This window comes from Candidatus Pelagibacter sp., assembly GCF_052049575.1.
Lineage (GTDB): Bacteria > Pseudomonadota > Alphaproteobacteria > Pelagibacterales > Pelagibacteraceae > Pelagibacter.
The window spans coordinates 55603-113273 of sequence record NZ_JBNGZQ010000001.1; the positions used below are offsets into that span (position 1 = coordinate 55603).

Annotated in this window: 63 protein-coding genes and 1 riboswitch (2 of these 64 only partly in view); of the genes, 32 read left to right on the forward strand and 31 right to left on the reverse strand. The window is 29.5% G+C overall.

The window, feature by feature from the left end; translation table 11 throughout:
• From ACTT9C_RS00330 to rsmA, 4 genes are all read left to right on the forward strand, one after another.
• On the forward strand, positions 1-564 hold the end of the coding sequence (locus ACTT9C_RS00330; protein ID WP_440922519.1) for a hypothetical protein. Its footprint begins 1797 nt before the window's first position; only the last 564 of its 2361 coding nucleotides appear in the window; its start codon lies beyond the left edge, outside the window; the stop codon is at positions 562-564.
• Between the two features lie 83 nt (positions 565-647).
• On the forward strand, positions 648-1493 hold the full coding sequence (locus ACTT9C_RS00335) for a peptidylprolyl isomerase (RefSeq protein WP_440922520.1): 846 nt from the start codon (positions 648-650) through the stop codon (positions 1491-1493).
• On the forward strand, positions 1483-2415 hold the full coding sequence (locus ACTT9C_RS00340; RefSeq protein ID WP_440922521.1) for a 4-hydroxythreonine-4-phosphate dehydrogenase PdxA: 933 nt from the start codon (positions 1483-1485) through the stop codon (positions 2413-2415). The genes ACTT9C_RS00335 and ACTT9C_RS00340 overlap by 11 nt, the downstream gene beginning before the upstream one ends.
• Positions 2412-3200, forward strand: coding sequence for a 16S rRNA (adenine(1518)-N(6)/adenine(1519)-N(6))-dimethyltransferase RsmA (gene rsmA / locus ACTT9C_RS00345; protein WP_440922522.1), 789 nt, complete (start codon positions 2412-2414; stop codon positions 3198-3200). Before ACTT9C_RS00340 ends, rsmA begins: the two co-directional genes overlap by 4 nt.
• On the opposite strand, the gene gmk is transcribed toward rsmA, so the two are convergent.
• The 4 genes from gmk to fabD are packed head-to-tail and all read right to left on the reverse strand — an operon-like array spanning position 3189 to position 5780.
• Positions 3189-3821 carry a guanylate kinase gene (gmk, locus tag ACTT9C_RS00350; protein WP_440922523.1) on the reverse strand — a complete coding sequence of 211 codons (633 nt, stop codon included), beginning with the start codon at positions 3819-3821 and terminating at the stop codon, positions 3189-3191. The two genes, rsmA and gmk, sit on opposite strands and share 12 nt — an antisense overlap.
• A gap of 8 nt (positions 3822-3829) precedes the next feature.
• The gene (locus tag ACTT9C_RS00355; protein WP_085148712.1) at positions 3830-4069 is read right to left on the reverse strand and encodes an acyl carrier protein; all 240 of its coding nucleotides are present in this window, start codon (positions 4067-4069) and stop codon (positions 3830-3832) included.
• 50 nt (positions 4070-4119) lie between these two features.
• The gene (gene fabG / locus ACTT9C_RS00360) at positions 4120-4857 is read right to left on the reverse strand and encodes a 3-oxoacyl-ACP reductase FabG (protein ID WP_440922524.1); all 738 of its coding nucleotides are present in this window, start codon (positions 4855-4857) and stop codon (positions 4120-4122) included.
• The gene (gene fabD, locus ACTT9C_RS00365) at positions 4854-5780 is read right to left on the reverse strand and encodes an ACP S-malonyltransferase (protein WP_440922525.1); all 927 of its coding nucleotides are present in this window, start codon (positions 5778-5780) and stop codon (positions 4854-4856) included. Before fabD ends, fabG begins: the two co-directional genes overlap by 4 nt.
• A gap of 85 nt (positions 5781-5865) precedes the next feature.
• Here fabD and rpsF point away from each other — a divergent pair, with 85 nt between their 5' ends.
• The 12 genes from rpsF to ACTT9C_RS00425 all read left to right on the forward strand — a co-directional run bounded on the left by rpsF (position 5866) and on the right by ACTT9C_RS00425 (position 17903).
• Positions 5866-6228 (forward strand): 30S ribosomal protein S6, encoded by a 363-nt coding sequence (rpsF, locus tag ACTT9C_RS00370; RefSeq protein ID WP_440922526.1) that lies wholly within the window; start codon positions 5866-5868, stop codon positions 6226-6228.
• A 2-nt stretch (positions 6229-6230) separates the two neighbouring features.
• On the forward strand, positions 6231-6503 hold the full coding sequence (gene rpsR, locus ACTT9C_RS00375) for a 30S ribosomal protein S18 (protein WP_440922527.1): 273 nt from the start codon (positions 6231-6233) through the stop codon (positions 6501-6503).
• Positions 6503-6961 (forward strand): 50S ribosomal protein L9, encoded by a 459-nt coding sequence (gene rplI, locus ACTT9C_RS00380; RefSeq protein ID WP_440922528.1) that lies wholly within the window; start codon positions 6503-6505, stop codon positions 6959-6961. The genes rpsR and rplI overlap by 1 nt, the downstream gene beginning before the upstream one ends.
• Positions 6962-7027: 66 nt before the next feature.
• On the forward strand, positions 7028-8446 hold the full coding sequence (locus tag ACTT9C_RS00385; protein WP_440922529.1) for a replicative DNA helicase: 1419 nt from the start codon (positions 7028-7030) through the stop codon (positions 8444-8446).
• Between the two features lie 19 nt (positions 8447-8465).
• Positions 8466-10850 carry an efflux RND transporter permease subunit gene (locus ACTT9C_RS00390; protein WP_440922530.1) on the forward strand — a complete coding sequence of 795 codons (2385 nt, stop codon included), beginning with the start codon at positions 8466-8468 and terminating at the stop codon, positions 10848-10850.
• A gap of 6 nt (positions 10851-10856) precedes the next feature.
• On the forward strand, positions 10857-11414 hold the full coding sequence (locus tag ACTT9C_RS00395; RefSeq protein ID WP_440922531.1) for a CvpA family protein: 558 nt from the start codon (positions 10857-10859) through the stop codon (positions 11412-11414).
• Positions 11368-12849, forward strand: coding sequence for an amidophosphoribosyltransferase (gene purF / locus ACTT9C_RS00400; protein WP_440922532.1), 1482 nt, complete (start codon positions 11368-11370; stop codon positions 12847-12849). Before ACTT9C_RS00395 ends, purF begins: the two co-directional genes overlap by 47 nt.
• A gap of 3 nt (positions 12850-12852) precedes the next feature.
• Positions 12853-13410, forward strand: coding sequence for an HD domain-containing protein (locus ACTT9C_RS00405; protein WP_440922533.1), 558 nt, complete (start codon positions 12853-12855; stop codon positions 13408-13410).
• 25 nt (positions 13411-13435) lie between these two features.
• Positions 13436-14731, forward strand: coding sequence for a glutamate--cysteine ligase (locus tag ACTT9C_RS00410; RefSeq protein ID WP_440922534.1), 1296 nt, complete (start codon positions 13436-13438; stop codon positions 14729-14731).
• Entirely contained in the window at positions 14721-15647 is a 927-nt protein-coding gene (gene gshB, locus ACTT9C_RS00415) for a glutathione synthase (protein WP_440922535.1), read from the forward strand. Before ACTT9C_RS00410 ends, gshB begins: the two co-directional genes overlap by 11 nt.
• Positions 15644-16504 (forward strand): DMT family transporter, encoded by an 861-nt coding sequence (locus ACTT9C_RS00420; protein WP_440922536.1) that lies wholly within the window; start codon positions 15644-15646, stop codon positions 16502-16504. The genes gshB and ACTT9C_RS00420 overlap by 4 nt, the downstream gene beginning before the upstream one ends.
• 58 nt (positions 16505-16562) lie before the next feature.
• A complete protein-coding gene (locus tag ACTT9C_RS00425; RefSeq protein WP_440922537.1) occupies positions 16563-17903 on the forward strand; it encodes an MFS transporter in 1341 nt (446 codons plus the stop codon).
• Here ACTT9C_RS00425 and ACTT9C_RS00430 read toward each other — a convergent pair.
• Complete coding sequence (locus ACTT9C_RS00430) at positions 17900-18535, reverse strand: (d)CMP kinase (protein ID WP_440922538.1); 636 nt, start codon at positions 18533-18535, stop codon at positions 17900-17902. The genes ACTT9C_RS00425 and ACTT9C_RS00430 overlap by 4 nt on opposite strands.
• A 173-nt stretch (positions 18536-18708) precedes the next feature.
• Here ACTT9C_RS00430 and ACTT9C_RS00435 point away from each other — a divergent pair, with 173 nt between their 5' ends.
• Entirely contained in the window at positions 18709-19446 is a 738-nt protein-coding gene (locus ACTT9C_RS00435; RefSeq protein ID WP_440922539.1) for a hypothetical protein, read from the forward strand.
• Here the strand turns inward: ACTT9C_RS00435 and ACTT9C_RS00440 are convergent.
• Together ACTT9C_RS00440 and ACTT9C_RS00445 are read right to left on the reverse strand one after the other, a co-directional pair.
• Complete coding sequence (locus tag ACTT9C_RS00440) at positions 19443-20564, reverse strand: serine/threonine protein kinase (protein WP_440922540.1); 1122 nt, start codon at positions 20562-20564, stop codon at positions 19443-19445. The two genes, ACTT9C_RS00435 and ACTT9C_RS00440, sit on opposite strands and share 4 nt — an antisense overlap.
• 9 nt (positions 20565-20573) lie before the next feature.
• A complete protein-coding gene (locus tag ACTT9C_RS00445; RefSeq protein ID WP_440922541.1) occupies positions 20574-21479 on the reverse strand; it encodes a DMT family transporter in 906 nt (301 codons plus the stop codon).
• 142 nt (positions 21480-21621) lie between these two features.
• Here ACTT9C_RS00445 and ACTT9C_RS00450 point away from each other — a divergent pair, with 142 nt between their 5' ends.
• Positions 21622-22020: an iron-sulfur cluster assembly scaffold protein gene (locus ACTT9C_RS00450; protein ID WP_440922542.1), complete on the forward strand. Its 399-nt coding sequence runs from the start codon at positions 21622-21624 to the stop codon at positions 22018-22020.
• Between the two features lie 3 nt (positions 22021-22023).
• Positions 22024-22488: an HPP family protein gene (locus tag ACTT9C_RS00455; protein ID WP_440922543.1), complete on the forward strand. Its 465-nt coding sequence runs from the start codon at positions 22024-22026 to the stop codon at positions 22486-22488.
• A gap of 84 nt (positions 22489-22572) precedes the next feature.
• Here the strand turns inward: ACTT9C_RS00455 and ACTT9C_RS00460 are convergent, their stop codons facing one another.
• From ACTT9C_RS00460 to ACTT9C_RS00480, 5 genes are all read right to left on the reverse strand, one after another.
• The gene (locus ACTT9C_RS00460; RefSeq protein ID WP_440922544.1) at positions 22573-23640 is read right to left on the reverse strand and encodes a branched-chain amino acid ABC transporter permease; all 1068 of its coding nucleotides are present in this window, start codon (positions 23638-23640) and stop codon (positions 22573-22575) included.
• Positions 23641-23643: 3 nt separating this feature from the next.
• Positions 23644-24552, reverse strand: coding sequence for a branched-chain amino acid ABC transporter permease (locus ACTT9C_RS00465; RefSeq protein ID WP_440922545.1), 909 nt, complete (start codon positions 24550-24552; stop codon positions 23644-23646).
• A 9-nt stretch (positions 24553-24561) separates the two neighbouring features.
• Positions 24562-25356 carry an ABC transporter ATP-binding protein gene (locus ACTT9C_RS00470; protein WP_440922546.1) on the reverse strand — a complete coding sequence of 265 codons (795 nt, stop codon included), beginning with the start codon at positions 25354-25356 and terminating at the stop codon, positions 24562-24564.
• A gap of 2 nt (positions 25357-25358) precedes the next feature.
• Complete coding sequence (locus ACTT9C_RS00475) at positions 25359-26174, reverse strand: ABC transporter ATP-binding protein (RefSeq protein WP_440922547.1); 816 nt, start codon at positions 26172-26174, stop codon at positions 25359-25361.
• 93 nt (positions 26175-26267) lie between these two features.
• A complete protein-coding gene (locus tag ACTT9C_RS00480) occupies positions 26268-27596 on the reverse strand; it encodes an ABC transporter substrate-binding protein (protein WP_440922548.1) in 1329 nt (442 codons plus the stop codon).
• 478 nt (positions 27597-28074) lie between these two features.
• Here ACTT9C_RS00480 and ACTT9C_RS00485 point away from each other — a divergent pair, with 478 nt between their 5' ends.
• The 4 genes from ACTT9C_RS00485 to ACTT9C_RS00500 all read left to right on the forward strand — a co-directional run bounded on the left by ACTT9C_RS00485 (position 28075) and on the right by ACTT9C_RS00500 (position 32132).
• Complete coding sequence (locus tag ACTT9C_RS00485) at positions 28075-29274, forward strand: NAD-dependent formate dehydrogenase (protein WP_440922549.1); 1200 nt, start codon at positions 28075-28077, stop codon at positions 29272-29274.
• 88 nt (positions 29275-29362) lie between these two features.
• Complete coding sequence (gene msrA, locus ACTT9C_RS00490) at positions 29363-29938, forward strand: peptide-methionine (S)-S-oxide reductase MsrA (RefSeq protein WP_440922550.1); 576 nt, start codon at positions 29363-29365, stop codon at positions 29936-29938.
• A gap of 18 nt (positions 29939-29956) precedes the next feature.
• On the forward strand, positions 29957-31399 hold the full coding sequence (locus tag ACTT9C_RS00495) for a protein adenylyltransferase SelO (RefSeq protein WP_440922551.1): 1443 nt from the start codon (positions 29957-29959) through the stop codon (positions 31397-31399).
• A 16-nt stretch (positions 31400-31415) separates the two neighbouring features.
• Entirely contained in the window at positions 31416-32132 is a 717-nt protein-coding gene (locus ACTT9C_RS00500) for a class I SAM-dependent methyltransferase (RefSeq protein ID WP_440922552.1), read from the forward strand.
• A 42-nt stretch (positions 32133-32174) separates the two neighbouring features.
• Here the strand turns inward: ACTT9C_RS00500 and ACTT9C_RS00505 are convergent, their stop codons facing one another.
• Both ACTT9C_RS00505 and ACTT9C_RS00510 read right to left on the reverse strand, forming a co-directional pair.
• Positions 32175-33278: an NAD(P)/FAD-dependent oxidoreductase gene (locus ACTT9C_RS00505; protein WP_440922553.1), complete on the reverse strand. Its 1104-nt coding sequence runs from the start codon at positions 33276-33278 to the stop codon at positions 32175-32177.
• Positions 33279-33746 (reverse strand): TspO/MBR family protein, encoded by a 468-nt coding sequence (locus ACTT9C_RS00510; RefSeq protein WP_440922554.1) that lies wholly within the window; start codon positions 33744-33746, stop codon positions 33279-33281.
• A gap of 24 nt (positions 33747-33770) precedes the next feature.
• Here ACTT9C_RS00510 and ACTT9C_RS00515 point away from each other — a divergent pair, with 24 nt between their 5' ends.
• Entirely contained in the window at positions 33771-34532 is a 762-nt protein-coding gene (locus ACTT9C_RS00515; RefSeq protein WP_440922555.1) for an SDR family NAD(P)-dependent oxidoreductase, read from the forward strand.
• On the opposite strand, the gene ACTT9C_RS00520 is transcribed toward ACTT9C_RS00515, so the two are convergent.
• From ACTT9C_RS00520 to ACTT9C_RS00565, 10 genes are all read right to left on the reverse strand, one after another.
• Positions 34529-35077: a DUF3833 domain-containing protein gene (locus ACTT9C_RS00520; protein ID WP_440922556.1), complete on the reverse strand. Its 549-nt coding sequence runs from the start codon at positions 35075-35077 to the stop codon at positions 34529-34531. The genes ACTT9C_RS00515 and ACTT9C_RS00520 overlap by 4 nt on opposite strands.
• Before the next feature lie 16 nt (positions 35078-35093).
• The gene (locus ACTT9C_RS00525; protein WP_440922557.1) at positions 35094-36272 is read right to left on the reverse strand and encodes a class I SAM-dependent methyltransferase; all 1179 of its coding nucleotides are present in this window, start codon (positions 36270-36272) and stop codon (positions 35094-35096) included.
• A complete protein-coding gene (locus ACTT9C_RS00530) occupies positions 36272-37030 on the reverse strand; it encodes a DUF1365 domain-containing protein (protein ID WP_440922558.1) in 759 nt (252 codons plus the stop codon). Before ACTT9C_RS00530 ends, ACTT9C_RS00525 begins: the two co-directional genes overlap by 1 nt.
• A complete protein-coding gene (locus ACTT9C_RS00535; RefSeq protein ID WP_440922559.1) occupies positions 37023-38261 on the reverse strand; it encodes an NAD(P)/FAD-dependent oxidoreductase in 1239 nt (412 codons plus the stop codon). Before ACTT9C_RS00535 ends, ACTT9C_RS00530 begins: the two co-directional genes overlap by 8 nt.
• Before the next feature lie 6 nt (positions 38262-38267).
• Positions 38268-41138, reverse strand: coding sequence for an aminomethyl-transferring glycine dehydrogenase (gcvP, locus tag ACTT9C_RS00540; protein WP_440922560.1), 2871 nt, complete (start codon positions 41136-41138; stop codon positions 38268-38270).
• Positions 41138-41518, reverse strand: coding sequence for a glycine cleavage system protein GcvH (gcvH, locus tag ACTT9C_RS00545; RefSeq protein ID WP_440922561.1), 381 nt, complete (start codon positions 41516-41518; stop codon positions 41138-41140). The genes gcvP and gcvH overlap by 1 nt, the downstream gene beginning before the upstream one ends.
• The gene (gcvT, locus tag ACTT9C_RS00550) at positions 41518-42621 is read right to left on the reverse strand and encodes a glycine cleavage system aminomethyltransferase GcvT (RefSeq protein ID WP_440922562.1); all 1104 of its coding nucleotides are present in this window, start codon (positions 42619-42621) and stop codon (positions 41518-41520) included. The genes gcvH and gcvT overlap by 1 nt, the downstream gene beginning before the upstream one ends.
• Before the next feature lie 77 nt (positions 42622-42698).
• Positions 42699-42789: riboswitch (glycine riboswitch) on the reverse strand.
• Positions 42790-42811: 22 nt separating this feature from the next.
• Positions 42812-43690, reverse strand: coding sequence for a DMT family transporter (locus ACTT9C_RS00555; RefSeq protein WP_440922563.1), 879 nt, complete (start codon positions 43688-43690; stop codon positions 42812-42814).
• Positions 43690-44634, reverse strand: a complete 945-nt coding sequence (locus tag ACTT9C_RS00560) for a biotin-dependent carboxyltransferase family protein (protein ID WP_440922564.1) — start codon at positions 44632-44634, stop codon at positions 43690-43692. The genes ACTT9C_RS00555 and ACTT9C_RS00560 overlap by 1 nt, the downstream gene beginning before the upstream one ends.
• Positions 44627-45301, reverse strand: coding sequence for a carboxyltransferase domain-containing protein (locus ACTT9C_RS00565; protein ID WP_440922565.1), 675 nt, complete (start codon positions 45299-45301; stop codon positions 44627-44629). The genes ACTT9C_RS00560 and ACTT9C_RS00565 overlap by 8 nt, the downstream gene beginning before the upstream one ends.
• Before the next feature lie 27 nt (positions 45302-45328).
• Between ACTT9C_RS00565 and ACTT9C_RS00570 the strand changes: the two genes are divergently transcribed.
• The 6 genes from ACTT9C_RS00570 (at position 45329) to ACTT9C_RS00595 (ending at position 49697) form a co-directional block, all read left to right on the forward strand.
• Positions 45329-46102 (forward strand): 5-oxoprolinase subunit PxpA, encoded by a 774-nt coding sequence (locus tag ACTT9C_RS00570; protein ID WP_440923112.1) that lies wholly within the window; start codon positions 45329-45331, stop codon positions 46100-46102.
• A complete protein-coding gene (locus ACTT9C_RS00575; protein ID WP_440922566.1) occupies positions 46099-46587 on the forward strand; it encodes a tetratricopeptide repeat protein in 489 nt (162 codons plus the stop codon). Before ACTT9C_RS00570 ends, ACTT9C_RS00575 begins: the two co-directional genes overlap by 4 nt.
• Before the next feature lie 62 nt (positions 46588-46649).
• Positions 46650-47261 (forward strand): YjbE family putative metal transport protein, encoded by a 612-nt coding sequence (locus ACTT9C_RS00580; protein WP_440922567.1) that lies wholly within the window; start codon positions 46650-46652, stop codon positions 47259-47261.
• A 9-nt stretch (positions 47262-47270) separates the two neighbouring features.
• Positions 47271-48128 (forward strand): DMT family transporter, encoded by an 858-nt coding sequence (locus ACTT9C_RS00585; protein ID WP_440922568.1) that lies wholly within the window; start codon positions 47271-47273, stop codon positions 48126-48128.
• A gap of 75 nt (positions 48129-48203) precedes the next feature.
• Entirely contained in the window at positions 48204-49385 is a 1182-nt protein-coding gene (locus ACTT9C_RS00590) for an ABC transporter substrate-binding protein (protein WP_440922569.1), read from the forward strand.
• A 144-nt stretch (positions 49386-49529) separates the two neighbouring features.
• Positions 49530-49697: a hypothetical protein gene (locus ACTT9C_RS00595; RefSeq protein WP_440922570.1), complete on the forward strand. Its 168-nt coding sequence runs from the start codon at positions 49530-49532 to the stop codon at positions 49695-49697.
• Between the two features lie 64 nt (positions 49698-49761).
• On the opposite strand, the gene ACTT9C_RS00600 is transcribed toward ACTT9C_RS00595, so the two are convergent.
• The 6 genes from ACTT9C_RS00600 to ACTT9C_RS00625 form a co-directional block, all read right to left on the reverse strand.
• On the reverse strand, positions 49762-51093 hold the full coding sequence (locus tag ACTT9C_RS00600) for a branched-chain amino acid ABC transporter permease (RefSeq protein ID WP_440923113.1): 1332 nt from the start codon (positions 51091-51093) through the stop codon (positions 49762-49764).
• A 35-nt stretch (positions 51094-51128) separates the two neighbouring features.
• A complete protein-coding gene (locus ACTT9C_RS00605; protein ID WP_440922571.1) occupies positions 51129-52139 on the reverse strand; it encodes a branched-chain amino acid ABC transporter permease in 1011 nt (336 codons plus the stop codon).
• Positions 52140-52847 carry an ABC transporter ATP-binding protein gene (locus ACTT9C_RS00610; RefSeq protein ID WP_440922572.1) on the reverse strand — a complete coding sequence of 236 codons (708 nt, stop codon included), beginning with the start codon at positions 52845-52847 and terminating at the stop codon, positions 52140-52142.
• Between the two features lie 2 nt (positions 52848-52849).
• Positions 52850-53635 (reverse strand): ABC transporter ATP-binding protein, encoded by a 786-nt coding sequence (locus tag ACTT9C_RS00615; protein ID WP_440922573.1) that lies wholly within the window; start codon positions 53633-53635, stop codon positions 52850-52852.
• A 12-nt stretch (positions 53636-53647) separates the two neighbouring features.
• Positions 53648-54406 carry a pyrroline-5-carboxylate reductase gene (locus ACTT9C_RS00620; protein WP_440922574.1) on the reverse strand — a complete coding sequence of 253 codons (759 nt, stop codon included), beginning with the start codon at positions 54404-54406 and terminating at the stop codon, positions 53648-53650.
• A gap of 93 nt (positions 54407-54499) precedes the next feature.
• Positions 54500-55165 (reverse strand): outer membrane protein, encoded by a 666-nt coding sequence (locus ACTT9C_RS00625; protein WP_440922575.1) that lies wholly within the window; start codon positions 55163-55165, stop codon positions 54500-54502.
• Positions 55166-55773: 608 nt separating this feature from the next.
• Here ACTT9C_RS00625 and ACTT9C_RS00630 point away from each other — a divergent pair.
• Both ACTT9C_RS00630 and grxC read left to right on the forward strand, forming a co-directional pair.
• Positions 55774-56070, forward strand: a complete 297-nt coding sequence (locus tag ACTT9C_RS00630) for a TIGR03643 family protein (RefSeq protein WP_440922576.1) — start codon at positions 55774-55776, stop codon at positions 56068-56070.
• A gap of 3 nt (positions 56071-56073) precedes the next feature.
• Complete coding sequence (gene grxC, locus ACTT9C_RS00635; RefSeq protein ID WP_440922577.1) at positions 56074-56328, forward strand: glutaredoxin 3; 255 nt, start codon at positions 56074-56076, stop codon at positions 56326-56328.
• Positions 56329-56365: 37 nt separating this feature from the next.
• On the opposite strand, the gene ACTT9C_RS00640 is transcribed toward grxC, so the two are convergent.
• A protein-coding gene (locus ACTT9C_RS00640; protein ID WP_440922578.1) for an autotransporter domain-containing protein crosses the window boundary here: on the reverse strand, positions 56366-57671 show its 3' portion. Its footprint extends 1094 nt past the window's final position; the window shows 1306 of its 2400 coding nt (coding positions 1095-2400); the start codon falls outside the window, past its right edge; the stop codon is at positions 56366-56368.

The window sequence follows — 57671 nt, forward strand, 5'->3', positions numbered from 1 at the left end:
TATGGCTATGAGTACTCAATAGTTGAAAAATCAAGCTCAGAGGAGAATTTAAAATTTGGGTTCGCCAATAATCTAAGGCTCGAAGAAAATAAAGATTTGCCTTTAAATTCGAATTTAGGTGATAAAGTCTCAGATTTTGTGGGTATGTTTGAGTATAAACCAAATAAAAATTTGAAATTTGATTATGATTTCTCATATAAAAATAATTTAAATGATCTTAATTATGAACTTTATGGATTTGAATTTTATCTAAAAAATTTGACTACAAAGTTTGAATATCAAAATGAAAACAATAGCAGTCTTAAAACTTCATATCTTAAAAATGAAACTCGTTTTAATTTTAATAAAAAAAATAGTTTGATTTTTGAAACTAGAGAAAATAAGGAAAAAAGTTTTACAGAGTTTTATAATTTAATATATCAATATGAAATTGATTGTTTAACGGCAGCTATAGAATACAATAAAGAGTATTATAATGATCAAGATCTAAAGCCATCTGAAAATCTTTTCTTTAAATTATCAATCATACCATTTGGTGGATTTAATACTCCTAGTTTAAAATGATTTTGAAAAAAATTTTTTTTTTAATTATAATTTACTTTCTAACCACATGTATAAGTTTTTCAAAAATCAATTTGAAAATTGTAATGAAAATTAACAATGAGATAATTACAACTTATGACATTGAAAAAGAAAAAAACTATCTCTTAGCTTTAAATCCAAATTTAAAAGAAATTGATAAAAACCAATTAGGAATGATAGCAAAAAAATCTCTCACAAAAGAAGTCATTAGAAAGAATGAAATATTAAAATATATTGAACTAAAACAAGAAAACCCTCAAATTGATAGTGTTTTAAATAGTCTTATTAAGAATTTAAATTTTACTGATAAAAATGAGTTCGAAAATTATCTTAAAGAATTTGATATTTCAATTGATGATCTTAAAAAAAAAATTGAAATTGAAAATGAATGGAAAAATATGATCTATATAAAATATAAAGATAGTGTCAAAATCGATAATGAGAATTTAATGATTAAAATTGATAATATGATTCAAAATAGTTATGTTTTTGAATTTAATTTATCTGAAATTCTTTTCACAATAAATAATAATACATCTTATGAAGATGAATTAAAAAAAATTAAAAATAGTATTAAGGATATTGGGTTTGAAAATACTGCTAATTTGTATAGCATTTCTGACAGTTCAAAAATTGGTGGAAAAATAGGATGGGTTGCAAAAAAAAATCTATCGACGCCAATAGTTAATAAAATAATTGACTTAAAAAAAGATCAATATAGTGAACCTATCAAAATAGGTAATGATTTTTTAATTTTAAGAATTAATGAAACAAGAAAAAAACCATTTAAAATGAATAAACAAGCTGAGTTAGATAAAATGATAATGATTGAAACAACTAGCCAATTAGATAAATTTTCTAAAATTTTTTATAATAAAATAAAATTAAATGCAAAAATAAGTGAATTCTAATCCTATCTTAATAGTTCCTGGTGAGCCAAAAAGTATTTTTTTTGAAATTTTCTTTAAGTCAATAAAGATAACAAAAATCGATAGTCCATTAATTTTGATTTGTAATAAAAAAGATCTTTATCAAGAAATTAAAAGATTTAATTTTAAACAAAGGATAGATGAACTTGATAAAAATTTTATAAATAAAAAAAAAATTAATAAAAAAAAAATTTATTTTATAAATATTTCAGATAAAACATCCAAAGTTTACATACAAAAATGCTTTGAATTTGCTTTTTCTCTGTTGAAGAAAGGTTTTTCCAATAAGATTATTAATGGACCAATTAATAAAAAAAAAACTTTAAATAAGAAATATCTTGGTGTTACTGAGTATATATCTCACTCTTTTAACCAAAAGAAATTCGCAATGTTAATTTACAACAAGAAACTCTCTGTTTGTCCTGTGACTACACATTTACCAGTAAGTCAAATCACAAAAAAGATAAATAGAAAATTAATAAAAGAAAAAATAATTATTGTTAATAATTTTTATAAAAAGTTTTTAGGCTTTAAACCAAGGATAGCTGTTACAGGTCTTAATCCACATTGTGAAAGTGTACTTAAATTTAATGAGGACGAAAAAATTATTCTTCCATTAGTAAAATTATTGAAAGAAAAAATTAATGTTAAAGGTCCATTCCCCGCAGATACTATTTTTTTAAAAGATAACAGAAAAAAATTCGATGTGATAATAGGAATGTATCATGATCAAGTTTTAGGACCTATTAAAACTCTTTTTGAATATGATGCAATTAATATAACTTTAGGTTTACCTTTTTTACGAGTCACTCCTGATCATGGACCAAATGAAAAAATGGTTGGAAGAAATTTATCAAATCCAATTAGCTTAATAAAAGCATTAAAGTTTTTAGATAATAAATGATTAAGGCTAAAAAAAGTCTTGGCCAAAATTTTTTGATTGACCAAAATATTATTAATAAAATTGTAAATTTAATTAACATCAAAGGTAAGAATATTTTAGAAATTGGCCCGGGCACAGGAAATTTAACAAAAAAAATTTTAGAAAAAAAACCAGGCAATTTTATAGTTATTGAAAAAGACTTTAATTTGGTCAAATTGCTTAAAGAAAAATTTAATAAAAAAATAGAAATTATAAATGACGATATATTAAATGTTGAGGAAGATTCTCTTCACGATAATATATTAACTGTCTATGGTAATTTACCATATAATATCTCTACAGAAATTTTAATTAAATGGATACTTAATATAAATAAAAAAAAAATTTGGTTCGATTGTCTTATACTTATGTTTCAAAAAGAAGTGGCAGATCGAATTATATCTGAATTTGATACAAAAAATTATGGTCGATTGGCAATTTTAGCAAATTGGAGATTAAAAATTAAAAAAATTTGTGACATATCCTCTTCCTGTTTTACGCCAAAGCCAAAAGTTGAAAGTTCGCTTCTATTATTTGAACCCAAAATTAATTTTGTAAAATTTCAAAGTCCTAAGCATTTAGAAAAAATAACCAGAGTTTTTTTTATGCATAGAAGAAAAATGATAAAAAAACCTTTTCTATCACTATTCAATAATAACAAAAAATTAGCATCAAAATTAGGAATTAACTTAGAATTGAGACCACAAAATTTGGACTTTGATACCTACTTTAAACTAACAAAAGAATATGAGTCTTTAAGAAGTTAATTTTTCTACATGGTTTCTAATATACTCTAGATCATAATCCTTAGAACCATGATTAATTTCTGCGCTAATTAAATTTTTGATTTTTAAATAACATTTATTTAGATCATCATTAATGACAACATAATCATAATTTATCCAATGGAGAACGTCTCGTTCAAATTGTTCAATCCTTTCTTCCACAATTAGATTTTCTTTTTTATGTCTGTTAGATAGTCTTTCAAGTAGAACTTTTTTACTCGGTGGCAAAATAAAAAAAGTAATTAGTTTGTAGTCTAGTTTTTTATTTTTTATCTGATCAGCTCCTTGCCAATCAATATCAAATAAAACATTTTTTCCTCTATTTAAGTTATTTATTACTGGAGTTCTTGTTGTTCCATAATAATTTTTAAAAACTTTTGCATATTCTAAAAATTCTTGGTTATTTATTAATCTTCTGAATTCTTTATCATTTACAAAATAATAATCTTTATGAGGAACTTCACCTGGTCTAGGTTGTCTTGTTGTGTGAGAAATCGAAACTTCAAAATTATCTTTTTTTGATAATAAATTTACTAAAGTTGTCTTACCTGCTCCGGATGGAGAAGACAGTATAACCATTATACCATCATTATCTGAGGGCATTAATATCTTTAGTTGGCTTTGCCTTCTATAAATTTGACCGCATCACCCACGGTTAAAATCTTTTCTGCTTCACTATCAGAAATTTCTGAGCCAAATTCTTCTTCAAAAGCCATCACCAATTCAACTGTATCTAAACTATCAGCACCTAAATCATCAATAAAGCTAGATTCCTCTGTGACTTTTGACTCATCAATTCCCAAATGATCTGCAACTATTTTTTTAACCTTACTTGAAACATCTTCTGACATATTGATCCTTTTTTAGTTATAAATCGTTAATAGTTTAATTACTTAGATTGTCAAGCCATATACATGCCTCCATTTACATGCAATGTTTCTCCATTTATATAGTCTGATTGACTAGATGCTAAAAAAAGAACTGCATTAGCTATATCATCTGGTTCTCCTAATTTAGCAGAGGGTATTTTAGAAATAATGCTTTCTTTGAACTTTTCATCAATCTTATCTGTCATAGCAGTTTTAATAAATCCAGGAGAAATACAATTTACATTGATATTTTTTTTTGCATACTCAATTGCTAAACTTTTAGACATTGCAATTATTCCAGCCTTGGAAGCAGTATAATTTGATTGACCCAAATTTCCTGTGTGACCTACTACTGAAGTAATATTAATTATTTTTCCTCTCTTGTTTTTTAACATCTTTTTAATAGCAAACTTACACATGAGAAACGTTGATGTTAAATTAATTTCTATCACTCTTTTCCATTCATCTAAATTCATTCTAATAGCTAAATTATCTTGGGTTATTCCTGCATTATTTATTATACAATCAAGGTTACCATCGAGTTCTTTTAAAGCATTTTCAATAAAAGTTTCTATATTATCAATTTGAGATATATCAAACTTTAGAATTTTCACATTGCTAAAATTTTTTTTTAATTCCTCTAATTTTTCTTCCTTTGTTCCTGATGCCAATACATTTACTCCTAGTTCATTTAATTTTTTTACAATAGAATTTCCAATACCACCTGTAGCACCCGTAACAATTATATTTTTATTTTTTAAATCATTCATATTCTTAAGCTTTTTATATCTGATTCACTATTAATTGAAGTGATTTTTACATTTTTATCTATTCTTTTAACTAATCCAGATAAAACTTTGCCTGGGCCAATTTCGATGAATTGACCAACACCATATTTTATCATATTAATAATACTTTCCCTCCACCTAACTTTTTTTTCTATTTGGCTAACGAGTAATTTTTTTAGGTCATCAATATTTGAAACTTTATCTGCAGTTACATTTGAAATTAACGTAATATTAGACTCCCTAAAATTGATATTATCAAATTCCTTTTTCATTATTTCTGTTGCTTTGATCATTAAATCGCAATGAAAAGGGGCACTTACTGGAAGTTTGATATTTTTTATATTTTCATTTTTTAAAAAAGCACTTATTAATTCTAAATCTTTAGTTCTTCCACTCAACACAATTTGTCCTTCAGTATTATCATTTGCGATTTGTGCTTTAAAATTATTTTCATTTTCTTTTAAAATTTTTTCAATATTTTCAATTTTTATTCCTAAGACAGCCAACATCCCCCCTTCACCCTTTGGTACAGAATTTTGCATAGCGTTACCTCTCGTCTTTAGAATTTTAATTGTTTTATGAAAATCTAAATAACCAGCACATGATAGTGCTGAGTATTCACCTAAAGAATGGCCTGCAAAATATTTTCCTTCGTCTAAATTTATATTGAATTCATTTTTGATAACCTGGTATATTGAGTAACTAACTAAAAAAATCGCAGGCTGTGTATTTATTGTAAGATCTAAATCCTTTTTTGGACCTTCGAGCACAATCTTTGAGATGTTTGCTTCTAAAACTTCATCTGCTTCATTAAATAATTTTTTTACAATATCGTATTTTTCATAAAACTCTTTTCCCATTCCGACTATTTGAGAACCTTGACCAGGAAAAATTACTGAAAACATTTAAAAATAAATTAAATTTTGTTTTTTTGCTATTGTAATTGATAAATTATAATAGTATATCCTCATTTTTTATTAAAGAAATAATATGAATTTATATGAACATACAATCATAGCTAGACAAGACGCTTCTCCATCAGAGATTAAACAATTAACTGAAAAGTATTCAAAAATTGTAGAAAAAAATGACGGTGAGGTAGTTAAAACTGAAAATTGGGGCCTTTTAAATTTATCATATTTAATCAAAAAAAATAGAAAAGGAAGTTATATTCATTTTAAAATTAAAGGTGATGGTAAAGTAATCGAACAACTTGAAAAAAATGAGGCTATAGATAAAAAATTATTAAGACATTTAACTGTAAAAGTAAAAAAATTTGATCTAAATACAAATTACTTCTCAAAAAATGAAGATACAGAAAAAATTGATAAAAAAGATAAAACAAAAAATTAGCAATGCCTAAAAAACAAAGTGGAAATAAAAGAAATAAACAAAGTAATTTTGCTAAATTAAGTATCTTTCAACCAAATAGATATAAATTTAAAAAAACTTGCCCACTTTCTGTTAAAGGTGCCCCAAAAGTTGATTATAAAAATATTAAACTCCTTAAAAAATATGTTTCAGAAAATGGTAAAATTCTGCCAACAAGGATTACAAATGTGTCACAAAAGAAACAGAGAGAGTTATCTTTATCGATTAAAAGAGCAAGAAATTTAGCATTGATATAATGAAAGTAATATTATTAGAAAACTTAAAAAGAATTGGTTCTATAGGTGAAATAATAGATGTAAAAAGAGGTTTTGCTAGAAACTTTCTAATTGCAAATAAAAAAGCACTTTATGCTTCAAAAGAAAATATTAAAGAAGTAGAAAAAATAAAAAATGAGCTTTCAAAAAAAGACAACGAAAAAAAACAAGATGCTAAAAAAGTTGCAGAAAAAGTTAATAAAAAAGAATATAGCGTAAAAAAATTAAGCACTGAGAACAATGAGCTATATGGGTCTGTTAAACCAACAGAAATTTCAAAACTAATTTTTGAAGAAAGCAAATTAGATATTAAACCTTCGATGATACAACCTTTAAAAGAGATTAAATCTTTAGGTAAATTCAAGGTAAAGATTTCTTTACACTCTGAAGTTGATGCTGAAATTATTATTAACGTTACATCTGCAGATTCTATTCAATAATTATACAATTTAATCCACAGCTTTATTTTAAATTTTAATTAAAATTATTTTCTATAAAATCATTTTATGGAAAATAATTTAAGTATTGTTAAAAATAATTTTAAAGAATTACCAAACAATGTCGAAGCAGAACAAGCAGTAATTGGTTCTATTTTAGTAACCAACGAAATCTTTGATGATATAAATACTATCGTCTCAAATATAAACTTTTACGATCCTATGCATCAAAAAATTTTTAATGCGATTGAAAGTATGATTTACAAAGGTTTACTTGCAAATCCAATAACTTTGAAAAATTATTTTGAAAAAGAAAAAGATGAGATTGATGTCCCTGAGTATCTTGTAAAAATCACAAAATTTTCTACATCAGCTAGACAGGCTATAGAATACTCAAAGATTATTTATGATATGTTTGTAAGAAGAGAGTTGATTAAAATTTCTGATCAAATAATTGATGATGCAAAAGAAAATGACTTGAATGTAAGTGGCCAGAACATAATTGAGAACTCAGAAAAGCTTCTCTACGATTTAGCTGAAAAAGGAACTTTTAACTCCTCATTGATTAAATTTGATGATGCCATGAAACAAACTATTGAAATGGCCTCAGCTGCATATAAAAATGAAGGTGGTATTGTTGGTGTACCAACTGGACTTCGAGATCTTGATGACAAACTTGGGGGACTTCACCAATCAGATTTGATAATAATTGCTGGAAGACCCTCTATGGGTAAGACTTCTCTTGCAACAAACATTGCTTTTAATGCGGCACAAAATATTCAAGAGAGTGGTAAAAAATCATCAGTAGCTTTTTTTTCTTTAGAAATGTCATCAGAACAACTTTCAACAAGAATTATTTCTGAACAAGCAAGAATTGGCTCTAATGATATTAGACGGGGCAGAATTTCAGATGAACAATTCGATCAATTTTTAGAAACATCAAAGAATATTTCTGAACTTCCTTTGTTTATAGATGAAACTCCAGCGATAAGTATTGCAGCAATGAGTAATAGAGCAAGACGAATTAAAAGATTACACGGTTTAGACTTAATAGTTGTTGACTACATACAATTGATGAAAGGTTCTTTAAATAATAAAGATGGAAGAGTTCAGGAAATATCTCAAATTACTCAAGGGTTAAAAGCTATTGCGAAAGAATTAGGTGTGCCAGTTCTTGCATTATCTCAATTATCAAGGCAAGTTGAGCAAAGAGATGATCATAAACCACAACTATCAGATTTAAGAGAATCTGGCTCAATAGAGCAAGATGCAGATGTAGTAATGTTTGTTTACAGAGAAGGCTATTATCTGCAAAGAAAAGAGCCAAGGGAAGCAACAGTGGAACATGCTGAATGGCAGGCAAAGATGAATGAGGTTGCACATTTGGCTGAAATTATCATTGGGAAACAACGACACGGCCCAATTGGTAAAGTAACTCTAGAGTTTGAGGAAAGATTTACAAAATTTAAAGATACTCAAAATAATTAATTTACAATATATTGGATAAATGATTGATCATTTATACCAAAATACAATCTTAAAAAATCCTAAATCTATCCTAATCATTTTATTAATCGCTTTAATTAGTTTTGGATATTACTCTAAAGATTTTAGGCTTGATGCATCATCTGAAACTCTGTTAATCGAAGGTGATCCTGATCTTAAATACTTAAAAGAAGTAACAAATAGATATGGTTCAAAGGAATTTCTTGTTTTAACACATACACCTAATGATGGAATGGTGACCGACAGTGCTATTAATAATCTCCTTAGTTTAAAATATAAACTCCAAAGTTTAGATTGGGTACATAGTGTTATTACGCTTTTGGATATACCTTTATTAGATAATTCTGATGCACCTCTTCAGGAAAGACTTTTAAATTTTAAAACACTTAAAGATGAAGATGTTGATAAAGAGAGAGGCTTTAGAGAAATTTTAGCAAGTCCAGTTTTTAGAAATTTTGTTATTAGTGAAGATGGCAAGACAAGTGGGATAATCGTAAACATTAAAGAAAATCAAAAATTGGAAGATATTGAAAGTATGTCAGATAAGGAAATACAAATATTTAAAGATCAAATAAAAAAAAATAATCATAATAATATCTTAGAAATTAGAGAAGTGATCAAAAGTTACGATGACATAGGAAAGATTTATTTAGGCGGAATACCAATGATTGCTGATGACATGATGACTTTTATTAAAAGTGATATCATTGTTTTTGGTTTAGGTGTACTTGCATTTATTATTGTAACCTTATGGTTTGTTTTTAGAAATTTGATTTGGGTATTAGTTCCAATAAGTAGTTGTTTCTTTTCTGTTATAATTATGATGGGTCTTTTAGGCATCATCGGCTGGAAAGTCACTGTAATTTCGTCAAACTTTATTGCACTGATGTTAATTTTAACTATGGCTATGAATATTCATATGAGCACAAGATTTATACAATTAAGAAAGATTTATCCGAACAAAAATAATAGTGAAATAATCTCTTTAACTACAAAAAAAATGTTCTGGCCAATCCTTTATACTGCTTTAACAACTATTATTGCTTTTTTATCTTTGATTTTTAGTGAAATTAAACCAGTTATAGATTTTGGTTTGATGATGACTTTTGGATTAATAACATCATTTGTTATTACTTTTACCCTGCTTCCAAGTTTATTAAGTTTTTTAAAAGATAATAGAACTTTTTTAAAAGAGGAAGTTGACTCCAAAATAACTTCTTTTTTAGGAAAAGTTTCTATTAATTTTAAAAATCAAGTTTTTATAATAACTGGGATAGTAATTATTTTAAGTATAATTGGAATAAGCAAATTAGAAGTTGAAAATAGTTTTATAAATTACTTTAGTAAAAAAACAGAAATTTACAAAGGCATGAAATTAATTGATGAAAAATTGGGTGGAACAACACCCCTGGAAGTAATTTTAAAGTTTCCTAAAAAAAATGAGGAAAAATTAGAGGGCGATGATGATTTTGAAGATTGGGGTGATGAAGAAAAAAATGATGAGAAGTACTGGTTTACAAAAGATAAGATAGAGACGATATCTAAAATACATAACTATCTTGATAGTCTTCCTGAGATAGGAAAAGTTTTATCCTTTTCATCAATAGTTGATGTTGCAACTCAATTAAATAATAATAAACCTCTTGGGACTTTAGAGATGGGTGTTTTGTATACCAAAATTCCAGATAATATTAAAACTGAGATAGTTGACCCTTATATTTCAATAAAAGATAACGAAGCTCGAATAAGTCTAAGAATAATTGACTCTCAAAAAGATCTTAAAAGAAATGATCTAATCAAAAAAATAAACCATGATTTGCAAAATGAATTCGGATTAAACAAAGATAGATACAAATTAGCTGGAGTGATGATCTTATTTAATAATTTATTACAAAGTTTGTTTAAATCTCAAATTCTTACTCTGGGACTTGTCATGCTGGGTATTTTTGGAATGTTTGTTATTTTATTTAAAAACATAAAATTATCTTTAATTGGAGTTGTTCCAAACTTTATTGCAGCATTCTTTATTTTAGGAATAATAGGTATGCTTGAAATCCCTTTAGATATGATGACTATCACAATTGCTGCTATTACAATTGGTATAGCTGTTGACAACAGCATACACTATATTTACAGATTTAAAGAGGAGTTCAACAAAATTAATGACTATAAAAAAACGTTAAAAACTTGTCATTCAACAGTTGGTGTTGCAATACTAAATACTTCTATAACAATAGTATTTGGTTTTTCTATTTTAGTTTTATCTAAATTCATACCTACAATCTATTTTGGAATTTTCACAGGATTAGCGATGTTATTTGCAATGATTTCTGTTTTAACTTTACTTCCATCCTTAATATTAGTTTTTAAGCCATTTGGAAAATAAGAATATATGTTTGAAATAACTCTAGAATTTTTTGGAGAAATTTTTAATTTAATTTCTGCCATTGATTTAATCTATATATTAATAACTATTCTTTCACTAATAAAGTGCTACAGGAAAGGGTTTGTCTTGAGTATACTTTCAATGTCAAAGTGGTTATTAGCATATATTGCAACATTGATACTATTTCCAAGATTAAAACCATATGTCAAAAATATTATAGATAGTGAATATGTGCTTGATGTAGGACTTGGAATAACAATTTTTGTTATAGTAATTTTTTTAATATTGTTGATTAATAAAGGCATAAGTAGAGCAATCAAATATACTGGTATAGGAAGTTTAGATACTGTTTTTGGATTCTTTTTTGGATTTATTCGAGCGTATATAATCTCCATATGTATATTTTCAGGAGTGCATATTGTGTATAATTATGACAAATGGCCAATAAATTTAAACAAATCATACACCTTTCCATATCTCGAAAAAGGTAGTAATTACTTATTGAAAGTTTTTCCAAATGAAAAAACATATAAAGAATCTAAAGAAAAAATTGAAGATTTATAATCCAAAATTGAATGAGGAGTGTGGTGTATTTGGGATTGCCAATGTAAAAGATGCTTCGGCTTTAACCGCTCTTGGGCTACACTCTCTACAACATAGAGGGCAAGAGGGCTGTGGAATAGTAACATTTGATGGAGAAAGATATTACTCGGAGAAAAGATTTGGGTTAGTTGGTGACAACTTTAATAAAGAAAAAGTCCTAGATAACCTTAAAGGAAATTTTGCAATTGGTCATAATCGATACAGCACAACTGGAAATAATACATTAAGAAACATTCAGCCTTTCTTTGCAGATACCAATGCTGGTGGGATTGGGGTTGCACATAATGGAAACTTAACAAATTCAATTTACTTAAGAAATAAACTTGTTGAAGAGGGAGCAATTTTCTACACAACCTCAGACACTGAAACAATTGTTCAACTTATTGCAAAATCAAAAAGATTGAAAACTATTGATAAAATAATAGATGCGATATTTCAAATTCAAGGTGGATATGCCCTTGTGATGTTAACTCAAAATTTACTGGTAGGAGTTAGGGATCCTTATGGGATTAGACCTCTAGTTATAGGAAAATTAAAAAATAGTTACGTTCTAGCATCTGAGACCTGTGCGTTAGATATTATTGGCGCAAAATTTATTAGAGAGGTTGATAATGGTGAAATTGTTTTAATTGAAAATGATAAATTAAAAAGTATAAAACCTTTTCCAATTAAAAAAATCAGACCTTGCGTTTTTGAATACATTTATTTTGCAAGACCAGATAGCATTCTTAATGGAAAAACTGCATATGAACACCGTAAAAATTTAGGTAAAGAATTGGCAAAAGAAAACGATATAAATGCTGATATTATTGTTCCAGTGCCAGACTCTGGGAACGCTGCAGCTTTGGGTTTTGCACAGCACTTAAATAAAAATTATGAACATGGATTAATTAGAAATCATTATGTTGGACGAACCTTTATAGAACCAAGTCAAAAAATAAGAAGTTTGGGGGTTAAACTAAAATTAAATGCAAATCAAACAACAATTGAAAATAAAAAGATTATTCTTGTTGATGATTCTTTGGTGAGAGGTACGACATCTCATAAAATTGTTAAAATGCTTTACGATGCGGGAGCAAAAGAAGTTCATGTTAGAATTGCTTGTCCTGAAATTAAACACCCAGATTTCTATGGGGTTGATACACCAACGAAAAAAGAATTGTTAGCTGCAAATAAAAATAATGATGAAATCTGTGAATATATTGGTGCTAAATCATTAAAATTTTTATCTATTCAAGGCATGTATAAAGCTATTGGATTTGATAAAAGAAATGAAAATTATCCACAATTAACTGATCATTATTTCACTGGAGATTACCCTGTAAAACCTATAGATGAATTAGGTGACAGTAAAATAACTCAACTTTCTTTACTGAGCACAGCATCTAATAATTAACTTATGAAAAAAGTAAGTTTTACAGAAATGAAAAATGGAACCAAAGAAGATTATCTCTTTCTTGATAAACATGAAAAAGATTTTGCAAGTAAAACAGCTGATAGAATTTTAAAATTTATGGCTGGTCTCACTGAAACTTTAGAAGGTTACCAAGTTTCAAGGCTAGAACATTCGCTTCAAAGCGCATCAAGAGCTTATAGGAATGGAGAAAGTGATGAAATGGTCGTAGCTGCTTTATTGCATGATATTGGTGACGAGCTAGCCCCAATGAACCATTCAGAATATGCTGCAGCGATACTTAAACCATATGTTTCAGAAAAAACTCATTGGATTGTTGAGAAACATGGTGAGTTTCAGATGTATTACTACGCTCACCATTTAGGTGGAAACAAAAATAAAAGAGACGAATATAGAAATCATAAATATTATCAGGACACAGTAGATTTTTGTGAAAAATATGATCAAAACTCATTTGATCCAAATTATAAATCGTTACCACTAGATTTCTTTAAACCCTTTGTAAAAAAAGTTTTTTCAAGAAAACCTTACTCTTCACTGTAAAATTTTATAGGCTATATTCTCAAAGATGACTATTTCTAAAGAACAAATAATTAAATACTTTAAATCTGGAATAAAAGAAAAAAAAGATTTCAAGATTGGTATTGAACATGAGAAATTTTTATTTGATAGCAAAAACAACAAAAGAATTGATTACTCAAAAGTAAAGGAAATGTTTTCAGCACTTAATGAATTTGGTTGGAGTCCAATTAAAGAAGGTAAAAATATTGTTGGTTTAAACAAAGGAGGTAAAAACATTACTCTCGAACCAGGTAACCAAATTGAACTATCTGGAGAAAAACTTAATAATATTCACGAGGCATGCGCTGAGTCTTATGATTATTTGTTTGAACTTAAACAAGTCACAAAAAAACTTAACATAAAGATTGTAAGCACAGGTTTTGATCCTATTTCAAAGCTTGAAGAAATCCCTAATAATCCCAAACAAAGATACGAACTAATGACTAAAGATATGCCATTAGGAGGAGAATTAAGTCTAGATATGATGTATAGGACTTGTGGTACTCAATTAAACATTGATTATTCTTCAGAGGAAGATTTTTTTAAAAAATTTAAAATAGTAAATTCAATAGTTCCAATCTCAATTGCTTTATTTGCTAATTCTTCAATAGTTGAAAAAAAAAAGAGCAATTACTTATCTTATAGATCCAAAGTATGGCAAAATACTTCGCGTGGAGGGCTTCCAAAATTATTTTTCGAAAATTTAAATTTTGAAAAATATGCTGATTTTATAATCGATTTCCCAATTTTATTTATACAAGATAAACAAAATTATTTGTCAGGAAATAAATACACTTTTAAGGATTTTATGAATGGTAAGATAGGTGAAATAAAAAATCGTCTTCCGACTGAGAGTGATTTATCATTACACTTAAGTACAATATTTACTGAAAATAGATTGAAAAAATATATTGAATTAAGGTCAATGGATACATGTGGATGGGATTGTCTTTGTGCTGGGCCTGCATTTTTTATTGGTTTGTTATATGGGAATTTAGAAGAAGTTTATAATTTAATTTCCTTATGGGATAAAGATAAAATAATTAATGCTTATCTAGATGCTCCTCAAAAGGGTTTTAATACTCAATTGATGGGTAAAGACCTTTTTTACTGGGCTTCAACTTTGCTAGAAATCTCAAGAAAAGGATTGAATAATAGAGATATACTAAATAAAAGCGGAAAAAATGAAACTTTGTTTTTAAATCATTTGCAAAAAGTTATTGATAATAAAACTACGAATGCAGATCATATGATTGATAAATTTTCTAAAAATGAAGATTTAAAAGATTTGTATGACAAATAAAATTGTTGCTATACAAGGAAATCACCCTTCTAAACTAAATCCAAAAACAGATACAAGTGTTTTTTTAGCCAATGAAATTCAAAAAAAGAAATATAGAATTTTTTATTATGATCCTAAAGATTTATCTATTGTAGATTCAAAAGTTATAGCAAAAGGTTTTTTTATTAAGTTTAATTATAATGATAAAAAATTTTACAAAATCTTAAAAAAACAAAAGTTAAATCTTATCAAATGTAAATATATCTTAATAAGACAGGATCCTCCTTTTAATCTAGAATATATATCTACAACTTTTATTCTTGAGACAATTAAGGACAAAGTAAAAATTATAAACAATCCCACCTCAATCAGAAATATTTCTGAAAAACTTTATTCAGTCAAATATCTAAGATTTATGCCTGATACAATTTTTACTCAAAATATTAATGAAATTAAAAATTTTTTTAAAAAGAATAAAAGTGTAATTTTAAAACCTATCCACAGCTTTAGTGGAAACGATATTCATTTACTTAATAAATTTAAATTAAACTTTGTAAAAAAATTTATTAAAAAACATGATCATATAATGTGTCAAAAATATCTACCTAAAATTAGCAAAGGGGATAAGAGAGTATTTTTGATTAATGGAAAAATATGTGGTGTGATTTCTAGAGTACCTAAAAAAGGATCATTTCTAAGTAATATGAGTAAAGGAGCAGCACCAATAAATATTCAATTAACAAAATTAGAAAAAAGAATATCAAATATAATTGCAAAAGATTTAAAGAAAGAAAAAATTTATTTTGCTGGGATCGATTTTATCGATCAAAAACTAAATGGTGATATCAATGTTACATCTCCAACTGGATTAAAAACTTTATTCGATATATCTAAGATTAATCTTGCCAAAATTTTTTGGAAAGATTTAAAAGTATGAAAAATTTAACAGATCAGCAAAAAGGATCACTGCTTGCTTTCGTAGCTGTAATGTTTATTACACCTGACTCTTTATTTATCAGACTTTCTAATATCGATACTTGGGGTCTTGTTTTTTATCGTGGAATAATTCCATTCTTAACAGTTTTTTTTGGAATGCTATTAATTTATAAATTAAATTTTTTTAAAATACTTTTTACAAGTGGTTATCATGGTATAATTTACGTGGCTACTTTTAGTATTACAAACATTACATTTGTAGTCTCTATTCAAAATACAAATGTAGCAAATACTTTAGTAATGATAGCAACCGCACCAATGTTATCAGCAATACTTGGTGCCATCGTTTTAAAGGAACCCCCTGACAAAAAAACTTGGCTTTCAATAATTGTTACTTTTTTTGCAATTATCTATATTTTTTTCGATTCTCTTAAATTAGGTAACTTTTATGGAGATATCTTAGGATTTATCACTGCAATTGGTCTTGCCGTAGGTGCTATTACAATCAGATCTGCAAAATCCAAAAATTTAGTTCCAGCAGCAGTAGTAGGCAAACTATTTGTTGCCACTTTCGCTTTATTCTTTATTGAGAGTTTTGCTCTTTTAGAAAAAGACCTGATTATAGTGCCTTTAATGTGCATTTTGTGTGTTGCTATACCTTTTGTCTTAGTGACTATTGCTCCAAGGTTTATCCCCGCTGCAGAGGTTAACTTGTTTTTTTTGCTAGAAACCATAATAGGTCCTATTTGGGTTTGGTTGATTATTAAAGAACAACCAAGTATTGAAACTCTTTATGGTGGGATTGTTATTATAACGACCATTGCAATTCACTCTTTTTTAAAGCTTAAAAATTCTTAAGCTTGTCACAATTAAGACTTGATTTAATAATACATCGCGAATACTTACGGCTGATTTTATGGATAAAGTTTTAAAAAATTCGTGGGCTCTATTTTTGGGCATGGGATGCATAATGATGGCCTATGGTTTTCAAGGATCTTTACTTGGAGTTAGAGCTGTCCAAGAAGAATTTAGTCTTACTTCCACCGGCTTTATGATGTCAGGATATTTTGTTGGTTATTTCATAGGAGCTGCAACTATACCAAAAATTATTTCCAGAGTTGGACATATAAGAGTTTTTGCTGCATTTGCTTCTTTAGCATCATTAATAATTTTAATTCATTCAATATTAGTAAATCCTTTTATATGGTTTTTACTCAGAGTGCTTACTGGAATAAGTATGGTTTGTATTTACACTGTTGCAGAGAGTTGGCTAAACGATAGATCAAGTAACAAAAATAGAGGAAGTGTTTTATCTGTTTATATGGTCGTTCTTTATGGAACAATGGGAATTGGAATGTTCTTGCTTAATTTTAGTAGTCCTAAAAATTTTCAACCATTTATTTTAGTTTCTGTAATTACTTCAGCAGCACTGATTCCTATTTTGCTAACTAAAAAAAAACCACCTACTTTTAAAAGTATTAAAGCTATGAACCTTAAAGAACTTTATCATGCTTCTCCATTTGGTATGGTAAGTTCTCTTTTTTATGGGACTATTCAATCTGCATTGTTTACTTTATTGGCTGTTTATGCAACATCAATGAATTTTACTATACTAGAAATTTCAATTGTGACTTTCCTTTTAGCAGTCTCAGGAGCAATAGCTCAATTTCCAATAGGAAAAATATCCGATATGTATGATAGAAGAAAAGTTATTGTTTTTAGCACGTTTGGTGCTGCAATGTTTTCAATTTTTGCAATATTGGTATCAAGACAAATGTATTTACCTGGAAGCCTTGCAACTAGCAAAACATGGTTTTACGTTTTTTTTATTTTATTTTCTTTTTGTAGCTTGCCTATGTTTTCATTAATTTTAGCTCATACGAATGACTACATATCAAAAGATAAATTTGTTGCTGCTGGTGCAGGACTACAGTTTGCATTTGGATTAGGTGCTATGAGTGGGCCATTTTTGTGCTCAATATTTATGGACTTAGTCGGATCAAATGGATTTTTTATATTTTTATTTTTCTTTCATTGCGTTATAGGTTTTTTTGGTATTTATCGAATGAAAGTAAGACAGAGTGTTGATAACCCCGATTCCCAATTTGTTGCTATGCCACAAACAATTACTCCAGCTGGAATAGAGTTAAATCCAATAACGGAACATATTGAAGAACCCTACTCAGACAAAGTAAAAGAAATATTAGAGAGAAAAGGTGTTAAATATAAAAAAGATGAAGATCAAATGAAAGCTTAGTTTAGGTTTTCAATATATTTAGACATTTTATTTAAAACACCTCTTTTCGAAAGTTTGTCAGTTCTAATTAAAATTGCATCTTTGACTTTAACAAGTGGACTATTTTTTCTTGTTTTATCCATTTTTGTTCTATTTTTTAAGGATTTTTTTACTTCTTTTAATGGCACTGACTTTTTTAAATCTAACCATCTTCTGTAACTAGAAACACTTAAATTACATTTGAAATAAAAAGCTAGGTCGTATTTTGGATTTTTAGCCAATATTTTACTTGCTATATCTCTACCCTCTATACAAATCTTTTTATTCTTTTTGATCAATGCCTTTTGAAATGTATTTATTATTTTCCGGATATTTCTATTTTTAGCTAAAATAGCAACATGGTTACTAATTTGTTGTGAGTGTAAATTTAATTTAACTATTTTTTTATAGGAAATACTTTTAAATCTTTTTTTTAAGAAATTAACAATATCTTTGGGATTATTTTTGATTATTTCTTTACTTGCATATCTATACAATAATCCTGAATTGATAAGTAACAGTTTATATTTTCTAGAGATGAGCTTTGCTGCAGTACTTTTTCCACTGGCTGACTCCCCGTCACAAGCAATTATTAATTTTTTAAATTTTTTCATGCAACTTTAATAATATTTACGTTCGATTTATGCAAAAAGATTATGAATTTTGTTATTTTTAACAAGTATTAATCACTTACAGGTTGAAACTCAAAATAAGCACTAAAGAGCTAAAGCGAAGATTGAAACATTGAAAAAATATAAAATATTTGTTCTTATACACGAATAAAAAAATGCCTAAAAAAAAAATTAAACAAAAAAAAATAAAAAAAAAAATTGGGGTTGCGAAGATCGCTAATTTTTCTACTAAATCCTTTTTAAGTAATGCAATTTCTAATTACAAAAAAAACAAAGAAATTAATAAAATCAAAGCTATTAAATTAGAAAAACTACAAGAAAAAAATCAAATCCTTAAAGAAAGAAAAGATCTTAAAATTTGGGAAGAAAGACTCATTAAAGAAAGCAATAAATTAAAATTTAATGAAGATGAATTAAGATTGAAAGAAAAAGAAATTAAGATTAAAGAGGACGCTCAAAAGTTAGAGTCAACTAGATTAATGAAAAAAGATGAAGAGTTAGTACTTATAAGTAAAGAACTAAGAGCTAAAGAGAAAGAACTAAAATTAAGAGAAGAGTCTCAAAATAGAAAAGATATTGATTTAAAGGTTCGAGAAGAAGAGCAAAAAAACTTTGAACTTAAAGAAAAAAGAAGAAAAGAAAGAGCCTTAAAAATGATTAAAGAAGAAGAAGAAAAACAAAAAGAACTTGAGTATATTAAAATAAAAGAATGGGAAGAAAAATTTGATAGAGAACAAAAAGCAAAAGAACATAGAGAAAATTTAAGAGAAGAGAGATTAAGACAAAGAGAATTAGAAAAACTTAAATCATTCGAAAAAACTGAAAATCCTGTTGACAAAAATCTTTCCTCAGGATTAGAAAAATTTGAAGTAGATGTTACAAAAGAAAATTAATTTTTCTGAATAGGAAAATAATCTTTTAAATCACCTTCCCTATAAACATCAGCTGTACAACAATGAATACCGCCGCCAAAGGCATAAGCATCTCTTAATTCGACAGGAACAACTTCCATTCCTAATTTATCTAATTGTTCAGCTTGGTAAATTTCACTTTTTTCGACGCAAACTGTTTTTGGATCAAGAACTAAAACATTCATAGATAACCATACTGATGAGTAACAAAGTGGTGGTGGTTCATTATGTGCTGGCTGAGCGCTATCAATTATTTTCCATCCATTGTCCTCAAATAGTTTTCTTTGTTCTTTTGGTAGTCTTCTTTGAGGATTATTTATAATTAAACCTTCTTTAATGGGTGTAAAAGTTGCATCAATATGAATTGGATATGGATCACCTGGAAAATTTACAGCATGAACTCTATGATCTTTAAAATGTCTTCTTAACCAATCAATTCCTTTTAAATTTGTTGTAAAACCATGTTGTACAATTAAGTCCTTTCCGAACCTCAAAACATCTGCAGCATCAAATAAAGGTTCCTCTTCTGTTGTTACAAAGAATTTTTCTTCAGTCCATTTAAGTCTTTTTTGAATACCGATCTTGTCTGACAAATAATCTTCACGATAATCTGCGTCTGTTAATCTTGGTTTTGGTGCAGTTTCATGACGCATATTCTTGTCTATTTCAAAATATTTTTTAATCAGCGGTCTATAATTTAGATATTCAAACCATCTACATCTATAGCTCATTGTTGCTTCAAGCATTTCATTTCCAACTGTAAGTATAATATCTCTAGCTGGCATACATCCAAACATACTATCAACCTTCCAATCGGGAGTAGAAATTTTTTGATTATGATTTAGTGGAACTGGTCGGTCAACTTTAATGCCTCTTTTTTCCAAGATTGAAGCAAAATTATTTAATAACTCATTTGCTTTATCAACTGTATCTTTAGTACGAGGTCCATGAGAACCTTTCATATCTGAGTCTTCTGGTACTTTAGCATCTAAAGCAGGTTCTGGTGCAGGTATACAACAACCGTCTGCTTTTCCAACTATAACATGTTTAAGTGGATCCCATTCGTTCCAACTATTTACAATAACTTTGTCCTTACTCATGTTTCAAGATTAATTTAAAGCTATAAATCTTTTATTCCATCGCATTAACAAACTGTAATAAATTAATGAAATAAATAGAAAAAATCCTCCGACTATAGTGTAAGTATCAGGCACTTCATTTATGCCTAAGATAGGTAACCAAACCCAAAAAATTCCACCAATAACTTCAGTCAATGATAGTAATGTTAATTCTGCAGCAGGAATAGCTTTCGAACCAATAGAATATAAAATTAGCCCTAAACAAACTAATGTTCCATGTAAGGAAAATAATGCTCCATTATAACTTGTTGAAAAGAATACTTGTTTAGTGCTCAAAAGCATTATAGCTGCAAAAACAAAACAAAAAAAACCTGAAAAAGCAACAGTTGTAAACTTTGGGGTTTGTGTTCTCCACCTAAGAGTTACAGAAAAAATAGAAAATCCAATTGATGAAAGCATTCCAAAAATAAAACCAACGAGAGAATTTGATCCAGTACTTCCAAACGCCATAATTATAATTCCTATCGTTGCAATAAAAATAGATATCCAAACATTTAATGAAATTTTTTCTTTGAGAAATAAAAAAGCAAGAAGTGCAGTAAAAAAAGGCATTGCTGCCAAGCAAAGCAAAGTGATTGCAGCTGACGCATTGGTAATTGAGTAAATAAAACTTATCATCGCAATTCCTAATCCGGTTCCACCAATAATTCCTGAGTATCCCATTTTTAAATAATTTTTATAAAATTTGATCCCCTCCTCAAAATAAAGATAAAGATTTAAAAGAATAAAAATTGTTAACCCTCTACCAAAAATATACTGCCATGGTACCTGGTTAGGATTATCCATATATCTCACAACAAGAGGGCCAAAAGACCATAAAATTCCTGCGAACAAAACTACTGGAACTGCGATTTTTGGATTTTTTAATTCAAGCATCTGGGAAGATTAAATCTAAAAATTTATAACTACAACAAAAATGAGATAGCTTTAATCTTAAATTTAACTTTTCCATTTAAAGTTGTGTTCAGCCTATTTCTATTCTTGAATGGTTTTTATTTGTCATGTAATTAAAATTAATATGGATTTAGAAGTGCTAAGTATTGCTGCAAACACAGATAACAATCGAAATATTGAGAACCGGACACATGTCTCAAAGTTAAAAAATTCAGTGTGTGGGGATGAAATGCAAATAGAGCTTATATTAAAAAACGAAAAAATTTTAGACTTTGGTTATCAAGGTAAATCTTGTGTATACTGCCAGGCATCAGCCAGTTTATTATCGAAAATTTCTATAAATAACCAAAAAGAAAAAATTAACGATTTATGTGATAAAGCTGAATTATATTTTAATGATGATGTGAAAATTATAGATAAAAAATGGAATTCTTTGAAAAAATTGATTAAGAAGAAAAATATCAATAAAAAAGATTGTATATTGTTACCTTTCAAAACTTTAAAAAAGATAGTATCAAGTTAAATTATGGGTAATTTTAAACAATCTTTTTTAGCTGGTTTATTTTCAATAATTACAATAGGAATTTTAACATTCCTTACTTATAGAACTGAGTTTGGGATCTTTCTATTAGCCTCATTTGGATCATCTATGGTTTTACTTTATGGATATCCTGAAAGTCCATTTGCCCAACCAAAAAATGTTTTTTTCGGTCATTTAGTTACTGCCATCGTAGGTTTACTTTTTTTAAACTTTGTTCCATTGCCAATCTTTTTAACTATACCATTGGCAGTAGGAGTTGGGGTTGGATTAATGATCCTATTAAATGTTACTCACCCACCTGCAGGTGGTAATCCAATAATAGTTATTATTGGTAGTGTCTCTTTTGATTACTTGCTAAGTCCTGTAATATCAGGATCAGTTATAATTATTATTTTTGCAATAATTATTAACAAATTTATTTTGAAAAAATCTTATCCAAGCCAAAAATAATTTTTTATGAAATTATAAAATTATTTTCAATAAGTAGACCTATTAATATTCCTATTGCTAACGCTATAATTAATTTCTTCTTATTCACTTTTTTAGTACTGGAGATTTTACACCTTTAACACCTGATGAAGATAATTTTGATTTCATACTTTGCTTAAGATTTTCCCAAAGCTTAGCCATTCCTAAAGGTTCATAAATCATAAATACTATCATCAATAGGCCAAATATTACCTGTTCGATTGATGAAATAATTGTAGCATCAATAGCTCCGTGAAATACATTGTTTCCTATAGCATTTAAAAGAACTGGAAAAAGCAAAATAAATGCTGCCCCTATAAAAGCACCATTAATAGTCCCAAGTCCGCCAAGAATGCACATGAATAAAATTTTAAAAGATAACTTAATATCGAAAGCAACTGGCTCTAAAGATTTTAGATAACAAAATGCAAAAAGAGCACCAGCTACACCACAATAAAATGCACTAATAGCAAATGCTTGAACTTTAGTTCTTAATAATGAAACTCCCATGGACTCAGCAGCAATATCCATATCTCTAACTGCCATCCAATTTCTGCCTGTACTTCCTCTTGCCATATTCATAGCTAATAAAGTTAAAATTGTGGTAACAGCTAAACATACAAAATACATAGCTAATGGTGTTGTAAATGGTTTTCCTAAAATAACTATATCTTGTGCAGTTATAATCCCTGATGAGTCATAGTTTTTAAACCATCCAAATTTATCTATCATCCATATAATAAAAAACTGTGAGGCTAATGTTGCTACCATAAGATAAATTCCTCTAACTTTTAAACTTGGTAAACCAAACAAAATTCCAAAAGCTGCAGCAATTAAACCCGAAACTATTAGTGAGCCAACGAAACCAAGATCAGGCACTCGTAAAATAAGGTTAAACATAGCAAAAGCACCTGCAGCCATAAATCCAGCAGCACCCAAAGCTAATTGACCCGTATAGCCCATTACAATTTGTTGTCCTATAGTAGCTAAAGCCAAGCAAAGCCAAGGGATTAATATAGAGGTGTACCAATATTCTGTTTTAATAAATGTCGGTATTATTAATACACTTAAAACCATACAAACAGCTAAGTTGATCAGGTCTTTTTTTGTGTAAGTCATAAAAATTGGTTTCATAAATTAAACTCTCCTAATAATTTTTTCTCCAAATAAACCTTCCGGTCTATATAATAAAAAGAAAATCGCTAATACATATGGCGCCCATCCCTCAATGGCACCTCCAAAAAACGGTCCGATATAAACCTCTAATATTTTTTCTACTGCACCAATAATTAAACCACCAATAATTGCCCCTGGAATAGAGGAAAAACCACCAATAATTAAAACCGGCAAAGCTTTTAATGCAAGATCAACAAGAGCAAATTGAACACCAGCTCTAGCTCCCCACATACATCCTGCAACTAAAGCTACCACACCTGCAGCAGACCAAACTAATAACATTATATGTTTTAAAGGAATTCCTATAGAGCTTGCTGCACCTGCATCATCTGCAACAGCTCTCAAACCTAATCCAATTTTTGTGTATTTAAATAATAAAAACAGACCAATAATCATTATTGCTGCAACTACCCCAGCAGTAATATCAAGTGCGCTAATAAATAATTTTAAATTATCTGCAATCCATGGCACTGGAAAATCTCCTATGCCTAAATCTAATCTTCTTACTTCCACTCCCCATGCTGCTTGAGCAAGTCCTTCTAAAACATATCCTAAGCCAATTGTGGCCATTAATACTGTATCTTCGCTGGCATTCATTAAAGGTCTTAAAACCAATCTCTCAGTACATAAACCAACCACTACCATCAAAAGGGCTGCTAAAATAAAAGCGAGTACAAAAGGTATATTGAAATCTTGCATGAAACCACAGAAAGCAAGAACTGAGAAAAAAACCATGGCTCCTTGTGAAAAGTTAAATGTTGCTGACGCTTTAAAAATAAGAACAAAGCCTAGAGCAACTAAAGAATACATTGTGCCAGCAAGTAGACCGCCAACCAGAACTTCCATAAAAAATAGTAATTCATTTGCCATATTATAATCCTAGTGTTCTACTCCTAAGTAAGCATCTATTACTTTTTGGTTTGACATTATTTCATCTGGTGTTCCATCACCAATAACCTTGCCATAATCAAGTACAACCACTCTATCAGATATATCCATTACCACTCCCATATCATGCTCGATTAAAACCATTGTTGTGCCAAGTTCATCATTTACCTTTAAAATAAATCTACACATATCTCTTTTTTCTTCGACATTCATCCCTGCCATCGGCTCATCCAATAAAATTATTGAAGAGTCGGTTGCAAGAGCTCGACCTAACTCAACTTTTTTTTGTAACCCATAAGGAAGTTTTCCAACAGGAGTATCTTTAATGTCTTCTATCTCTAAAAAACTTATTATTTCTTCTGATCTCTCTCTATTTAATTTTTCCTCTTTTTTTACTTTTGGAAGTTGTAAAGCTACCTCAAGGAAATTTGTTTTTGTGTGAAGTTTTCTACCTACTAGAATATTATCAAGTACTGACATTCTTTTGAAAAGAGCTAAGTTTTGAAATGTTCTAGATAGACCCATTTGAGCCATGATATTCGGGGTTATATTAGGTACTATTTGTCCTCTAAAAGATACAGTTCCTTGTTGAGGCTTATAAATTCCATTAATACAGTTTAACATTGAGCTTTTTCCAGCTCCGTTAGGTCCAATTATTGCTCTAACCTCGTGCTCAAGAACATTAAATGAAGTATCGGTAATAGCCTTAACACCTCCAAAAGCGAGTGAAATATTATTTACCTCTAATATTGGCTTTCCTATTTTAAACTTTCTTTCGTATGCCATATTTAATTTATTTTTTTACTTAAACTTTCTTCTTTAAGAACATCTCTAAAGTTTTTTCTACCTTTTTTTGATATGCCTAAGTATAATTCTTTCACTTTATCATTGTTTAATAAACTTTGCGCAGTCCCCTCGAGCATGACTTTTCCAGTTTCAATGATGTAACCATAATCAGAATTTTTTAATGCAATATTAGTATTCTGTTCAGCAAGCAAAATACTAACTCCTTCTTTTTGATTTAATTCTTTTACAATATTAAAAATTTCAGCAACTAATTGAGGTGCCAAACCCATTGTTGGCTCGTCTAGTAATAACATTTTAGGTTTTGCCATCATTGCTCTTGCAACTGCAATCATTTGTTGTTCTCCGCCTGATGTAAATGCTGCTTGACTTTTTCTTCTTTCTTTAAGTCTTAAAAAATAAGTATAAATTTTCTCTAATTCTTGATCAATATCTCCTTTAGATAATTTTCTTGAATAAGCTCCAGAAATAATATTTTCCTCAACAGTTAAATGACCAAAGCATCTTCTGCCCTCTAATACTTGTACCATTCCAAGACCAACCATTTGAGATGGGTTTTGTTTTTCAATTGAATTTCCATCATAATCGATTGATCCTTTTGTAACTTTGCCTCTTTCGGAGGCTAACATAGTTGAGACAGCTTTTAATGTAGTACTTTTACCTGCTCCATTTGCTCCTAATAACGCAACTACTTTTCCTTTGGGAACTTTTAAAGAAACATCATGTAAAGCTAAAATAACGTTATCATACATTACCTCAATATTTTTTATATCAAGAATGTTTACAGAATTATTACTCATTAATTTTTTTACTTTAAATTTTATTTAAAGGGGGAGTTTAAATTGATTATCTAAACTCCCCCTCCAACAGATATTAATTTATCTCTAAATTAATTATCCACATTTTTTCGGTGTAATGTTGTTTTCTTTAGCAAATTTTGCTGCAGAGTCTTCAACTAAACCTCTAATAAATTTAGGGTCTAATGGAGCTTCCCAACCAGTTACCTGATTGAATTTTTTTCCATCCCACTGCATTACAGCAAATTTACCGGCACCTTCATGGTTTGCACATGAAATAGCAAATGGAGCTAACATTCCTCCAACTCCAAGCTCAGTAAGTCTAGCTTCAGTCATGTTTAAAGCCTCATAACCATCTCTAAACTCAGCACCAGTTACTGCTTTACCAACTTTGTTATGCATCTTTTGAGCATTTTTCAAAGCCTCAATCCACATAACTGCAGCACCCAGTCCTCTATTCCAGTATACTGAACCAATTCTATTTGGATCAGCTAAATTTCCTTTTCCAGAACCATATACTTTGTCTTTGATGTCTTTAACTAATGGATATTCTCCTGGTAAAGCGTTAGCAACAGCATAAGTTCCTATCGCAGCATCACCTGCTGGATACATATCCTCCTCGGCAGCACCGAATGTTACGTACATCATTCTATCCCTTGGGAAATTAATTCTAGCAGCATTAGTCATTGCTGTTGAATTCATTCCAGAACCTGCTCCCCAGAAAGTAACCCAATCAGGATTTTCTCTTCTGATTTGCAGCCACTGAGATTGTTGCTCTAGACCTGGAGGCGGAATTGAAATTTCAACTAATTTCATTCCCCAGTCAGAAGTTATTTTTCTCATTGCCGGTAATGGCTCTCTTCCGTAAGCAGAGTCAATGTGTAAGTGAACGATCTTTTTACCTTTCATCTTATCAATTCCGCCTTCGATCTCAGCCATAAATTTTAATTTAACAGCTATTTGTGACCAGTAGTGACTTGCAGCATTAAATACCCAAGGCCATACTCTTCCATCAGCACCGTCAGTTCTTCCATAACCATATTGAGCTAAAACAACATTGTCTTTTGCCATACGGTTAATAACTGCATATGCTCCTGGTGTTCCTAAAGTATCAAACACGACTATTCTTTGACCATCTTTTTCAAGTAGTCTCTGGTAACACTCAACTGTTTTCACAGCATTGTACTCAGTTTCACATTCTTGCCACGTAAGCATAACTCCATTCACTCCGCCTGTCATATTGACGTAATTCATGTAGTCAATCTGAGCCCCATAGTAACCAGTCCCCATTGCTGAATAAGGTCCAACACGGCTACTAGCTACAGGAAAGTATTGAGTTTCTGCTCCAAATACTTTTTGAGGTAAAGCGAGTGAAGAAAATAAAGCTACTACTACTGTTAAAGTAGATGCTAGCCTTTTTAACATTTTTGTTAACATTTCTACCCCTCTTAATTAAAGTTTAAAAAAATAATTATAAACATATGCAGCAAGATTGTGCAAATTTTAATCATTCCAATTAGCATTAGATCTCTTTTGCACAAACTTATGATAGCTTTTTTACAACCCTTAGATGAAATAAAACTTCAGATTGAAAAAAAATTGATTTTCTTAATTTTTGCTGTTTTGCATTAGGTAAAATTTCTATATTTGTTTGTCTTAGTGTTGATTTGGTAATTTAATTTAATTTCACCTACTCTCTGGCATAAAATAACTTAACATAACTCATCAAATATTGTTTAAACTTTAATTATTCAGCAAATCCTTAACAATTATTATTTTTGCAAAGATTTTTTATGAATTAATTTTTTAAAAAGTCTTACCCATTTCAAAAATAATTCGTTGCTTGAGATCCTAAAATAATGTTAGATGCGATTAATAAATATATAAATATACAGGAGATTAAATGAAGATACTATGCGTATTATATGATGATCCAAAAGGTGGAATGCCAAAATCATATGCACTTTCAGAATTACCTAAGATAGAAAAATATCCAGATGGGATGACTTTGCCATCACCTAAAGGAAGAGACTACACTCCAGGACAATTACTAGGATGTGTATCTGGTGAACTTGGATTAAGAAAATTTTTAGAAAGTAATGGTCATGAGTTAGTTGTGACTAATAGTAAAGATGGGGATGGATGTGAAGCTGACAAACATATTGTTGATGCAGACATTGTAATTTCACAACCGTTCTTTCCATATTATTTAACTAAAGAGAGAATTGCCAAAGCTAAAAATTTAAAAATGGCAATTACAGCAGGTATTGGTTCAGACCATGTTGATTTACAAGCTGCAATGGATAACAAGATTGATGTTGTAGAAGTTACTTATTGTAATTCAAGATCTGTAGCAGAACACATTGTAATGATGATTGTTTCAATGGTAAGAGATTACCACAATCAACATAGAATTGTTAATGAAGGTGGCTGGAATATTGCTGATGCTGTTCAAAGATCATATGATGTTGAAGGTATGCATATTGGAACAGTCGCTGCAGGACGTATTGGTTTGGATGCATTAAGAAAAATGAAACCATTTGATGTTCATTTACACTATTTTGATAGACATAAATTACCTGACTCTGTTGAAAAAGAATTAAACCTTACATTTCATGAGTCTGTGGAGTCGATGGTAAAAGTTTGTGATGTGGTGACAATTAATTGTCCTCTACACCCTGAAACTGAGAACTTATTTGATGAAGCAATGATAAGTAAGATGAAAAAAGGCGCTTATATTGTAAACACTGCTAGAGGAAAAATCTGTAATCGAGATGCTATTGCAAAAGCATTAAAGAGTGGTCAATTAAGTGGTTATGCTGGAGACGTATGGTTTCCTCAACCAGCACCAAATGATCATGTATGGAGAAGTATGCCGCATCATGGTATGACGCCTCATACTTCTGGAACATCTTTAACTGCACAATCAAGATATGCTGATGGTGTAAGAGAAATATTAGAGTGTTTCTTTGAAGGTAAAGAAATAAGAAACCAGTATTTAATTGTTAAAGATGGTCAGCTAGCTGGTATGGGTGCTCACTCATATAGTAAAGGTTCAGCTACTGGTGGATCTGAAGAAGCAGCAAAATACAAAAAAAAATAATTCTCAATTAAATTGTTAAAGGTGGCTACTGAAAAGTAGCTACCTTTAAAATCTGGACTTATCATAACGAATTTGTTTATGATATTTAATGAAATATTTTTTCATAATTTTCTTATTTTTAATTAATATAAATTTTTCATATTCTGCTCAAAAAGATAAGGCATATTTTGCTGGGGGATGTTTTTGGTGTGTTGAGGAGTCATTTGAAAAATTAAAAGGTGTAGAAGAGGTAATTTCTGGTTATTCTGGGGGTATTACTGAAAACCCTACTTACAAAGAAGTTACGTATGGAAATACTGGTCATTTTGAAGTTGTAGAAATAATCTATGATAAAAAAGTTATTTCATTTAAAGAATTATTAGAAAATTTTTGGGTTAATATTGATCCATTTGATGCTTATGGTCAATTTTGTGATAAAGGATATAGTTATAGATCAGTTGCATTTTATCAGAGCGATGAGGAGAAAAGATTAATAGAAAAAGATATCAAAAAATTAGAAAATAAATTCAATAAAAAAGTTGTGACTTACATTAGAAGCTTTAAAAAATTTTACAAAGCTGAGGAATATCATCAAGATTTTTATAAAATTAAGTTTGAGCGATATCTTAGATATAAAAAAGCTTGTGGAAGAGAAGAATTGCTTAAAAGAATCTGGAGTCAGTAAATTTTTATGAAGAATATTATGAATTGGAATTTCGATAACTCTTATTCAAGACTGTCTAATGCTTTTAAAGAACATATTGAACCTATTGCTGTTAAAAATCCAGAATTAGTTTTGATAAATGAAGATTTAGCTAAAGAATTAGACCTGGACTTTTCCAAAATTGATAAAAAAGAATTAGCAGCTTTATTCACTGGGAATATTCTTCCAAAAGGAAGTAATGCCATTGCGCAGGCTTATGCTGGTCACCAGTTTGGGCATTTCACAATGTTAGGAGATGGAAGAGCAGTTTTAATAGGGGAACATTTAACAAGAAATAATAAAAGATACGATATCCAATTTAAGGGTTCTGGAAAAACTGCATTTTCAAGAGATGGTGATGGTAGAGCTGCATTGGGTCCGATGTTAAGGGAGTATATAATTAGCGAAGCTATGCATAAGCTTGGTATTCCTTCAACAAGAAGTTTAGCCGTAGCAAAAACAGGTGAAAACGTAATACGAGATACTCCATTACAAGGTGCTGTTTTAACTAGAATTGCTTTAAGCCATATTCGAGTTGGGACTTTTCAATATATTGCAGCAAGAGAAAAAAAAGATGAGTTAGAAACTTTATTTAATTATGTAATTCATCGACATTACCCAGAGTTAGAGAATTCAAAAAATAAAGCACTAGATCTTTTAACTGTTCTTATAGATAAACAAATTGATCTTGTCATTAACTGGATGCGTGTTGGTTTTATTCATGGTGTTATGAATACTGACAACATGGCTGTTTCTGGTGAAACAATAGATTATGGACCTTGCGCATTTATGGATACATATGATCCAAAGACTGTTTTTAGTTCAATAGATCGATTTGGAAGATATGCTTATTGTAATCAGCCTAATATAACAAAATGGAACTTAGCTAGATTTGCAGAGTGTTTAATACCTCTTATTGATCAAGATGAGAGTAAAGCAATTAAAATAGCTACAGAAACTATTAATTCTTTTGGAAAAAAATATGAAAAAAAATGGTTAGATATGATGCGAAATAAATTAGGTTTACTTGGTAAAGAAGAAAAGGATAAATCTCTTATTCTGGATTTATTAACGTGGATGCATGAAAAAAAAGCAGACTATACAAATACTTTCTGTCATTTAATGGGAATTGAGCCAGAAAAAAACAGGATATACGAGGATATGGAATTTTTAAATTGGAAGCTTAGATGGAAAGAAAGATTAAAAACTTTTAACAATTCACCAAAAAAATATGAAAAATTAATGAGTAGTTTTAATCCACTTGTAATACCTAGAAACCATAAAGTCGAAGAAGTATTAAATGAGGCAAATAAAGGTAATCTTGAGCCATTAAGTTCATTTTTAGAAGTTTTAAGTGATCCATACAACAGGAAGAAAAATATTTCCAAATATCAAATTGTAACAGGTGTTGAAAAAGGATATCAAACTTTTTGTGGAACTTAAATTTGAGATAAATTAAATGCGAAAAGAGTATAAGATTATAATTTCATCTTCATCCCAAAATTTTTTTTTGAGTTTCTACTTACTTTTAAAATATTTCATTAGTAAGAAGTTAAACAGAAAAAAAATTAAAAAAGGAAAGCTTTCAAAAGAATATAAAGAATTTATCCAAAAAAATTTACAAATTGGTGAAGATTGGTTTACACATAATATAAATAATTTGGATTTGATCTTTAAAAAAAAACAACTTTATAACAAAGAATTATCAGTGCTAGAAATTGGAAGTTATGAGGGGAATTCGTCAGTATTTTTTTTAAAATATTTTCCAAAAATTAAATTAACATGTGTCGATACTTTTGAGGGATCAATTGAGCAAGATAATCAAAATTTTGATAAAGTATTTGAAAATTTTAAATTTAATACTAAAAATTACAAAGATCGGGTTGAAGTTTTTAGATTAAAATCTAAAGAATTTTTTAAAGATACCAATAATTCTAATTTTGACTTAATTTATATAGATGGCTCACATTACGCTAAAGATGTTTTTGAAGATGCAACAAATTCCTTCAAAGTTCTTAATAAAAATGGTTATATTATTTTGGATGATTTTCTGTGGGATTTTTATGAAAATATAAATGATAATCCAATAGGTGGGATTAAACTATTTATTAAAAAAAACTTTTTTAAGTTAAAAATAATCTCAATTGGATACCAGATTATTATTCAGAAAATATAATTAAAAAAAATTAATTAGAAAATTTTTTGCATTAAGAGTTTTTTATAACACGTAAGGCTCTGGTCTTGCTTTTGCACCTAATACTCTTTCTACTGCCATATTTGAAATATCAATCGATTGATAAGAGCCTGTTGTAATTAGCTCTGTTAAAGCTCTTCCAATTCCTGGTGCTTGCATTAATCCTCTTCCAGTAAAACCAGTTGCTAAGTATACGTTTTCAAATTTTGGATGTTTTCCTACTACAGCATTATTATCTAATCTATTACAATCATAATAACCTGCCCAACCACCAGTTAATTTCAATTCTTCAAATGCTGGGATTCTTTTAGCTAAAGCAGGCCAAACTAATTCCTCAAAATCGTCCCAGGCTGGTTCGAGATCTGTAGCATCAAAAACTGATTTTGGTGAACCAGCTAAATACTCTTTACCTTCAGGTCTCCAATAAACTCCTGTTGTTAAATCTCCTGTTAATGGCATTTCAGGAATGTGTTTTGGACACTTAACTCTAAAAACTGTATGCTTTTGAGGCTCTACTGGAATATCCTCCAATAATTCCTTTGTCCAACATCCAGCAGCAGATACTATTGTTTTAGCATTTATTTCCGATAAAGATTTAACTTCTCCTTTGATAAATTCTGCTCCTTGCTCTATAGCTTTACTTTTTAATGCTGTATGAAAAAGAAAAGGATCTATCCATCCTTCACTTTTATTATCAGTAAATGTTGCGGTTTCTATTCCTTCTTTATTTATATAAGGAAAAAACTTATCTAACTCAGAACCTTTGATATTCTTTGTTCCAGCGTCACATGCTTTATGATTTTCGAGAGCCCTATATTGTTCCTCTGCATGTTCTGGGCCAAACATTAATAGATATCCATTTGGTACCATGCTTGCAGTAGGATTAGGATTTTTTTCCGTTTTGAGCAACTCTGGTATTTGAAAAATAAATTCTCTTGCAAATTTACCAAGTAAAATATTTTCCGTTTGAAAAAATTGTCTTCTAAAACCGCCAAGAGATAACGGAAAGGAAGCTGATTTATAGGTTGGGTCTCTCTCAATTACTTTAACTTTTCTTCCCTCTTTAGATAGGAAATAAGCAGTTGCTGCACCAATTATTCCCCCACCAACTATAACAACATCATCCATTTAATTTAGCACCATTAAGTTATAGTTAAGAAATAAAGCATAGAAACACCAAAGTAAATATGGAATCATTAAGTAATAACTTACAAAATTGACACGTTTAAATCTAATAATTAGAATAATTATCAAAGTTATCAAAATAACTAAAACGACTAATGCAAAAAATATTTGATGTAATCCAAAAAAAACAATACTCCAAGTTGCATTAAAAACTATATGTATAAAATAAATATAAATTGTATTTATATCTCTTTTTTTACTGTGCCAAAAGAACCAAATAGCTAATGTCATCATTATGTAAAGTGTCGTCCAAACTGGAGCAAATATCCAATCTGGTGGATTATAATTTGATTTAATAAGCCCAGAGTACCAAGGCTCTTTGAGGCTTATAGAGACTAAACCACCGGTAAATGATGCAGAAAAAGTGACAATTGAAAAAAGAATTAATGAATAAAATTTATTTTTTAGCATATTAGTATTATACATCTTTATAATATGAATAAAAAAACTATTTGGATCACAGGTGGTAGCACAGGAATTGGTAAAGCTTTAGCAATAAAATTTGCTAAAGAAGGTTGGAATGTTGCAATATCTGCAAGACGTGAAAATTTACTAAAAGAAACTTGTGGAGAACATGAAAATATTAGTTCTTTTCCACTGGACGTAACTGATAAAAATAAATGTAAAGAAGTTTTTCAAAATATAGTAGATACTTTTAAGAATGTAGATATTTGTTTTTTCTCAACTGGTACATGGGATCCAAAGAAAGAAAAAGATATTGATGTTGAACAAATTGAAAATGTATTTAAAGTAAATTTTTTTGGAACATTAAATAGTGTTAAAGCTGTAGAGAAATATTTTAAAGATAAAAAAAGTGGAACTATCACAATAGTCTCCTCTATTGCGGGTTACCGAGGATTACCTAATTCAACTGGATATGGGCCATCTAAATCAGCTTTAAATAATTTAGCTGAAAGCTTATATTTTGATTTTGGTAGATCAAATGTTCGAGTATGTCTTGTCTCACCAGGTTTTATTAAAACACCAATGACTGACAAAAATGATTTTAAAATGCCTTTCTTAAAAACTTCTGAATATGCTGCAGAAAAAATTTATGATGGTTTAGTAAACAAAAATTCTTTTGAAATTCATTTTCCAAAATCTTTAACAATTATATTGAAAATTTTAAGTTTCTTACCAAACAAAATTTATTTTGGATTAATTGGAAAACTTACAAAATACCAAAAAAAAAATTAATCTTTTACAAAAACTACGGTTAATTCTGCTACTTTGAATCCAAATTTAGTCATTGTAGCCCTATTAATTGCTACACGTTCATCTTGTTTGAAAATCCAATCATCAAAAGTTATTTTCATTTCTTTACCTTTGACCGGAACTAACAAAACATATTCAAATTTAAAAGCTGGACCATATGAATATCCTTTCGCTTTACCAACAACATCTCCTGCAGTACCCTCATAATTATTTTCATCGATTTTGGTGATCTGCCATTGTCTAGTTTGAATTTCCCCATCATCCCAATTAAATTTTTCGTCGAGTATCAATTGTTTACCGTCCCATTTTCCATTTAAATTTGCAGAAAATTGTCTTGTGACTTTTCCAGATCTATTTTGAAGCACCCCCCAAGCTTTTACATTGCCTGACAAATAATTTTCAATAATCAATCTAGGTTCTTTATTTTTAAAATCTTCTGGTTTCATAGCGCTGTTTTTTGAGCAGTTTGTAATTAAGAAAAGAAAAATTATCAATAAAATTGATTTGCTATTTTTAAGTTTAATCATTCGTTTCCTTTAAAGATCATTTATTTTGAAGTGAAAATTGAATTAAATCTATATTTTTTGATTTAAATCCTGCCTCACAATAAGAAAGGTAAAATTCCCACATTCTTTTAAAAGTCAAATCAAAACCTTGTTTCTTAATTAAATTCCACTTCTTATTAAATTCATTTCTCCATATTGCTAATGTATCAGAATAATGATCTGCATAAGAGTCATATGACTTTATAGCTAGACCATTTTCTGAAACATATTTATTAATAATATTCTTACTTGGTAAAAATCCTCCAGGAAAAATATATTTTTGGATGAAATCTGTCTTATTTTTATATCGGTCAAACATATTATCATCTATTGTGATAGCCTGAATAGCAGCTCTCCCATTATCTGATAGATTATCTTTAATAGTTTTAAAATAACTTTCTAGGTAATTTTGTCCAACAGCTTCTATCATTTCTATTGAAGCTATTGAATTATATTTATTTTTTAAATCTCTATAATCTTTAATTTCAATGTTTACTTTTTCATTTAGACCACATTCATGAATTCTTTTTTTAGCATATTCAAATTGTTTTTTTGATATAGTAATGCAATCTAATTTAACATCATATTTTTTTCCTAAATATTCTGCAAAACCACCCCAACCACATCCAATCTCTAAAATTTTGTCACCATTATTTGGTTTAATTAAATCAATTAATTTTTGATATTTATTATTTTGTGCGTTAGACAAATCTTTATTCTTCTCATCAAATATTGCACTTGAATAAGTTAAAGTTTTATCAAGCCATAGTGCAAAAAACTCATTGCCTAAGTCATAATGTTTTGAAATATTATCCTTACTTCGACCTCTGGTGTTCTTAATAAATAAATTTCTTGCATAGTTGATTACTGGAAAATCTAATAGACCAGAAAATTTATAAATTATTTTGATATTTCTTGCAGTAATTTCAATCAGGTTTGAAAGATTATCAGTTTCAAATTCATCCTTCATATAAGATTCTGCAAAACCAACACTTCCTCCTTTTATTAGGTTGAAAGTAAAATTTGGTTTTTTAATTTTTAAAACTGATTTTAAAGGACTGCTAGGGTTTCCAATTTTTAATAATCCACCGTTATATTTTGTGATCTCTAAATACCCATACTTTATATCTTTTAAAATTTTGAAGACAATTTGATCTGAAAAATTATATAAGCTCATTAATTCTCAAAAGTAATATTGTTTTTAATTTTAAGTTTTTTTTTTACAAATTTTATTCCTTTAAGCCATAATTTAAAGGCTTCAAAATGTATCGCCGATATAACTTTAAATGTCATTAACGGGTGTTTTATGTATGATTTAAGTAATTCTGTGGTTGTAAATTCTGCCCTTTTTCCTTCTTGTGATGCAAATAAGATTTTTTCATTTTGCTGATATTGATCAATTATGACTGAAATCTTTTCAGAGGGTTTTAAGATTCTAAAAAAATAATTACAATTCATTTCAATAAACGGAGACACATGAAATTTTTTGAAACAGTTGTGTTGTAACATGTTATTTTTCTCTACTCTAAAAATATAAGTATGTTGTTCTCCAAAAGTATTTTTTACCTCATATAATATCGAAATTAAATTTTCATTATGATCATAAACAAAGAAAACACTAAGAGGATTAAACACATAACCAAAAATTCTTGGATAGCACAAAAGCTTTATTCTTATATCTTTTGAAAAAATATTATTTTCCTCTAAATTTTTTTTCACCCATTCAGTCAAAGATGAGCCATCTCTTTGACCATGATCTTTGTCAAAAAAACTAATCAGATTAAACCGATTATATGAGAAAAAACTTATATTTTTATTCAGATTATTTAGATCAGATAAATCGATTAATAATGAAAATACACTGTACTTAAAATAATGTTTTTTTGGTTTAAATCTTTTGTGTATTACCGTTCCATTGTAAATTGAGCTAGTCATCAAGGTTTTTTAGCATTTCAATTGATGATTTTATTCCATCTTCATGAAAACCGTAACCAAAATAACTACCGCAAAAAAGAATATTTCTTTTATTTTGCAAATTTTTAAGCTTAATTTGATAATCTAAAGCAGATTGATCAAAATATGGGTGGGTGAATTTAACTTTTTTTAAAATTTTTGTTTCATCAATATCGAGGTATGGATTTAGTGTAAGAAATATATTTTTCTCACATTCTAAATTTTGAAGTAAATTTAACCAATAAGTGATTGAATTTTTTTCAATTTCATTTTTCTGCATAGATGAGTTCCAAGCACACCAGGCATTCTTGTTTTTTGGCATAACTGTCTCATCTGTGTGTATATAAGCCAAATTTTCTTTATAACTAAAATTTGACAAAACTTCTTTCTCTTGATCAGTTGGATTTTCAATCATTGATAATGCCTCGTCCGCATGTGTTGCAATAATTACTTTGTCGTAATCAAAAAATTCATTTTTTCCACCATAATACAAATCAATACCATTTGATTTACTAATGATTTTATTGACTTTATAATTCTTAAAATATTCTCCACTAATTTTTGATAGAATAGTTTTTACATATGACCTGCTTCTATTTGAAACTGTGTACCACTGTGGTCTATTTTTAAGTTTAAATAATCCATGATTTTGAAAAAATTTTAAAAAGAATTTTAAAGGCATCTTATTCGCAGCATATGGCGGCATCGACCAGATTGCTGACACCATAGGTATTAAATGATAATTGATAAATTCTTTTGAAAGATTATTTTTAATCAAATAATCACCCAATGTGATGTTCTCATTTATATTATCTAGCTTGTCGGATTTTTTATAAAATTTTATAATATCAAAAAACATTTTTAAAAATTTAATATTAAATAAATTCATCTTGTTGGAAAAAATTCCATTTAATCCTTTTCCACAGTATTCGAAGTTTGTATCCTTTACTGATACAGAGAAAGACATGTTGCTTTTTTCAATTTCAATTTTATTTTCATTAAAAAAATTAATTAAATTTGGATAAGTTTTAAAGTTAAATACAATGAAGCCTATATCTACCGATACTTTTTTGGTTCCAACTATTAGATCAATTGTGTGTGAATGACCACCAAAGTGATCTTCTTTTTCAAATAGATCAACATGATTATTTTTTGAAAGATAATAAGCAGCACTTAATCCTGAAATGCCTGAACCAACTACAGCAATTTTCATCAATAATTATGCTGCATCTTCTTTAAATTCATCCATGCTTGGACATGTACAGAAAATATTTTTATCACCATAGACATTGTCTACTCTTGCAACTGGTGGCCAAAATTTATTTACTTTTAAAAATTTAGCTGGATAAGCAGCCTCTTCTCTAGAATACTTGTGTGTCCAATTATCAGAGGCTAACTCAGTATCAGTATGAGGAGCGTTTTTAATTGGATTATCAACTTTATCAAATTTACCAGTTTTAATTAGATCAATTTCTTGTTTAATCTTAATTAAGGTGTCACAAAACCTATCTAGCTCTGACAGGTTCTCACTTTCTGTAGGTTCAATCATCATTGTTCCAGCCACAGGCCAAGACATTGTTGGTGCATGAAAACCAAAATCAATTAATCTTTTTGCGATATCTTCCTCAGTGACTCCCGTTTCTGATTTGATTGACCTAATATCAATAATACATTCGTGAGCAACATTACCATTTGAACCTTTGTATAAGATTGGATAATGATCTTTCAGTCTTTCAGCAATATAATTTGCATTTAGTATCGCAACTTTAGAAGCTAGTTTTAATCCCTCTGATCCCATCATTTTTATATACATCCAAGAAATTGATAAAATACTTGAGCTTCCCCATGGAGCAGCAGACACAGCTCCAATTCCAGTCGCTGGACCACAATCTTTAACAACTGGATGATTTGGCAAATAAACTTGTAGATGTTTTTTACATGCAATAGGTCCCATACCTGGTCCACCCCCACCATGAGGGATACAAAATGTTTTATGTAAATTTATATGACAAACATCCGGACCAAAATTTCCAGGTTTGGCTATACCAACTAGTGCATTCAAATTTGCCCCATCCATATACACTTGCCCACCATGTTTATGAATTAGTTCACATATATCCATGATTTTTTCCTCAAACACTCCATGAGTAGATGGATATGTGACCATCAAAGCTCCTAAATTTTCTGAATGAAGCTCCGCTTTTTTCTTTAAATCATCAAAATCAACATTACCTTCTTTATCACAATTAACTACAACCACTTTCATTCCAACCATTTGTGCACTAGCAGGATTGGTTCCATGTGCAGAGCTTGGTATTAAACATATGTTTCTATTTTTTTCACCCCTATCTAAATGATATTTTCTAATTACCATTAGTCCTGCATATTCGCCTTGAGCACCTGCATTTGGTTGAAGTGAAACTCCCGAAAAACCAGTAATTGATCTTAACCAGTTTTTTAAATCGGTAAATAATGTCCTATATCCCTCCATCTGCTCAATAGGTACAAATGGATGGGGCTCAGCTAATTCTCTCCATGAAATAGGTATCATTTCTGCGGTGGCATTTAATTTCATCGTGCAAGAGCCTAACGCTATCATGGTTCTGTTAAGAGCTATATCCTTGTCCTCTAATTTTTTAAGGTATCTAAGCATTTCTGTCTCAGAACGGTATGAATTAAAAACAGGATGTTCTAAATATTTAGAAGTTCTCAATAAACTTTTTGGTAAATTGGGTAAACTTACTGTTGGATCCTCTTTTTTTATAGACTCTGCTGCATTAAAAATTTTTAACAGTTGATTTACTCTATAAACATTTTTTTTCTCATCAAAAGAAACAGCAAGCATTTCAGAGTTTACTTTTCGAATATTAACTTTTTGATTTAAAGCATTTTTATAAATTTGATCAGTCTTTTCTTTAGTAATAATTGTAACAGTATCAAAAAAGTAATCAGAATATATTTCATATCCAGATTGTTTTATTTTATCAGCAAAATTTTTTGCTAATTGAGAAACTCTCTCAGAAATTTTATTAATTCCATCTGGACCATGATAAATGGCATAAGCTGCTGATACTATAGCTAACAACGCTTGAGCTGTACAAATGTTACTTGTAGCTTTGTCTCTTCTAATATGCTGCTCTCTAGTCTGTAGTGACAATCTATAAGCCTTGTTTCCATGTCTATCTACTGAAACACCAACTATTCTACCTGGCATAGATCTTTTGTATTCATCTTTTGTTGCAAAAAATGCAGCATGTGGTCCGCCATAACCCATTGGAATACCAAATCTTTGTGAACTACCAACTGCAATATCAGCCCCAAGTTCTCTCGGCGTCTTAAGTTTAGCAAGCGCAAGAAGATCGCAAGCTAAAATAGCTTTACCATTTTTTTTATGAATTTTACTTATTGCCTCGCTTGGATCTTTAATATCTCCTAAGGTTCCAGGATACTGTAATATTCCACAAACAATATCCTCTTTTAATTGTTCTAAAACTTTGTCTTCATTTCCAACAAGAACTTTGAGACCCATAGGCTCTGCTCTAGTTCTAATAACCTCAACAGTTTGGGGGTGGCAATTTTCTGAGACAAAAACTAAATTACTATCACTTTTATCAAGTCTATAACTTAAACCCATAGCTTCTGCTGCAGCTGTACCCTCATCCAATAAAGATGCATTTGCAATATCCATTCCTGTAAAATCAACAATCATTTGCTGAAAGTTTAAAAGCATCTCCAGTCTTCCTTGAGCCACTTCTGGTTGATAAGGCGTGTATGATGTGTACCAGCCTGGATTTTCCAATATATTTCTTAAAATTACGTAAGGTGTGTATGTACCATAATAGCCCATGCCAATAAAATTTGAGTAAATTTCATTTTTTTTAGAAATTGCTTTTAATTTTCTTAATGCTTCGTATTCTGAATTAGACTCACCAATATTAAGTTCACCCTTAAACTGTATTTTTTCTGGAACTGTATTATCAATTAAATCATCTAATGATTTATAATTTAATTTTTTTAACATTTTAGATTGATCATCTTCAGATGGACCAATGTGTCTTTTTATAAAATCTTTTTCGGAATTATGTAACATTAGGTATTATTCTCCTTTGCAAATTTATCATAGTCATCTTTGTTCATTAAAGAGTCCATTTCAGATTTATCTTTTATTTTTAATTTGAAGAACCAAGCAGAATTTTCAGGATCTTGATTTATTTTTGATGGATCATCCACAATCTCTTGGTTTGTATCAACAACTTTACCACTCACTGGAGTATAAACATCGCTTGCAGCTTTAGTAGACTCTACAACTCCTGCTGTTCCATCTTTTTCTACACTAGAACCTTTTTCTGGAAGCTCTGCAAACACAATATCTCCTAGCATTTCCGTTGCATGCTTTGTTATCCCAATTGTTGCAACATCACCTTCTAATTTAATCCATTCATGCTCTTTAGAATATTTTACTTCACTCATTAATTTACTCCTTTTACGTAACTTTTTTTATAAAATGGTAAACTGCAAATGTTTGCTGCATATTTTTTACCTCGTACCTCTAAGAATACTTTAGTGTTTTTTTTTGAAAATTTATTTTCCACATAGCCCATTGCTACAGGTCCATTTACACTTGGCCCAAATGTGCCACTAGTAATTTCTCCAATATGAACATCTGATTGGTTGAATATTTTTGTTTTCTCTCTGGCAATTATTCTTCCCTCAGGTTTAATCCCAACTCTTATTTTGGTGACACCGTCATTTAATTGTTTAATAATTATGTCCGAACCAATGAAGTCACCTTTGGAAATTCTTTCTTTTGAAATTGCCCATTTCAAATTCGCTTCAACTGGAGTTTTATCTTTATCAAGGTCATGACCATACAAGCATAAGCCAGCTTCTAATCTTAGAGTATCTCTTGCTCCTAAGCCTGCTAATTTAGATCCTTTATTAATAAATTCTCTGGTCAATTTTTCTGCAAAATTATTTGGAATTGATATTTCAAAACCATCTTCACCTGTATACCCGGATCGAGTAATGTATACTTTGTGATTGTCAAATAAGAACCAGCTTCCAGACATAAAATTTAAATCTTTTACTCCATCAATGACATCATTTAGGATTTGCGATGATTTAGGTCCCTGAATTGCAATTAAAGATCTGTTTTCATCCAAAACCATTTTATACTTTTCGTTTAACAATTCCTTTAAAATTTTAAAATCATTGTCTTTACACGCTGCATTAAGAATTATTAAAAAGCCTTCATCAATTTTTGTAATGATTAAATCATCTTGTATCCCAGCATCTTTATCCATTAGGAAGCTGTATTTAGAATGATTTAGTTTCAAATTTTTCAAATCTAATGGAAAAATTTTTTCTAAATCTTTAATTAATTCATCGCCACCATAAATAAATAATTGACCCATATGTGAAACATCAAAAATACCAGAGTGATTTCTTGTAAATTTATGCTCCTCCACAATACCTTCAGAATATTGGATTGGCATCTGATAACCTGCAAATTCAACAAACTTTGCGTTACAATCTTGATGTAATTGATAAAGCGATGTTTTTTTTGTTTCCATATTAACTCTTTATACCCATCTGTATATTTGCCTGAGAGTTTTGCTCCTTCGGCGAGAATTAAATCTCTTTCCAGAGTTAATATGTTACGGTCCTTTTTGCCTGAGAGATTCCCGGGTAGTTGCTCCTTCGGCGCTACGATAATCTGTAGTCTCTCCCGTAAAGCAATAGTCCTATAAGTAACTTAAAATGTCAATTGGAAACGATTGCCTTTGGTTTTTTTAAAAGGGTATAAAACTGAAGTAATACAGCAAAAAGTATTATTGCTCCTCCTATCAACCCATATAATGATGGTATTTCGCTCACAAAAAGAAAAGCCCAAATAGGACCTAGAACAGACTCAGATAACATGATTATTCCAACCATTGCAGAAGGTGTTGTTCTTGCACCAATTGTTATAAATATAAAACCAAAACCTATTTGAAAAAATCCAGCTAAAAAACCTAAAAAAATATCATGAGGTGAAATCATTATAGTTGGTGAAAGTGATAAACCAATAAGACATGAACTTACACCTGCAACAAACTGTGCTGGGACCATATCAACTGATGGAAATTTTCTAACGATCATTATTAAAACTGCAAAAGTAATTGGCATTGTGAAAGCTGCTAAATTTCCAGATAATTCTCCTGGAGATAATGAATTTCCAACCATTAACAGCACACCAGACATTGCTAAAATAATTGAAATTAACGTAATTAAATTTATTTTTTCTTTTAAGAAAAAAAAACCAAATATTGCTAAAAATAAGATTTGAAGTGATATGATGAAGTTAGTATTAGCAACAGTGGTGTTATACATGGCAAAAACATAACCACAGAAACCAATAGATAATATTAATCCACCAATAAAACCTGGTAATCCAGAGTCATAAAACGATTTTAAAACTTTACTTTTATAAGTGATTATCAAAAAAGTTAAAACCGTAAGAGAGAAAAATAAGGATCTCCAAAATAATATCTGCCATAAAGTTGCACCTTCAAAAGATTTAACTATTAATCCACCAAAGCTTAAACTAAGAGCACCAAAAAATATCAGTAATGGACCGGGTAAACTTTTTAAAATATTCATTAAATTTGTGAAATTAAATTTTGAGTCTCTAAGTCATACAATTTAAAAAGAGTTTCCGCACTACTTAAATCGACCTCCTGAAATTTAACTCTGGAGCCAGGAGTTAATTGAACCAATTTGTCATAATCAGCACTTACAACGACGCCGATTTTAGGATACCCCCCTATAGTACCATGATCTGAGAGCATGATTATTGGATTGCCATCAGCCGGCACTTGTATCACGCCCTTAATTAAGCCTTCAGATCTAATATTAGTATCAACTATATTTTCTATTTTTTTTCCCTCTAATCTCATTCCCATACGATCAGATAATTTAGAGACTTTAAACTCATTTTTAAAAAAAATTTTTTTACCCTCTTCAGAAAAATAATTAAAATTTGTTCCTTTAATTACTCTAATATTTTCTATTTTTGTATTAACATAATTTAATTTTCTATTCACGAAGTTATCATTAATATCTTTGATTGTAATTTTTTGGTTATCAGATAATTTTTCTCCATTGTTAGATCCTATCTTTGCTTTAGTATTAGTTGAACAACTAGACCATTGAAATTTTAAATCAAATGTACCACTGATTGCTAGATATCCATAAACAGATTTATTAGTTGATATAATATCTAACTCGTCACCATTTTTTAGAATAAATGATTGATAACATTCTCCATCAATTAAATTATCACCATTTTTAATTTTAAAACTGACATCACCAGTAATAGCAATATTAATTTTATCTCCATGATATTTTAAATGAGGGCCCTGATATGCAAATTCTATTACTGGGTCATCATGATCATTGCCAGTAAGTTTATTAGCCAATAAATAATTTCTATTATCCATAGCTCCACTGAACGGGACACCTATATGATAGAGATTGTTCCTTCCAAGATCTTGGAAAGTTGAATTAATACCTGCCCTTATAATTTCAAAATAATTTTTATTCATGATAATTTTGATATTTTTCTTTACTAATTCTTTTGAATGTAACTAAATCGCCCGGATTGATTAAATTGGGTTCTTTTTCTTTAGTGCTATCAAAAATATTTAATGGAGTATTTCCAATGATATTCCATCCCCCAGGGCTTTCAAAAGTGTAGATATTGGCAAATTGCTCAGTCAAACCAATTGAACCCTTTGGAACCTTAACCCTAGGAGTATCAAGACGTTTTGCTCTAAGATTTTCATCTAAATCTCCAAGAAAAGGCATTCCTGCGATAAAACCTGTCATATAACAAAAAAATTCTTTTTCAAAAAAACTCTCGTATATTTTTTCCTCTTTAATCTTAAGTTTTTTTTCTAACCTTTTTATATCTAGAGAAAATTCTTTCTCACAGCAGACAGGAATTTCAAATTTTTTGTTTTGAATACTATCACCTTTGTTAATCTCAATATTATCAATTATCTTTTTAAGTTTATTAAAATTAATTTTTTTAAGATCAAAAGAAATAATTAATTTATTGTAAGATGGAGTAATATTGTTTACTCCTGAAATATTTTTTTTTTGAATAGTTTTAAAGTATTTGATTACTTGTGTGTTAATGTCTTTATTTACATCTTTACCGAAATCACAATATAAAGCTGCGTCACCAAGATTTGATATATTTTTTATCATGCCATGTTATACTGAAGAATAATGAGTATTGAAATTAATATAAATTGTGATTTAGGCGAGAAATCTAAATATCATTCTAACAAGCATGATCCTGACTTACTTGAAATAGTTAATTCGGCAAATATAGCATGTGGTTATCATGCAGGTGATGAGGAAACTATGAATCAAGTTGTAGAAATATCAAAAAAAAATGGTGTCAGTATAGGAGCACATCCATCTTTTAATGATCCTGAAAATTTTGGTAGAGAACGAATGAATTTATCCTCTTCTGAATTAGAAAAATTAATAACTGATCAATATGAAATTCTTCAAACAATTTCGTCTAATCATGGTGAAAATGTAACTCATATAAAACCACACGGAGCTTTAAATAATATGGCATGTGAGGATATTGATTTAGCAACGACATTAGCAAAAGTAATTAAAAGAATAAATCCAGAGTTAATTTATTTAGTACCGACTGGATCTAAAATGGAACAAGCTGCTAAAAAATTAGATATGAAAATTGCTTGTGAAATATTTGCTGACAGAAATTATGAAGATGATGGAAATCTTGTATCAAGAAAAAAACCTCATGCTTTAATCACTGACCCAGAACAAGCAAAAAAACACGTATTAAAAATGGTACAAACTCAGTCACTTAATTGTCACAGTGGGAAACAAATACCTTGTGAAATCGATTCTATATGTATACATGGCGATAATATTAGTTCATTAGAAACAGCTAAATCTGTTAGAAAAAATTTACTGGATAATGGACTTAAATTAGAAACATTAAATAAAATGAAAAAATTTATATGATTAAAAATTTACTTATTTCACTATTTATTTCTACTTTAGTAGTCTCAAGCTCATATGCTGCAGGATCGAGCGATAGTGGTTCCTCTAAAACTAAAACAAAATATGATATGGCTGTTACACATATTAAAGCAGCAAAAAATTTCGAAAAAAAAAATAAGATAGATAAAGCAAAAAAAAGATACGAAAAAGCGAAAAAATTATTGGTTCAATCTAACAAAAATTTTCCAAATAAACCTGACACATTAAATTATCTTGGTTTTACAACTCGAAAACTTGGTGATTTTGAAAATGGGGAAAAATTTTATTTACAGGGATTAAAAATCGATCCAAAACATATAGGTATAAATGAATACCTTGGTGAACTATATGTGGCTACAAACAGACACAATCTTGCAGTTGAGAGACTTGAAGTTTTAAAAGATTGTAATTGTAAAGAATATGACCAGCTAAAAGCAGTTATAGCTGGTGAAAAATCAAAATATTAATTACTAGTAATAGACAATAGGAAACTAACAATTATAATTGTTTTTTTTAAAATGATATTACCTTGTTAGAAGAATCACTCATACTCTTACAGATCATATTTATTGATATTATCTTGGCTGCAGATAATGCAATCATAATTGGTTTAATCGCTGCAAATTTTGTACCTAAAAATAGAAAATTAATCATTTTTTGGGGTGTAGTCGGTGCACTTGTCTTTAAAGTTTTATTTGCTGTTTTTGCTACTTACCTTTTTCAATTTTATTGGGTTAAAATAATTGGTGGTCTTCTTTTAATCTGGATTGTTAATGATTTAAGAAAAGATTTATTTGAAATTAAAAAGATAAAATCACCTACTAAAAAATCAAAAGAGCCCTCTTTTATTAAAAGTATTTATAAAGTCCTTTTTGCAGACATAACTATTAGTTTTGATAACGTCATTGGGGTTGTGGGTGCTGCAAAAGGAAATTTTGGGTACATGATGTTTGGACTTATCTTGTCAGTTGTTTTGACTGGTGCATTAGCTACCTATCTAGCTAATTATATTCAAAGACATCTTTGGATTGCCTATATTGGTTTAGGTTTTATTTTGCTTGTTGCTTTACAGTTGATTATTGGTGGATTAAATGATTATGGTGTTTTATCAATTAATGAAACCTTTAAAAAATACTTCTAATCAAAAAAATTGCCACTTAAACACTTACTCGTTTTAATTTTTATAATGATAGCTCATGGAAGTGCGTTTCCTGTAGCTAAGTTAGCTCTTAATAATTCTGTTCCACCCATCTTAATGGCCTCATTAAGAATGGGATTGGTCTTTTTGTTACTAATACCTTTTTTGAAATTTAAACTCCCAAATAAAAAATTTTACAAACCATTGATTTTATTTTCAATATCTATGGGTGTTTTAGTTTATGTATTTATGAATCTATCATTATTTCATTCCTCAATAATTGCTCCTATAATTTTAGGATCTCAACTTGCAATACCGTTTGGAATACTTGCAAGTGCTTTTATCTTAAATGAAAATATAAGTAAAAATAAATGGATTTTGATTTTCACCTCCTTTATTGGAATAGTCATAATCTTTTTTGATCCTAAATTGACAGAAAACTATTTAGGTCTATTTTTTGCAAGTCTTATGGCTTTATTTTTTGGACTAGCACAAGTTTATTCTAGGCAGCTAAAAGAGTTGCCAATAAGTATGATAAATGCAAGCACTGGTATTTTTGGTTTTATAATACTCATAATTATTTCAGTTTTCATTGAGGGTAATGTTAAAGAAAATATTGAACAAATAAATTTTAAATCTTGGATACTTATATCTTACCAAGCAGTAATAGTATCTTTATGTGCCCACCTGCTGATGTTTTATCTCTATAAATTTTATACTGTTGGTAAGATTTTTCCTTTTTATTCCCTATTTCCAATATTTGGAATTATTCTCACTTATATAGTTTTCGGTGAAGTGCCGACTATTTTGTTCATATTGGGTGGGATAATAGTAATTACTTCAGTGTTTTTTCTACACAAAATTAAATAATTTGCTTATTGCAACTTTTTATAAATCAGTTTTAATTTAGTTTTTAAAAATTGTTAACAATAAAAGAGGATAATAATGAAAAAACTATTTGTGGCTGCATTTATATTTGTTTCTACTTTTACAACAAATGTTTTTGCAGAAGTAAAAATGGGAATTATATTAGGATTTACTGGTCCAATTGAATCCCTTACGCCAGCGATGGCAGCATCTGCTGAGCTTGCTTTTAAAGAAGCCTCAGACTCTGGATCATTACTTGGTGGTGAAAAAATTTCAGTTGTAAGAGCAGATTCAACTTGTGTTGATTCAGCTGCAGCAACAGCAGCAGCCGAAGGTGTAATTGCAAAAGGTGTTGCGGCAATTATGGGAGCTGACTGTTCAGGTGTAACGGGTGCTATTGCATCTAATGTTGCGGTGCCAAATGGTGTTGTAATGATTTCACCTTCAGCAACATCTCCAGGTTTAACAACTCTTGATGATAAAGGATATTTTTTTAGAACAGCTCCTTCAGATGCAAGAGGTGGCCAAATCTTGGCTGATGTTACTAAAGACAGAAAAATTAAAAGTGTAGCAATTACATACACTAATAACGACTATGGAAAAGGTTTAGCAGATGTTTATAAAGCAGCTGTTGAAGCTCATGGTATTAAAGTTACTACTGTAACAGCGCACGAGGATGGTAAAGCAGACTATTCATCTGAAGTAGCAACGCTTGCTTCAGCAGGTGGTGATGCAGTAGCAGTAATAGGTTACTTAGACCAAGGTGGTAAAGGTATTATTCAGGCATCTTTAGATTCAGGTGCATTTGATAGATTTATTTTATCAGATGGTATGATTGGTCAATCATTAGTTGATGCATTTGGAAAAGATTTAAATAAATCTTTTGGTTCATTACCTGGTTCAACTGGAAAAGGAGCTGGAGTATTTGCTAAAGTAGCAAGTGCTGCTGGTATAGATAGTTCTGGTCCATACACAGGAGAATCTTATGATGCTGCCGCTTTAATAGTTTTAGCTATGCAAGCAGGTAACTCAGCTGATAGAGCATCAATTGCAAAAAATGTAATGGATGTTGCTAATGGTCCTGGAACAAAGATTTATCCAGGTCAGCTTAAAAAAGGTTTGGATTTATTAGCTAAAGGTAAAAAAGTTGACTACGAAGGTGCAACTGGAGTTACTTTTACTAGTGTCGGAGAAGCTGAAGGTTCTTTCTTAGAACAAGAAGTTAAAGGTGGAAAATTCAAAACTAAAAAACAAAGATAATTTATCTTAAAATTTAAACCCCCAGCATTAATTTGTTGGGGGTTTTCTTTTACAACAAATAAATTTTATGGTATAAATTTATTGTCCCGATTTAGAAAATAACTCTACTTGCTGGGACTTTAAACATAACGCTAAAGGAGAAAAATGAAACTAAAAATACAATCAATTAAAAACTATTTTAAATCAAAAAAAGATAAAGGTTTAGAGCCTATATTCTTTGAAAAAATAGGTGATAAAAATACTTCAAGAGATGAAATGAAAGAAAATTTAATTAAAGCATTAAAAAAGAATGGCTGGACTTTAAAAAAATAAATATTTATCTGCCATATACAAAGCCCATGCTATTGCGGCACCTGTAATAATATATTTCATAATTTTATTTTATTTCTATTTTTTCAGGAAGTATACCCTTAGGTCTATACCTCATAATTAATAATAACCCTATGCCCATCATTAAAAATCTGAAATAAGGAACACTTTCAATTAAGTGAACTTTTAAAAAATGGGTATCTTCTAAACCTGCTGTTGTTAGATTGACCAAATACAATCCAATTGGTGCTGCTTCGATCCACAAGAACCAAACCACAAAACCTCCAAGAATTGCTCCAAAATTATTTCCACTTCCACCAACAATCACCATAACCCAAATCAAAAAAGTATATCTCAAAGGTCTATAACTCCCTGGTGTAAATAATCCATCTTGTGTCACAAGCATTGCTCCTGCAATACCAACAATAGCTGATCCTAAAACAAAAATTAGTAAATGTTGTTTGACCACATTTTTCCCCATAGCGTTGGCAGCCTCCTCATTATCTCTAATAGCTCTCATCATTCTTCCCCAAGGAGAGTAAAGAGCTTTTTGAGTTAAGATTAAAAGAATAATCACAACTACTAAAAATAAACCTGAATAGCAAAGTTTTACAAATACTGATGATCCTTCAATTACAAATTGATTAAGAGCTGCTTGTCTTTCTGTAATATCAGAAATTAGAGCTAATTTTCCTGAATTAAATTTTTCAACTAGATTTATAAACCATTCTGTTTCTTGTAAATTAACTTCATAAGGAGCAGGGCGTTTTAAACCAATAACATTTTTAACACCCCTAGTTAACCAATCTTCATGTTTAATAATTGCTATTACTATTTCTGATATTAGTAATGTAGCTATTGCCAAGTAATCAGCTCTTAAACCCAATGCCACTTTTCCAATTACAAAAGCTAATCCTCCTGCAAAGAAAGCACCCACAATCCAAGAGAAAATTATTGGAAGCCCTAGCCCGCCTAGAAATCCTGTTTTTGCTGGATTTACTTCCTCAATTGCCTCAATACCAGGTTCAGAAACAAATCTAACAATAATTATTCCTGAAATGATTATTGCACCGATAACGTAATTTCTAATTTTAGATTTTTCATATCTTTTGAGAACAAATCTAATAGCTAAAACGATTCCAATAATAAGAAATAGACTTAGTAGAATGTTGGTACCTCCTGCACGCCAGGCCTCTTGAACTGGATTTACAGAAATTAAAACTGCAGCTAGACCACCTAATGCGGTAAAACCCATTATTCCAAAGTTAATTAAACCAGCATAACCCCATTGAATATTAGCACCCATCGTCATGACAGCTGAGATCAAACAAAGATTAAAGATAGATAAAGCAATATTCCAAGATTGAAATATCCCAACAAGGATAATTAATCCCATCATAATACTGTAAGCTGCAATTACATTTAAATTTTTTCTCACAATATCTTTCCTTTAAATATTCCTGATGGACGATAAAGCAATACAATTACCAATATTGAAAAAGATACTGCAAATTTATAATCAGTTGAAAGCAACTGAATTAAACCATCAGGTTCCATGCTTTCTGGCAACACATACATGAAAAATTTCTTATATGCATAAGTCAACAGTATTTCTGAAAAAGCAATAACATAACCTCCTAAAAAAGCTCCAAAAGGATTGCCAATTCCACCAACTATAGCAGCAGCAAATATTGGGAGCATATTATTGAAATAAGTAAATGGTTTAAAACTTTTATCTAAACCATACAAAACTCCACCTATTGTAGCTAAAATTGCAGCAATCGTCCAAGTTATCATAACAATCTTTTTTGGATCTATTCCAGAAAGTAATGCTAAATCTTCATTGTCAGAATAAGCTCTCATACTTTTTCCAGTTTTAGTTTTGTTTAAAAACCAGAATAAAGTTGAAACTAGAATTATTGTAACAACAATTGTAATTACTTGAGTTGACTTGATAGCAAGGCCCTCGTTTAAGCCTGTCATTTCCTTAAACTCATTAGCTCTGATCAAAAATTTCTCACCATCAAAAAATCTTCTATCCGATGGACCAATAATAATTCTTACCACTGCTTGAGTAACAAACATTACTCCTATGCTTACCATTGCTAATTGAACTGGAGGACTTTTATTTAACCTGTAATATTTAAATACAAACTTATCAATAATTAGCATGTATAAACCCATAAAGAGAATTGCAAAAGGTATTGCTATAAGTGCTGTTGGTAAAAAACTGAGTGTTAAGCCGATCGACTGAAAGTACCATGTAAAAAGTATGGCGATCATTGTACCAAACGACATCATGTCTCCTGTTGCAAAATTTGCAAAGCGCAGTATTCCATAAATTAAAGTTACAAATATAGCGCCAATAGCTAATTGAGATCCGTATGCAAGAGCAGGAACAAAAATATAATTTAATAAAAGAATTAACGCGTTTAGAAAATCCATTTAACCACCTAAAAAAGAGCTTCTTACTCTTGGATCGTTTAATAATTCTTTACCCGTCCCAGAATATCGATTTTCACCAGTGACTAATACATATCCTCTATCAGAAATATTAAGAGCTTGTTTAGCATTCTGCTCAACCATCAAGATTGCGACATTTGTTTTTTTTACTTTAATAATATGATCAAAAAGTTCATCCATCACTATTGGAGAAACTCCAGCAGTTGGTTCATCTAACATAAGTACAGACGGCTTAATCATAAGAGCCCTTCCTAACGCAACTTGTTGTCTTTGACCTCCTGACAATTCTCCAACAAATTGTTTTCTTTTTTCAGTCAAAATCGGAAAAAGATTGTAAATTTCATCAATTACATTTTTGTAATCTTCATTAATTAAGAAAGCTCCCATCTCTAGATTTTCCTCAACTGTCATTCCTGCAAATACATTTTTTGTTTGAGGTACAAATGAAATTCCCTCTTTCACTCTATCTTGAGGAGTAAGTTTTGAGATGTCCTTACCATCAATAATTACAGAGCCTGATTTTAAATTTAATAAACCTAACATTGCTTTCATCACAGTAGATTTTCCGGCACCATTAGGTCCAAGAATTGAAACTATTTCCCCTCTTTCAACATTAACGCTACATGAATTAATTATATCTGGACCCTTGCCATATCCACCTGTCATGTTGTTTCCCTCAAAAAATGCCATACTTAATTATCTTTTAGTTTTGAACCTCTACCTAAATAGCTTTCAATTACTCTTTCATCTTTTTTTGCATCTTCCACTGAACCCTCAAATAAAACAGATCCTTCTGCCATGACAATTACTGGATCACATAATCTTCCTATAAAATCCATATCATGCTCAATCATACAAAAAGTATACCCTTTTTCTTTGTTTAACTTCTCAATAGCAGTGCCTAAATCTTTCAATAAAGTTCTATTAACGCCTGCACCAACCTCGTCTAGTAAGACTAATTTTGCATCTACCATCATCGTTCGTCCCAATTCTAGAAGTTTTTTTTGTCCTCCAGATAGGTTTCCAGCTAATTCATTCTTTAAATGACTTAAATTAAGAAAATCAACTACTTCCATTGCTTTTTCTTTTATTTGATTCTCCTCTTTTGCAACTAATCCTGGCTTTAGAAAAGCATTCATTAACTTTTCTCCAGATTGATTGCCTGGTACCATCATCAAGTTTTCTAATACTGATAAATTTGTGAATTCATGTGCTATTTGAAAAGTTCTTAACAATCCTTTTGAAAATAATTCATAAGATGGAACATCAGTAATGTTTTCATTATTAAATAAAACACTTCCAGCAGACGATTTTAAATTTCCAGCAATAAGATTGAATAAGGTTGTTTTCCCTGAACCATTAGGTCCTATTATACCTGTTATAGTTCCTTGTTTTACTTTTATAGAACAATTGGAAACAGCAGCTAGTCCACCAAAATATTTTGATAGGTTTTTTATTTCTAAAATATTGTCTTGCATCCCTAAATAAGATTACAATCTCTTATAAATCTTCCTAAGTGATTTTTCTAGTAATCTATAATAGCCTGACTTTCTTAATTCATTAACAACTTGCCAATTTAGTCCACCTGGTGTCTGTTCATTAACTAAATTTTTAAGAGGTTTAGATGAATTTGCTAGTGCCAACTCAGCCAAAGCTGAATATAACAAAGTTACATATTTTTGTGCATCTAATCTATTTGTTTTTTTTCTGGTCAACCAATTTGATAAAGCATTCAATAATTCATAAAATGAGGCCATTGTTCCTGAAATAGCCCAAAAATTTTTTGATAATTTTTCATTTTTGATTTCAATGGTTTGTCCTATTTTGTCAAAAAAACTTTTTACTTTTCTATTGGGTGGAAATATTGCAACTGGGCCTTTGCCTAATCTTATTGGTGGCATTGGAATAGCTCTAATAATAATCAATTTTTTTTTGATCATTTTTTTCAATTTTGAATAGTTTGTTGTTGACATAAAACTAACAACAATTTGGTTTTTTTTGAAATTCAATTTTGGTAGTATATTTTCCCCAACTTGTGGTAATACACCTATAAAGACCCAGTTGGACATATCTATAACTGCTTGATTATCTTTGGCTATGATTATTTTATTGAATTTTTTCTTTAAATATTGAGCTTTTTTTTTGTTCCTAGGAGAAATAATAATTTTTTTGTAATAAATTTTTGACTTACTTATTCCAGTAATAACATCTGAAACTATATTGCCTGTTCCTATAAATCCTAAATTCATAGTTTAAAGTACATTATAGAAAGGTTTATTTGAACAAAAAAAAAGGCTGGGTAAAAACCCAGCCTTTAAATTTTTAAATTAAAATGTAATTAATTAAAATGATTTAACTAATGACACTCTTGCAGTTCCACCTTGCATATTTGAAACTGTAATTTCGTTTTTATCAGTTTGACCGTTTTGTGCTCTAACATCATCAAACTCATGATATGCTAATTCAGCTCTAACAGCTACACCTTCACCAGCCCCATACTCGTAACCTAAACCGATCATGAAACCATCAGTATTACCCGGGTCAGGGTAAGTACCAGCGTTTTCGGAAGTCACATCAATATTCATAGTCGAAATACCAAATTTTCCATAAACACCCATATCTGATTTAGCTAAAACATATAGAGTAGTTAATTCTTCAAATTCAGCCTTAACTTTAATATCAGTCGTATCGTCAGTACCTTCACCACTGTTTACGTTTTGTGGTGTCTCAATTGCATCTGGTACATAATCTAAACCGATTGATACTTGGTCATTGACTGCAACTTCAACAAATAAAGAAGCATAGCCTTCGCTAAATGCTGCACCATGTTTTTCACTTGTCGTTTCTAGTGTTCCTGTGTGCGTGTAGTTTTCTTCTTTACCATCGGCAACGAAAACACCAAAGTTTCCTGATACACCAACAGATAATTGAGAGACATCCACTGCTAGAGTGGGTGTAGAAAAAACTAGAGCTACAGAAGTAAATAGAGCTGCTATAATCTTTTTCATTATTTTCCCTTTGTTTAATATTAAACTTATATATATAAGATGATTTATTAGCATAATTACTAATAATTAGACAAATAATTTTGTTGAATTATAATGTTTTTCGTTATTGTTGCAAAATTATCACTCAAAAAACATTGTAAATTGTGGTTTTTTTTTGCTTAATAAATCTTATACTTCGAGTTGTAATTCGATAAATTTATAAAAAAAAAGGTCATACTTAATAATTTTATCGATTCCCGTCTATTTTTATAGAAAATCTCACTACATCTTAAGATCTATTTTTTGGATATTGATTTAATTATTTATTTAAACTTTATAATTTTAAAAGTTATATCTCCATTATCAAAATTTAAGATGAATAATAGTCAGACTAAATTAGAACATTCCAAATTTACTCAATTAAAACGTAAAAAATAGAAATATAGAAAATTTTTGGAATTACTTGATTTGATTGAAAACCTGGATCTTATTGAAACAATATACTTAAATGAGAAAAAGATAGTCCTAAAAAACCGGGAGCTAAAGATGGCTAAGTAGGACTATCAGAGTTCAATATATCAGATTTCAAATAAAATGCATTATCATTTTTTTTAAATTATAAAGGATTTATGAAAAAAAAAGGTCACAGGCCTATAACTAGGGTCAAAAATCCTGAGCCTAATATCGAGGATCCAGATTGGGTCATTTGGGCTGCCTGGGCAGATCGTATCACTTTTGAGGAAATTGAAAAAAAAACTGGGTATAAGGAATCTGATGTTATTAAAATAATGAGAAGGTCAATTAAGCCTTCTTCATTTAGACTATGGAGAAAAAGGGTAAATCAGAAAAGTATCAAACATAGAAAAAAATTTGAATATTCCAGAAAACTAATTACTAGTAAATTGAAAAAAGGTGACTATCTCTAAAGTATGAAAAATATTGTAATTTATACAGGTCCATTTTGTAATTATTGTGAAGCTGCAAAAAGATTGCTTACTCGAAATAATGCTCCCTTTAAAGAAATTAATATTGCAACAGTTGATGGTGCAAAAGAAGAAATGATAAAAAAAGCTAATGGTAAAAGAACTATCCCACAAATATTTTTCGATGACCAACACATTGGTGGTTATGATGAAGTTAGAGCTCTAGAAAAAGAAAATAAACTTCAAGAACTTTTAAAATAATTTTTCATAAACACTTTATGAAAAAAATTTATAAATACTAAAATTTGCCAGAAATCTCTAAATTTACACCATAGTCTGAAATTTTGGATAACAAATTCATATTAGAATTCAATTTGTAATTAAAGTTACCGATATCTTTTGAATAACTTAAGTTAGCAAGATTGTTTGATAGTGGATCAAAATCAAAAGCAAACTGAGAATTTTCTTCTTTTGATTTACTAAATTTAATAATAAAAGTTTCATCATTGGAGCTATGAGATATTCCTAAAAGAGCACATCTTGCACAATTATCTAAGCTCCTTATCTTTTGATAATCGAAAAGTATAGTGTAGCCGTTTTCACGTATATGCTCTAAACTGATATGGGTTTTTAATTTTTTATTCGAATAGCTATTAATCTTGCTTTTATTTACTACAGTTGAACCAACGTTTGAATATTTATACGTATTATCATCTGCTAGATCATAAATAATTTCAATTCCTCCCATTGGTTGGAAGGTATGCCCTTCTCTCTCAATTTTTTCCATTTCAAATAAAAGACCACCAGCAAATTCTCCACTTTCAAATGTATCTTTATGAAAACGAATATCTGTAGCTGGTCTGTTACTAGCTTTACTTATAAAATCTGTAAATTCAGTTAATTCTGTCACTCCGTAAGTAAGTTTTCCTGTAGGAGTAATATTAAGCTTGCCTTTTGTATTTTTAGTTCTGTAATTAATTGATGCAAATGCTTGTCTTCCATTTCGTTCACCTGATATATTTCCTAAATACTTATTAGCGTATCTTAAGGCACTTAGACCTAAAATTGCATTAATGTACTGATTGTTATTTGTTGGAGCAATTCCATAAATATTTAATGTCAAAGACTCGAGATCAACTTTTTGAACAGTACGTCCAATATTTGATGAGCCATTCCCATACCTTAAGGCTAAACCAAAAAACTTATCATCTTCAATTTTCCTATCTGAACCTATTGTTATACCTTTCGTTTTAATGTTCTTTGCTCTATCTAAATCCATTTCTTTATAATCTCCTATTGACAAATCCACTAAACTCCATGATGACCATTTAGATTTATTCTTTTCCTCTTTTTTCTGATTATTGCTTACAAGTGAAGCTAAATTATTCTTGAGCGAGGGTTCAAACTTGCTTACTAGAGATTTTAGTAAAGGATTGGGGTAGTTTATATTTATATTATGACTAGTTAAATCTTCATTATCTCTATTTCTTTTGATCCACTCAAATCTTTTAAAAATAGTCGTAACATTTAAACTTATATTTTGCTTAGCTAATTCAACTTGTGAGTCGACAGATGCACGTGGCTCAGATGAACATTTTACTAAT

What these genes read in the sequence shown, in the direction of transcription:
- ACTT9C_RS00335 (WP_440922520.1), top strand. Translation starts at nt 648, where the DNA reads ATGAAAATTAACAATGAGATAATTACAACTTATGACATTGAAAAAGAA.
- rsmA (WP_440922522.1), top strand. Translation starts at nt 2,412, where the DNA reads ATGATTAAGGCTAAAAAAAGTCTTGGCCAAAATTTTTTGATTGACCAA.
- gmk (WP_440922523.1), bottom strand. Translation starts at nt 3,821, where the DNA reads ATGCCCTCAGATAATGATGGTATAATGGTTATACTGTCTTCTCCATCC.
- ACTT9C_RS00355 (WP_085148712.1), bottom strand. Translation starts at nt 4,069, where the DNA reads ATGTCAGAAGATGTTTCAAGTAAGGTTAAAAAAATAGTTGCAGATCAT.
- fabG (WP_440922524.1), bottom strand. Translation starts at nt 4,857, where the DNA reads ATGAATGATTTAAAAAATAAAAATATAATTGTTACGGGTGCTACAGGT.
- fabD (WP_440922525.1), bottom strand. Translation starts at nt 5,780, where the DNA reads ATGTTTTCAGTAATTTTTCCTGGTCAAGGTTCTCAAATAGTCGGAATG.
- rpsF (WP_440922526.1), top strand. Translation starts at nt 5,866, where the DNA reads ATGAATTTATATGAACATACAATCATAGCTAGACAAGACGCTTCTCCA.
- rpsR (WP_440922527.1), top strand. Translation starts at nt 6,231, where the DNA reads ATGCCTAAAAAACAAAGTGGAAATAAAAGAAATAAACAAAGTAATTTT.
- rplI (WP_440922528.1), top strand. Translation starts at nt 6,503, where the DNA reads ATGAAAGTAATATTATTAGAAAACTTAAAAAGAATTGGTTCTATAGGT.
- ACTT9C_RS00385 (WP_440922529.1), top strand. Translation starts at nt 7,028, where the DNA reads ATGGAAAATAATTTAAGTATTGTTAAAAATAATTTTAAAGAATTACCA.
- ACTT9C_RS00390 (WP_440922530.1), top strand. Translation starts at nt 8,466, where the DNA reads ATGATTGATCATTTATACCAAAATACAATCTTAAAAAATCCTAAATCT.
- ACTT9C_RS00395 (WP_440922531.1), top strand. Translation starts at nt 10,857, where the DNA reads ATGTTTGAAATAACTCTAGAATTTTTTGGAGAAATTTTTAATTTAATT.
- purF (WP_440922532.1), top strand. Translation starts at nt 11,368, where the DNA reads ATGAAAAAACATATAAAGAATCTAAAGAAAAAATTGAAGATTTATAAT.
- ACTT9C_RS00405 (WP_440922533.1), top strand. Translation starts at nt 12,853, where the DNA reads ATGAAAAAAGTAAGTTTTACAGAAATGAAAAATGGAACCAAAGAAGAT.
- ACTT9C_RS00410 (WP_440922534.1), top strand. Translation starts at nt 13,436, where the DNA reads ATGACTATTTCTAAAGAACAAATAATTAAATACTTTAAATCTGGAATA.
- gshB (WP_440922535.1), top strand. Translation starts at nt 14,721, where the DNA reads ATGACAAATAAAATTGTTGCTATACAAGGAAATCACCCTTCTAAACTA.
- ACTT9C_RS00420 (WP_440922536.1), top strand. Translation starts at nt 15,644, where the DNA reads ATGAAAAATTTAACAGATCAGCAAAAAGGATCACTGCTTGCTTTCGTA.
- ACTT9C_RS00425 (WP_440922537.1), top strand. Translation starts at nt 16,563, where the DNA reads ATGGATAAAGTTTTAAAAAATTCGTGGGCTCTATTTTTGGGCATGGGA.
- ACTT9C_RS00430 (WP_440922538.1), bottom strand. Translation starts at nt 18,535, where the DNA reads ATGAAAAAATTTAAAAAATTAATAATTGCTTGTGACGGGGAGTCAGCC.
- ACTT9C_RS00435 (WP_440922539.1), top strand. Translation starts at nt 18,709, where the DNA reads ATGCCTAAAAAAAAAATTAAACAAAAAAAAATAAAAAAAAAAATTGGG.
- ACTT9C_RS00440 (WP_440922540.1), bottom strand. Translation starts at nt 20,564, where the DNA reads ATGAGTAAGGACAAAGTTATTGTAAATAGTTGGAACGAATGGGATCCA.
- ACTT9C_RS00445 (WP_440922541.1), bottom strand. Translation starts at nt 21,479, where the DNA reads ATGCTTGAATTAAAAAATCCAAAAATCGCAGTTCCAGTAGTTTTGTTC.
- ACTT9C_RS00450 (WP_440922542.1), top strand. Translation starts at nt 21,622, where the DNA reads ATGGATTTAGAAGTGCTAAGTATTGCTGCAAACACAGATAACAATCGA.
- ACTT9C_RS00455 (WP_440922543.1), top strand. Translation starts at nt 22,024, where the DNA reads ATGGGTAATTTTAAACAATCTTTTTTAGCTGGTTTATTTTCAATAATT.
- ACTT9C_RS00460 (WP_440922544.1), bottom strand. Translation starts at nt 23,640, where the DNA reads ATGAAACCAATTTTTATGACTTACACAAAAAAAGACCTGATCAACTTA.
- ACTT9C_RS00465 (WP_440922545.1), bottom strand. Translation starts at nt 24,552, where the DNA reads ATGGCAAATGAATTACTATTTTTTATGGAAGTTCTGGTTGGCGGTCTA.
- ACTT9C_RS00470 (WP_440922546.1), bottom strand. Translation starts at nt 25,356, where the DNA reads ATGGCATACGAAAGAAAGTTTAAAATAGGAAAGCCAATATTAGAGGTA.
- ACTT9C_RS00475 (WP_440922547.1), bottom strand. Translation starts at nt 26,174, where the DNA reads ATGAGTAATAATTCTGTAAACATTCTTGATATAAAAAATATTGAGGTA.
- ACTT9C_RS00480 (WP_440922548.1), bottom strand. Translation starts at nt 27,596, where the DNA reads ATGTTAAAAAGGCTAGCATCTACTTTAACAGTAGTAGTAGCTTTATTT.
- ACTT9C_RS00485 (WP_440922549.1), top strand. Translation starts at nt 28,075, where the DNA reads ATGAAGATACTATGCGTATTATATGATGATCCAAAAGGTGGAATGCCA.
- msrA (WP_440922550.1), top strand. Translation starts at nt 29,363, where the DNA reads ATGAAATATTTTTTCATAATTTTCTTATTTTTAATTAATATAAATTTT.
- ACTT9C_RS00495 (WP_440922551.1), top strand. Translation starts at nt 29,957, where the DNA reads ATGAATTGGAATTTCGATAACTCTTATTCAAGACTGTCTAATGCTTTT.
- ACTT9C_RS00500 (WP_440922552.1), top strand. Translation starts at nt 31,416, where the DNA reads ATGCGAAAAGAGTATAAGATTATAATTTCATCTTCATCCCAAAATTTT.
- ACTT9C_RS00505 (WP_440922553.1), bottom strand. Translation starts at nt 33,278, where the DNA reads ATGGATGATGTTGTTATAGTTGGTGGGGGAATAATTGGTGCAGCAACT.
- ACTT9C_RS00510 (WP_440922554.1), bottom strand. Translation starts at nt 33,746, where the DNA reads ATGCTAAAAAATAAATTTTATTCATTAATTCTTTTTTCAATTGTCACT.
- ACTT9C_RS00515 (WP_440922555.1), top strand. Translation starts at nt 33,771, where the DNA reads ATGAATAAAAAAACTATTTGGATCACAGGTGGTAGCACAGGAATTGGT.
- ACTT9C_RS00520 (WP_440922556.1), bottom strand. Translation starts at nt 35,077, where the DNA reads ATGATTAAACTTAAAAATAGCAAATCAATTTTATTGATAATTTTTCTT.
- ACTT9C_RS00525 (WP_440922557.1), bottom strand. Translation starts at nt 36,272, where the DNA reads ATGAGCTTATATAATTTTTCAGATCAAATTGTCTTCAAAATTTTAAAA.
- ACTT9C_RS00530 (WP_440922558.1), bottom strand. Translation starts at nt 37,030, where the DNA reads ATGACTAGCTCAATTTACAATGGAACGGTAATACACAAAAGATTTAAA.
- ACTT9C_RS00535 (WP_440922559.1), bottom strand. Translation starts at nt 38,261, where the DNA reads ATGAAAATTGCTGTAGTTGGTTCAGGCATTTCAGGATTAAGTGCTGCT.
- gcvP (WP_440922560.1), bottom strand. Translation starts at nt 41,138, where the DNA reads ATGTTACATAATTCCGAAAAAGATTTTATAAAAAGACACATTGGTCCA.
- gcvH (WP_440922561.1), bottom strand. Translation starts at nt 41,518, where the DNA reads ATGAGTGAAGTAAAATATTCTAAAGAGCATGAATGGATTAAATTAGAA.
- gcvT (WP_440922562.1), bottom strand. Translation starts at nt 42,621, where the DNA reads ATGGAAACAAAAAAAACATCGCTTTATCAATTACATCAAGATTGTAAC.
- ACTT9C_RS00555 (WP_440922563.1), bottom strand. Translation starts at nt 43,690, where the DNA reads ATGAATATTTTAAAAAGTTTACCCGGTCCATTACTGATATTTTTTGGT.
- ACTT9C_RS00560 (WP_440922564.1), bottom strand. Translation starts at nt 44,634, where the DNA reads ATGAATAAAAATTATTTTGAAATTATAAGGGCAGGTATTAATTCAACT.
- ACTT9C_RS00565 (WP_440922565.1), bottom strand. Translation starts at nt 45,301, where the DNA reads ATGATAAAAAATATATCAAATCTTGGTGACGCAGCTTTATATTGTGAT.
- ACTT9C_RS00575 (WP_440922566.1), top strand. Translation starts at nt 46,099, where the DNA reads ATGATTAAAAATTTACTTATTTCACTATTTATTTCTACTTTAGTAGTC.
- ACTT9C_RS00590 (WP_440922569.1), top strand. Translation starts at nt 48,204, where the DNA reads ATGAAAAAACTATTTGTGGCTGCATTTATATTTGTTTCTACTTTTACA.
- ACTT9C_RS00595 (WP_440922570.1), top strand. Translation starts at nt 49,530, where the DNA reads ATGAAACTAAAAATACAATCAATTAAAAACTATTTTAAATCAAAAAAA.
- ACTT9C_RS00600 (WP_440923113.1), bottom strand. Translation starts at nt 51,093, where the DNA reads ATGATGGGATTAATTATCCTTGTTGGGATATTTCAATCTTGGAATATT.
- ACTT9C_RS00605 (WP_440922571.1), bottom strand. Translation starts at nt 52,139, where the DNA reads ATGGATTTTCTAAACGCGTTAATTCTTTTATTAAATTATATTTTTGTT.
- ACTT9C_RS00610 (WP_440922572.1), bottom strand. Translation starts at nt 52,847, where the DNA reads ATGGCATTTTTTGAGGGAAACAACATGACAGGTGGATATGGCAAGGGT.
- ACTT9C_RS00615 (WP_440922573.1), bottom strand. Translation starts at nt 53,635, where the DNA reads ATGCAAGACAATATTTTAGAAATAAAAAACCTATCAAAATATTTTGGT.
- ACTT9C_RS00620 (WP_440922574.1), bottom strand. Translation starts at nt 54,406, where the DNA reads ATGAATTTAGGATTTATAGGAACAGGCAATATAGTTTCAGATGTTATT.
- ACTT9C_RS00625 (WP_440922575.1), bottom strand. Translation starts at nt 55,165, where the DNA reads ATGAAAAAGATTATAGCAGCTCTATTTACTTCTGTAGCTCTAGTTTTT.
- ACTT9C_RS00630 (WP_440922576.1), top strand. Translation starts at nt 55,774, where the DNA reads ATGAAAAAAAAAGGTCACAGGCCTATAACTAGGGTCAAAAATCCTGAG.
- grxC (WP_440922577.1), top strand. Translation starts at nt 56,074, where the DNA reads ATGAAAAATATTGTAATTTATACAGGTCCATTTTGTAATTATTGTGAA.